Source organism: Polaromonas sp. YR568, from assembly GCF_900116715.1.
Taxonomy (GTDB): Bacteria; Pseudomonadota; Gammaproteobacteria; order Burkholderiales; family Burkholderiaceae_C; genus Polaromonas.
On record NZ_FPBM01000006.1, the window covers coordinates 1 to 55,618 of the forward strand.

Genomic DNA, 55,618 nt, shown 5'->3' on the forward strand with positions numbered 1-55,618 from the left:
AGCGCAGGGGACGCAGACAGTAGGGTCGCCTTTTCTTTGCTTACTTTCTTTTGGCGAAGCAAAAGAAAGTGAGTTGCATGCCGGGCAACCCCCGGCCAGCTGCTCCCAGCAAAAAGCGCAAAGGCCGAACAAGACCGGCCTAAACAAGCCCGATGTTGCGGCCCACAAAAGAAGTGGGCCGCAAGCGGCCCACCTTTGCTTCTGCTTCATCCGGTGAATTCATCAAACCCCGGCGGAGCGAGTGGCAACTGTTATTGCGGTGCGGGGATCACCACAATGTCTGACGAGGTCTGCGGCTGCACGCGCACCGTGGTGGCGCCTGGCGGCACAACAACTGTTTCTACCTGGCGGATCGCGCCGCCACCGGCAACGCTGCCTTCGGTCTTGCCATAACCCACGATGCGGGCCTGGCAGGCAACCTGTTCTTCGCCCTTGAAGACATCGCAACGCTTCAAGGCGTTGGCGGCGAATTCGCCATTGGCGTTGTCTACCTGGCCGGCGCGTTTGGCGGCGTTGGCGTTTTTGACTTCGGTCATGCAGGTATCGCGGTCTTGCTGGGTGCGGCCTGTCAGGCAGGCATTCATTTCGCTTTTGGCATTGCCGGTGGCGTCAATGCCGGTGGTGCCGGCGGCGATCTGGGCCGTGGCGGCTACAGACAGCAAGGCGGCAATACCGAAAAACGCTGCGCTTTTGGCAAGGCGGAAATTGTGGGCTGAAATCATGGTCAAACTCCTTGATCGAACTCGACGTATGTCGATGAATGGAGTCTGGCCCGGGGCTTAAGACCGACATGAAAGGAAATACTCCGGACGGGCCGTGCCCAATGCCCATTAGCCTGTAGGACAGGTCTTTCACGGGTATGGTCCCGCCTCAGGCTACGCTGGGGATAGAAGGCGTACTGGATGAATATCCATTGCGTTCAGATCAGACATTCATGTCGACCAGAGCCGCGGCGTGGAGGGCGCGAGCTGCCACAGCTCTTTGCGCCAGGCCTGCCAGACCTGCCGCAGCAATGCCATGGCCGGCTCGACCACAGGCGACAGCACCCGCACGACGACGACCTGTGCATCCGGGCTGGTCGCGCCGGCCGTGGGGCTCAGGCTGTGGGCGCCCATCACTTCGCGTGCGCAGTCCAGCGCCAGTTGCCTGCGGTTGCGCTCGAGCTTGCTGCCCGTCACAAAAAACAGCGACGCGATGCAGCGGTGGCCCGCCATGCCCAGCGGGCTGTCCATCAGCAGGGTGTCGCCGGCGGCCAGCTGGGCGCGCTCCAGCCATACGCCGGGCATTTCTATGTGCTGGCGGAAACTGCCGCCCTTAAAAGGCTGGCCGGCGGCCGGCAAACCCAGCGCGGTGATGTCCCAGCCAATCAGCTCCGCGCCCGGCGCCAGCGTCATGGTGAGTCGGTTTTCGGCCAGGCAGCCGCTGTAGCAAATCGCTTCAAGCGGCAACCATTCCATGCGCGCGCCGGCTTCTAATGTGAGGCGGGTGTTTTGCAGGGCTGGCTCGCCGGTCGAGCGGTAAAAGCGAGTGGCGCCCGGCGTTGTGATCAGGCCGTGCGAGCCGGCGGCAGCGCTAAAGGCCAGCTCCAGCGTGTCGCCACCGACCAGCCCGCCGGGCGGGTGCACGATGACGTTGTGGCAGATGGCGTCGCCTTCAGGGTAGAGGCTTTGCAGGATGCGCAGCGGCCCGCTATGGCGAAAGTGGGCAAGGGTCTTGCCGGCCTGGAGGGTGTAGTCGAGTGCGAGGGTCGCGGTCCAGGTCATTCGGCGAGTTTAACGTGAGGTGCTAATGGGTGGTGTAGTCGTCGGAACATTGTCGCGCTGCATAGTGCTGTAGGGGCTGCGATTTTGTAAGTGTCCAAGCCCCTCCAATATGATCGCGGATCTTCAACGTTACCTTCTGATCATGGAACCGCTTCGCTCTATTACCGAACGCCTGGCCGCTAAAGCGGTGAGCAGGCTATCGCGCATGCCAACGGAATTTGGGCGGAGTAACTACGGCGTGCTGTACTTCAAGTGGCAATCACCGTGCCCCGAGATTGATGCGTTGTGGGTATCCGTTCAACCGACTGAGGTGACGTTGAGTTGCAGAATTTCGCACACTCATTTTTCGGCGACTCGCTACCACCATGAATCGCTCACTCGTCTGAAACTCAAGCGTCGTATCGTTCACGACGGTTTCAGAGAAGTCTCAAGATTTTTGGACGGAGAAGTCGCCGCGACGATCTCATATGATGCTCAAGGAAAAGTGCATAGCTACGGTTGGTGTGACAAAAGTCAGCTGCATTCATCGATGGAATATCTCCGTAAGGTATTTGGAGCGGATATGTCAGAGCGTGCCTGGAACTGGGACGGGGAGGTAAATGTCTCTAGCTAGGCCTTTCCCGCGAACCAGGCTTGCGCGGCCATTCTGCGCAAACCCCGGGTGGCACAATCTTGAAGATGAAGGAAACGATCACACTATTTCGTCCAACCGGCCCGGAAGAGCTTGAGCTTGTGAAGCGGAGTGGCTACAAGAAGTGGCCGCCGCGATTGCCGGAGCAGCCGATCTTCTACCCTGTGACAAACGAACAGTACGCGGTCGAGATCGCCAGAGACTGGAATGTTCCCGCCAGCGGCTACGGCTGTGTGACCCGGTTCGAGGTGCGGAGCGAGTTCATGGCGCGCTACAAGATCGAGAAAGTGGGCGGGGCGCACCATACGGAGTGGTGGGTTCCTGCGGAGGAGCTTGAAGCGCTCAATGAGAACATTGTGGGTCTCATTGAGGTTGTACGAGAGTTTAAGGCATGAGCGTGGCGGGCAAGCCTGGGTTCCCGGCTCAGTCACCGATGAGCTTCTCGTTGGGTTGATATGGAAACGTATTCGATTTTTCTCATTGGCGGCACGGACGATGAGCGCGCAACATTGGTTGAAGACGAGATTGGTGACAACTGCAACTTGAAGCTTGTTTGGCGAAATCGGGAGTCCACGGCCAGTGCCGAGGACTTCTTTGAAGCGCTTTGTGCGATCCGGCTTCAGCTTGAGGCGGAGGGCCTTTTGCTTTTTTGTTACGGCGCGAGCTTGAATGTCTATCCGTCAGGCATGGCCAGAAGCATGGCAGGCGGGAAGGTGGCTTACAAGATGCAAGCCGGAAAGCACGTCACAACCGCGGATCTGGTGGACATCTTTTCAGAAGGGCCGGATGTCATCCCCGCAACTGTCAAGCAGCAGCGGGAATACTTCGAGGAATGGGTGTCGAGTGACCGTGTAAAACCTTAAGGCGCGCTGAATTTGGTTTTCAACCGTAAGCTGGCGCAGGCTGAACTTGGTCCCGTCACCTGCTCAGTGCACAACCTTCTCTTTGGCGTCCTTCACCCGCGCCGCCAAATGATCCAGCGCCTCCTGCACCTGATCAACCAGGATCAGGCAAAGATCACCAGGCGACAGGCGTGAGAGCGCGGTGTCGATGGCCAGGAATTCGCCGCGTATCTCGTCGATCTGTTTTGTGCGGCGGGCTTTGTCGAGGCCTTCGCGCAGCAGCGCCATCACTTCACCATCAGCACGGCCACGCTGGGCGGCGTCCTGGTAGAGGATGACGTCGTCGAATGCGCCGCCCAGGATGATTGTCTGGTCGCGGATGTCGCTGTCGCGGCGGTCGCCGGCGCCGCTGATGACCACGCTGCGGCGCTGGCCGGGCGTGGCGGGCATGGCGTCCACGGCGGACACCAAGGCGCGCATGGCGTCGGGGTTGTGGCCGTAGTCGGCGATCACGGTGGCGCCCTTGTAGTCCATGACGTTGAAGCGGCCGGGCGCGTTGTGCGCGTCGTTCACAAAGCTGGAGAGGCCGCGCTTGATGGTGTCCCAGTTGAGGCCTGCGCCCCAGGCGGCGGCCACGGCGGCCATGACGTTTTCAACCTGGAAGCTGATGGTGCCGCCGCGCGTGACAGGCACACCTTGCAGCGGAATGCGCTCGACCCACGCACCTTCGGCGGCGACCAGCATGGCGCCGTCGACATACACCGTGCGCTTGCCTTGCGCGCGGTGCGTGGCCATGAGCGGGTGGTGCCGGTCGGCAGCGAAATAGATCACCTTGCCGGGGCAGGTGGCGGCCATGTCGGCCACGATGGGGTCGGCGGCATTGAGCACCGCGTAGCCGGTGGTCGAGACGTTCTGCACGATCACGCGCTTGAGCACGGCGAGGTCTTCCACCGTGGTGATGTAGTTCAGGCCCAGGTGATCGCCGCTGCCGATGTTGGTGACGACGGCGACTTCGCAGCGGTCAAAGCCCAGGCCTTCGCGTAGCACGCCGCCGCGGGCGATCTCGAACACGGCCGCGTCGACGTCGGGGTGCATCAGCACATTGCGCGCGCTCTTGGGGCCGCTGCAGTCGCCGCTGTCGGTTTGCCGGCCGTTGATGTAGACGCCGTCGGTGTTGGTCATGCCGGTGCGCAGGCCGTCGGCGGCCATCAGGTGGGCGATCAGGCGGGTGGTGGTGGTTTTGCCGTTGGTGCCGGTCACGGCGATCACCGGCACGCGGCCGTTGTCGCCGGGGGCGAAGAGCTCGTCGATCGTCGCCACGCCCACGGCACGGCCTTTGCCATACGAAGGTGACAGGTGCATGCGAAGGCCGGGCGCGGCGTTGACTTCAACGACGCCGCCGCTTTGCGACTCGAGCGGGCGCAGCATGCTCTCGCACACCACGTCGACGCCGCAGATATGCAGGCCGACCATTTGCGCGGCCGCCACGGCGCGCGCGGCCACGGCAGGGTGCACGTCGTCGGTCACGTCGGTGGCGGTGCCGCCGGTGCTGAGGTTGGCGTTGTTGCGCAGGATGACGCGGCGGCCCTTGGCGGGAATGGAGTCGGGCGTGAGCTCCTGCACTTCCAGCCGCGCCACGGCGATGTCGTCAAAGCGGATCTTGGTGAGCGAGGTGGCATGGCCTTCGCCGCGTTTGGGGTCCTGGTTGACGATGTCGACCAGCTCACGCACGGTGTGCAGGCCGTCGCCCACCACCTGCGGCGGCTCGCGCCGCGAGGCGGCCACCAGCTTGTTGCCCACCACCAGCAGGCGGAAGTCGCTGCCGGGCAGGAATTTTTCGACCATGACGTCGCCGTATTCGGCGGCGGCTTTGTAGGCGACGTTCAGGTGCTCGCGCGTCATGATGTTGACGGTGACGCCCTTGCCCTGGTTACCGTCCAGTGGTTTCACGACCGCTGGCAAACCCACTTCCAGAGCTGCGGCCCAGCCATCGTCCGGGTCTGTCACCGGGCGGCCCAGCGGCACAGGCACGCCGGCGGCGCGCAGCAGCTTTTTGGTGAGATCTTTGTCTTGTGCGATGGACTCGGCCACGGCACTGGTGGCGTCGAGCTCGGCGGCCTGGATGCGGCGTTGTTTGGAGCCCCAACCGAACTGCACCATGCTGCCCTTGGTCAGGCGGCGGTAGGGAATGCCGCGCGCCACAGCGGCGTCGACAATCGCGCCGGTGCTAGGGCCCAGGCGCTCGTCTTCATCAAGGTCGCGCAGCTGCGCAATCGCGGCGTCCAGATCAAAAGCGGTGTCGCGCAGCGCGGCGTGGATCAGGGCCTGGGCCAGCTCGAAGGCCAGCCGGCCTACGGTTTCTTCGCTGTACTCGACCACTACCTGGTAGGTGCCTGCCTCGACGGTAGAGGCGGTGTGGCTGAAGGTGATGGGGCAACCGGCAGCAGTTTGCAGCGCCAGCGCGGCGGCTTCAAGCACATGGGCGAGTGAGACGGGGCCTGCGTGGCCGGTTTGCCGGAAGGCGCCCATCTCGGGGAACAGCGAGCGCACGCGCGGCTCGAAACCGGGCAGGCCGGCGATGTTGCATTCGACCGGGGTGCAGGCCACGATGGCTTCAAGGGCCGTGTGGCGGCTCCAGAGATTGGGACCGCGCAGAGCACGGATACGGGACACTTCCATTATTCGGCACTCCCGGCGTTCTTAGGGGTGGTTTCAAAGGCTTCCATGCCGGCGCCTATCAAGTTCAAAGGGATGCCCAGCGCCCAGGCGGCGCCCACGGCGGCCAGCAGCGCGCCTTCCGTCAGGCCGCGGCGTTCACGCCAGGCAGTGAGCTTGCCCAGGCCGGGCAAAAAGGCTTCGCTGGCGCCGGTGGCCAGCACCACCTGGTTTTGCCGGATGTAGAGCGCGCGGCCGCCCTTGGCGCAGTGCGCCGCGATGGCGGGGGTTTTGGGGTCTGTGCTGTAGAAGATGACTTCGCCGTCGCAGAGTTCTTCCATCTCCACAATGCGTGCGTCGCCGGCGTTGAGCACAGCCGCGCCGCTGGGCAGCACCACGTCGACCTGTGAGCGCATGACCTTGTACATCTGGTCGTCTTCGGTGATGTCGAATTCGGCCAGCTTGTCTGCGCCGTCCAGGTCGGTGACCACACCCACCTGGCATTTGTCGTAGGGCAGGCCGCTGCGCAGAATCGTGTCGGCGCTGTTTTCAAAAACGGCGGCCTGCACGGCGCGGTTGATGAGCAGGCGCTGGCCGGCTTCCCAGTTCGTGCAGTCGGCCGCGTCCACGCAGCGCTGGTCCAGAAAAAGGCCGGCCTGGCAGGCCAGGCCGGTGTGCCGGCCCGACAGGTGCAGCAGCCAGGCCACCAGCCGCGCCACGCGCTCGTTGCCGGTGGAGCCGGCGATTCCGACGATGGGGATGCGGCCATCCTGGGTGCGGCCGTCGTCGTTTGTTGCGGGAAAGAGGTGGTCGCAGATGGCGCGGCCCACGGGGCGTGGCGCGCCTTCGGCGGGCTTGAGGTGCATCAGCAGGCCCGGGCCGGCGTTGACTTCAACAATCGCGCCGCCTTGCTCGTGCAGCGGGCGCGAGATGTCTTGCGCTACCACGTCGACACCGGCGATATCGAGGCCCACCACGCGCGCGGCCAGCGACACGATGTGGTCGACCTCGGGGTGAACCTGGTCGGTGCAGTCAATGGCTACGTTGCCGTTGCGCTGGATCAGCACTTCGCGCCCGGCGGCCGGTACGGCGTCGGGGGTCAGGCCCTGGCGCTGCAGATCCAGCACCACGGCGCCGTCTTCGGCGGTTTCGATGCGGCCCAGCGGAAAGTCTTCGCCATTGCCGCGGCGTGGGTCGGTGTTGAGTTGGGCATCGACCAGCTGGGTGACGGTGGAGACACCATCGCCGGTGACGCAGGCGGTTTCGCCGCGTGCGGCGGCCACCACACGGCCGCCCACCACCAGCAGGCGGTGCTCGTGGCCGCGCACAAAGCGCTCGACCATGACCTCGCTGCCGTGCCGTGCCGCCATTTCAAACGCGGCATGCACTTCTTCGCGTGTTTTCAGGTCCAGCGAAACGCCGCGGCCGTGGTTGCCGTCAGAAGGCTTGACGACCACCGGCAGGCCGATATCTTCGGCCGCTTCCCAGGCTTCATCTGCCGTATTGGCGATTTCGCCTTCGGGCACTGGCACGCCGCAGGTGGCCAGCAGGCTTTTGGTCAGGTCCTTGTCGTGGGCAATGCCTTCGGCAATCGCGCTGGTGAGGTCGGTTTCGGCCGTCCAGATGCGGCGCTGGCTGGCGCCGTAGCCCAGTTGCACCAGGTTGCCGTCGTTCAGGCGGATGTGGGGAATGCGGCGATCGGTCGCCGCGGCCACGATGGACGCCGTGCTGGGCCCGAGGTAGCAGTCGTCGATCTTGGCGCGGATTTTTTCAACCGAGGCCTGTACGTCGGCCTGACCGTAAGGCGTGCCGTTGATGGCGGCCATCAACAGCTGGTGGCCCTCGGCCAGCGCGGTGCGGGCGACCTGCTCGTCGCGCGCGCGGAACACCATGCGGTAGACGCCGCGCCTGGAGGTGCTGCGCGTCTGGCCGAAGCCGGTGGGCATGTCGGAGAGGTTGAGCAGCTCGATCACCACGTGCTCGAGCACGTGGCCCGACCAGGTGCCTTCCAGCAGGCGCTGGATGAAACCGCCGCGCTCGCCGACGCCGCAGTGGTGTTCGACCAGGGCGGGCAGCAGGGCGACCAGGCGGTCGTTGAAGCCGGGGAGCAGGTTGGAGGGAAAGTCTTCGAGCTTGCCGAGGTCCAGCCAGACCTCAAGCACGGCCCGGTACGTCCAGATGTTGGGTCCGCGCAGGTAGTTGATGCGCAGAAGCTTGATGTCGTCCTGTAGGCTCATTGTTCGCAACATGGTCGGCTGGGCAGGCGGCCGCACCCGTCGGTGCAAGACCTGGCCGCCCGGCCGATGAATTTCAGTGTGGGGCCTGTGAAGGCTCCGGTGGATCCCCGTTGTGTCTCGTTATGTATTTGTTCTTATTGCGAACGGGCCCGTCGCCCAAGGGGCCGATACCGCCGGTTTCGCCAATTTCAGGGGTCGAAAGGTCAAACTCTGTCGTTCCTGGCCGCATTCGGCGAAAATCCCCTGTTCGGGTTCCCCACGCGCGACGACCAAGACCTGCGAAAACCCAGCCGCGCCAGATGCGGGACGCCAAGAATTCACCAACACAATGCAACACAAACACCCGGCAGACGACTCCAGCCTTACCGACCCCGCTTTGGCGGGGCTTCGCTCACAACTTGCAACCGGAGAAAACGTTCTATGTACGCTTACGGTTGACCTGGACAGCCAACTTCGTTTTGCCCAGGGCCTGCTGGCCCTGACCGACCGCCAGCTGTTGGCCCGCGACCCGGCCGGCCAATGGACGCGCTGGCCCACAGTTGACCTGGCCGGCGCCCCGCTGGCGGGCCTGTCGCTGCGCCATTTCGACCATGCCGGCGTCGGTACGCTGGAGCTGCACGAGGCCGGCCGCCGGCTGGCCGGATGGCGGTTTACCCTGGGCGCCAATGTGCAGGCGCTGCGCCTGGTGCGCCTGTTTGCCCAGCACCAAATGCAGGGCCAAGCCCAGGGCGTGGCCGGGGCCGAGGCCCTGTTGCCCGACGACACGGCGCTGTGCCCCGACTGCGACCTGCCGCTGCCGCCCGACAGCGAGGAATGCCCGGCCTGCGCCCGCGAGCTGCACACCCCGCCTTCCACCTGGGTGCTGCTGCGGCTCTGGCGTTTTGCCCACCCCTACCGCCACCAGTTGCTGGCCGGGTTTCTACTGACTTTGGCCTCCACGGCGGCCACGCTGGTGCCGCCCTACCTCACCATTCCGCTGATGGACGACATCCTGATTCCGTTCCAGAACGGCCAGCAGATTGAGCCCTGGAAGGTCGGCGCATTGCTGGGCGGCCTGCTGGGCGCGGCCTTGCTGGGCTGGGCGCTGAACTGGGCGCGCACCTATTTGCTGGCCCTGGTGTCCGAACGCATAGGCGCCGACCTGCGCACCGCCACCTTCGACCACCTGCTGGAGCTGTCGCTGGACTACTTCGGCGGCAAGCGCACCGGCGACCTGATGTCGCGCATCGGCTCTGAAACCGACCGCATCTGCGTGTTTTTGTCGCTGCATGCGCTGGACTTCGCCACCGATGTGCTGATGATCGTGATGACCGCGGTCATCCTGTTTTCCATCAACCCCTGGCTGGCGGTGGTGACCTTGCTGCCCCTGCCTTTTATCGCCTGGATGATCCACGTGGTGCGCGACAAGCTGCGCACCGGTTTTGAAAAGATAGACCGCGTCTGGTCGGACGTGACCAATGTGCTGGCCGACACCATCCCCGGCATCCGCGTGGTGAAAGCCTTTGCCCAGGAAAAGCGCGAAGCCCAGCGTTTTCGCGAAGTCAACCAGTACAACCTGGTCGTCAACGACAAGCTCAACAAGACCTGGTCGCTGTTCACGCCCACCGTCTCGTTGCTGACGGAAGTGGGCCTGCTGGTGGTATGGGCATTCGGCATCTGGCTGGTCTCGCGCCAGCAGATCACCGTGGGCGTGCTGACGGCTTTTATTGCCTACATCGGCCGTTTTTATGGCCGGCTCGATTCCATGAGCCGCATCGTCTCGGTCACGCAAAAGGCCGCCGCCGGCGCCAAGCGCATCTTTGACATCCTGGACCACGTCTCCAACGTGCCCGAAACCGCCAACCCGGTGAAGATTGAAGCGCTCGAAGGCCGCATCGACATGAAGAACCTGGGTTTCCGTTATGGCAACCGCTCGGTGATACGCGGGCTGGACTTGCAGATACAGCCCGGCGAAATGATAGGCCTGGTGGGTCACAGCGGCTCGGGCAAGAGCACGCTGGTGAATCTGATCTGCCGCTTTTACGACGTGAGCGACGGCTCCATCAGCGTGGACGGCACCGACATCCGCCGCTTTGGCGTGGCCGATTACCGCCGCCACATCGGCCTGGTGTTGCAGGAACCTTTCCTCTTCTTCGGCACGATTGCCGAGAACATCGCCTACGGCAAGCCCGGCGCCACGCGCGCCGAGATCGTGGCGGCCGCGCGCGCCGCCCACGCGCATGAATTCATCCTGCGCCTGCCTCAGGGTTATGACTCGCTGGTGGGCGAGCGCGGCCAGGGCCTGTCGGGCGGCGAGCGCCAGCGCATCTCGATCGCACGCGCGCTGCTGATCGACCCGCGCATCCTGATCCTGGACGAAGCCACCTCGTCGGTGGACACCGAGACCGAAAAGGAAATCCAGCGCGCGCTCGACAATCTGGTGAAAGGCCGTACCACGATTGCGATTGCCCACCGCCTTTCCACCCTGCGCAAGGCCGATCGCCTGGTGGTGATGGACCGCGGCCAGGTGGTTGAAGTGGGCCCGCATGACGAGCTGATGGCCCAGCAGGGCGCGTATTGGCGGCTCTATGAAGCCCAGGCGCGCCAGGTCGACAACGAAGAGGGTGGCCAGGAAGCCGAGGAGCGCCGCATCGCGCTGGCCACCTCGCAACTGGCCCACACCGCCCAGCACGCGGGCAACGCGTGAGCGCAGGACTTCAAATGACAGCTATTTCTTCTCTCTCAAGCATTGACCTGGCGCGCGACGCTTCGGGCCGCCTGGTGTTTACCGATGCGGGTGGCCAGGTGCATGCCGGCGTGGTGCCGGTGCGGGCCTTTCCCATCGCCGCGCCCGACGAAGGCGTTTCACTGGTCAATACCGAAGGCCATGAAGTCGCCTGGATAGACCAGCTTCAGGCCGTGCCTGACGCGGCGCGGACCTTGCTGCAGGAAGAGCTTGCGCTGCGGGATTTTGTGCCTGAAGTTACGCGGCTCAAGAGTGTGTCCAGCTTCGGCACGCCCAGTGTGTGGACTGTGGAGACCGATCGTGGGGAGACTTCTTTCATCCTTCGCGGTGAGGAAGATATTCGCCGGCTTGGGCGGGTGGGGTTGCTGATTGCTGGTAGCCAGGGGGTGCAGTACAGCGTGCGGGATATGACTGCTTTGGATCGGGCTTCCCGGCGGTTGTTGGAGCGGTTTCTTTAGGCCGGGTCTTGCTCCGGCCTGTGCGCTTTTTGTTGCGGGTGGCTGGCCGGGGTCGCCCGGCGGCGACTCACTTTCTTTTGCTTCGCCAAAAGAAAGTAAGCAAAGAAAAGGCGACCCTGCTGTCTGCGTCCCTTCGCTTCGCTACGGGCAGCCTGCGGTGCTCGGTCCAGACGGGGTCAAAAACAACTCGCTTTGCTCAAACAAGTTTTTGCCCTGATCCGTCTGGCCCTGTGCTCCTCGGCGCAGACAGAAGGGGCAATCGGGAGCGGGGATCGAAGACAAATACCAAACCCCAATACAACAAGGACTCCTCTTGGCGAGTCCTTGTTTTTTCGGCAAATGCTGGGCTTGCCGGTTTGAGCCAGGTCTTACGAGTTGCCGGTCACTGTGTCGGGTGACGACGAGCGCCTGTCGAGGGCCTGGATGTCGCGCACATTTTTCTGGACGGCTACGGCACCAAAAAGGCTGAGCAGGAATGCCATTGCGTAGAAGCCTTTTTCTGTGTACGGCAGCGCCGCATTCCACAGACCGATCAACAGCAGCAGCAAGACGATGGATACGGAGACCCAGCAGAGGCCGTAGTAGATGGCGGTGACGGGGATGGATTCCATGCGGTCGCGGACGGACTTTTGCAGCGAGATGGCGGAAAAGAGGCCGTACATGAGCAGGATGAAGTAATAGCCTTTCTCGCTGGCCTGCATGTTCGCGTTCCACAGGCCGACGGAGAAGACCAGGCCGCCCAGCAGCAGGGCGATCCACGAGACGGCGATGAATGCCCCGGTGGGGCGTTGGGCGGTGATAGTGGACACGTGGTTTCCCTCCTTGTGTTGTCTTGGTATCCGCACTGTAACAAAAGTGCTTTTCACCGCAATACCGGTCGATTTGCGGCGTTGTTACTGTCAATGGCGGCTGAACAATCGTTCAGAAAAAGTCGCTTGTGACGGGATGGGGGCAGGGCTGTAATCGGTTCTCCGATGAACCCGAACCCACCCGCCATGACTACTGCCGCACTCAAACCGCCGTCCCGCCGCCTTCTGGATTCTTTGCTTGCGATCGCCGTGCTGGCTTTGTGCATGCCGCTCTCGCAGGCGCAAACCAGGGCCGGCCAGCCCGATATCCTGCTGGGTCAATCCATCGATCTTTCGGGGCCTGAAGCCAAGCTCGGCCGGGAGGTGGTGCGCGGCATGAACCTGTATTTCGACAGCGTCAATGCCGCAGGCGGCGTCAATGGCCGCAAGATCAAGCTGCAAACATTGGACGATGCCTACAACGTCGACAAGGCGGGGGCCAACGTTGCGCAGCTGCGCGACACACCCGGCTTGCTGGCCCTGATCACCCCTTTGGGTACAACCACCACCGTGCGCGTGGCCAAGGAGGCCGGTGATGTGCCGGTGCTGTTTCCCCTCACGGGCACGGCCGGCATACGCACCGCGGCCATGGCCAACACCTGGTTTCTGCGCGCAACCTATGCGGAGGAAGTCCAGCGCATCGCCGACCACAGCCAGACCCTGGGCATGAAGCGCCTGGCCATCATCCATTCGGAAGACCCGTTCGGCAAACCCGGCATGGCGGCGTTTGAAAAAGCGCTGGCCACCCACCAGCTCAAGCCGCATGCGGTCGGCAAAGTGGCCGACTTTCGCACCAAGGACGTAGCCGCCGCGGTGAAGGCCGTGGCAGATTCCAAGCCGGATGCCGTGCTCGTCTACTTGCCCGCCACCTTTCCCGACGTGGTGCTGGCGCTGCGTGAAGCCGGCATGCAGGCGCCGGTTTATGGCATCTCGGTGGCGCTGACGCCGGAAAACCTTGAAAGACTGGGCCCCCAGGGCCGGGGGCTGATGTTCACCCAGGTTGTGCCGCCTTACGGCAACCGGAAATTCCGCCTGGCGCGCGAATACATGGCGCAACTGGAGGCCCGAAAGATGGAGCCCAGCTTTGGCAGCATGGAGGGTTACCTCAATGCCAAAGTCGCCACCGAGGCGCTGCGCAGGGCCGGCGCCGACGTTGACCGTGTCAAGCTGCGCCGAGCGCTGGAGAGCCTGGCGCCCTACGACGCGGGCGACCTGCAGGTCCAGTTTGACGCCGCGACGCGTTCGGGCAGCAAATTTGTACAAATTGGCATCATTGACCGGGCAGGCCAGTTGTTGAACTGACAGAGGCCTTCATCCAGCCGCGCACTCTCAAGCAGAGCTGAAGAATCCTTCAATAAAAGTCGCTTGTTGCCGGAGCGGGTGGCGGCTCTAATCCACCTGTTACATGCCTTGTGAAGAGCCCTGTCCATGAATTCCGCCGGTCGCCGGCGAGGCATACAGCCATTCTGATTTTTTTGAAAACAAACCATGAAATACCGCAAATACGAAGCCAAAGACTACGCCCGCCAGAATTTCCGCGGCGTCTGGGCCGCCACGGCCACACCCTTCAAGGAAGACCTGTCGCTGGACGAAGACGGCTTTCGCAAGAACCTGCGGCATTGGGCGCAGACGCTCAAGCTGGGCGGCCTCTTTGTCAACGGCAAGCAGGGCGAGTTTTTCTCGATGTCGGTGCCCGAACGCAAGCGCACCTTCGAGCTGGCGGTGGAAGGCGCTTTCGGCCATTGCGGCGTGGTGACGTCCTGCTCGGACACCAACCTTGACGTGGTGCTGGACCTGGCCCGGCATTCGCAAAACATAGGCGCCGACTACATCGTGGTGCACAGCCCGGTGCTGCACTTTCATCACAATGCCGAAGCCACCGTGTACGAGTACTACCGCCACCTGAGCGAGCAGCTGGACATCGGCATCGCGCTGTGGAACCACCCGGACTGCGGCTACATCATGAGCCCCGAGCTGTGCGCGCGCATCGCCGAGCTGCCCAACATCGTCGCGATGAAGTACAGCGTGGACCGCGCCATGTACAAAAAACTCACCGAGCTGGCCGGCGACAAGATCCTCGTCAGCACCGCGTCTGAAGAAGAGTGGCTGGACAACATCATCGAGCTGGGCTGGCGCCTGTACCTCTGCTCGACACCGCCTTTCCTCTTGCAAACCGCCGTGGACCAGCGCATCAATGAATACACCCGCCTGGCTTTTGAAGGCAAACACGCCGAGGCCCGCGCGGTGCGCGACAGCCTGGAGCCGGCCCGCGCGGCCTTTCGCTCGGCCCGGCCCAGCGGTACGCCGCAGGCCTACACCAAATACTGGATGGAGCTGCTCGGCCAGGTTGGCGGACCGGTGCGGCGCCCGCTGCTGAACCTAACCGAAGCCGAAAAGGCGGCCACGCGCGACGCGCTGGCCCGCAGCGGCCTGCGCCTTTCTTGACCGTACCGCGCGATATGACACAGGCAATTGCATTGATTGGCTACGGCGCGATCGGCCGGGCGGTTCACCGCCTGCTGCAGGCCCATGGCGAAGGGCAGGCCGTGGTGGTCGCCATCCTCGCGCGTGACCGGGAACGCGTGCTGGCGCAATCGCCGGAGGCTGAGCCCTTGCTGGTGAACAGCCACGCGGAACTGGTCGCGCGGCGCCCGGTGCTGGTGGTGGAGTGCGCCGGGCACCAGGCGGTGGACGACCATGCCGTTGCCACGCTCAAGGCCGGCCTTGATTTGCTGCTGGTGTCGGTTGGCGCACTGGCCGATGCGGCGCGCGAGCAATCGCTGGTGGCCGCTGCCCGCAGCGCCGGCAAACGCCTCATCCTGCCCAGCGGCGCGATAGGCGGTATTGACTGGCTGGCCGCTGCCCGCACTGCGGGCTTGAGCCGCGTCACCTACCGCTCGCGCAAGCCGCCACAGGCCTGGGCCGGCAGTGCGGCTGAGAAGCTGCTTGACCTGCCATCGCTCAAAGACGCGACCACGTTTTTCCGCGGCTCGGCGCGCGAAGCGGCCCTGATGTACCCGCGCAATGCCAATGTGGCGGCCACGGTGGCGCTGGCCACGCTGGGCTTTGACCGCACGCAGGTGGAACTCATGGCCGACCCCGGCGCCGAAGGCAATGTGCATGAAATCGAGGCCGAAGGTGAAGGCGGCAGCATGGCTACGCGCCTGGTGGGCCGGCCCGACCCGGACAACCCGCGCACTTCTGTGATGACGGCGCACAGTGTGGTGCGCTGCATCCTCAACCAGACCGCCACTGTGGTGATGTGACGCCAGAATCCAGAGACAACCGGCAAGACAACTGACAAGACAAGGAGCCAACCCATGTTGAAACCGATCAATTTCCCGAAGTGGATAGACGAGCACCGGCATCTGCTGAAACCCCCCGTGGGCAACCAGCAGATCTGGCGCGACACCGACCTCATCGTCACGGTGGTGGGCGGGCCCAACCAGCGCACCGACTTTCATGACGACCCGTTCGAGGAGTATTTCCACCAGTTCAAGGGCAGCGCCCATTTGCTGATTGCCGACCGCGGCAAGTTCGAGCGTGTCGATCTGCATGAGGGTGATGTGTTTTTGCTGCCGGCTCATGTGCGCCACTCACCGCAGCGCCCCGATCCGGAGAGCCTGTGCACCGTCATCGAGCGCACCCGCCCGGCCGGGATGATTGATGCCTTTGAGTGGTATTGCGCCCATTGCGGCGGTTTGGTGCACCGCAGCGAACTGCAGCTGCAAAGCATTGTGGAAGACCTGCCCAAGGTCTACGGCAACTTCTACGAATCGGCACCGAATTTGCGTACCTGCCCCTCGTGTGGAACCGTGCACCCCGGGCGCGACTGGCAGGCCTGGCATGCGATGCGCGCGCAGGAGCAGGGGTAACAGGGGTTTGAAGAGCGGGTTTTGGGGTATTGACGGAATTAAGTTTATATCTAAACTAATTAGGCATGAATTATGCGTGCTGATTTTGCGTCCGGTTTGAATCCTGGTTTTTGGTGACGGGTCCATTTTTTAGCAAGGAAGGTGTTTATGAAACTCAAGTTGAACAACATGGTGGTGGTGCTCGGTCTGGCGGCGTGCAGCCTGGCGGCCCAGGCGCAATCAGTCAAGATCGGCTTTCTGGGAACCTTGTCGGGCCCCGCGGGCGCCCTGGGGCAAGACCAGTACGACGCCTTCATGCTGGGTGTGGAGCACCTGGGCGGCAAGCTCGGTGGCGCCACGGTGCAAGTCATCAAGGAAGACGACCAGCTCAAGCCCGACCTGGGCGTGCAGATGGCGCAAAAGCTGATTGAAAAAGACAAGGTCAACATCATCACCGGCGTGACCTTCTCCAACGTGATGATGGCCGTGCACAAACCCATCACCGACGCCGGCGTGCTGCTGGTCGGCTCCAATGCCGGCCCCACGCCGCTGACGGGCAAGGGCTGCAGCCCGCTGTTCTTCTCGACTTCCTGGAACAACGACTCGCTGCATGAGTCCATGGGCCAGTACGCCAATGACGCCGGCTACAAAAAAGTCTACATGCTCGCGCCCAACTACCAGGCCGGCAAGGACGCCATCTCGGGTTTCAAGCGCTTCTTCAAGGGCCAGGTGCTCGACGAGGTCTACACCCAGGTCAACCAGCCCGACTATTCCGCCGAGATCGCCCAGCTGCAGGCCGCCAAACCTGACGCGGTGTATGTGTTCTACCCAGGCGGCATGGGCGTGAACTTCGTCAAGCAATACCAGCAGGCCGGCCTGCTGGGCAAGGTGCCGCTGCTCTCGACCTCAACGGTGGACGGCACGACGCTGCCGGCGCTCAAAGACATCGCGCTGGGCGTGGTGACGGGCTCGCCTTACAGCCCCGACATCGACAACCCGCAGAACAAGAAGTTTGTCGATGACTTCAAGAAGAAGTACAACCGCTCGCCGTCGCTCTATGCAGCGCAGAGCTACGACGCCGCCATGCTGATCAACGCTGCACTGGTGAAGACCGGTGGCAAGGCCGACAACAAGGACGCACTGCGCGCCGCGCTGAAGTCAGCCGAGTTCAAGTCGGTGGCCGGGCCCTTCAAGTTCAACACCAACCAGTTCCCTATCCGCAACTTCTACCGGGTGGACGTGGCCAAAGACGCTTCGGGCCAGGCGGCGTTTGTGAACAAGGGTGTGGTGCTGAAAGACCATGCCGATGCGTACTACAAAGAGTGCGCGCTGAAGTAAACGGTTGAATGCACACGGGCCTGGCCGGTTTGCCGTCCAGGCCCTTTTTTAAATCCATTCGAACCTCCTCTCTTCCCTTTTCTTCACCTTCATGAGCCTTTCGCTTTTTCTCATCCAGATGCTCAACGGCCTGCAGCTGGGTGTGCTGCTGTTCATGCTGTCGGCGGGGCTCACGCTCGTCTTCGGCATCATGAACTTCGTCAACCTGGCGCACGGCAGCCTCTACATGATGGGCGCTTACTTTGCGGCAGCGGCTTACGCGCGCACCGATTCCTTCATCATCGCGGCGCTGGTCGGCATTGTGGGCAGCGCGGCGCTGGGCTTTGCGATTGAGCGCATCGTGGCCGCGCGGCTCTATGCACGCGACCACCTGGACCATGTGCTGGCCACCTTCGGCCTGATCCTGTTTTTCAACGAGCTGGCGCGCACCGTGTGGGGTGCATCGCCTTATTACATGAACGTGCCCCAGGCGCTGTCGGGCACCATCAACCTGCTGGGCATTTCCTACTCGGCCTACCGCTTCGCCATCATCGTGGTCGGCCTGCTGGTGGCGCTGGGTTGCTACCTGCTGATCAACAAGACCCGCGTGGGCATGCTGATACGCGCGGGCTCCAGCAACCCCACCATCGTGGCCGCGCTGGGTGTCAATATCAAGCTGCTCAACGCTGCCATCTTTGCCCTGGGCGCCGCGCTGGCCGGCGTGGCGGGGCTGATGAGCGGGCCCATCCTGTCGGTGCAACCCGGCATGGGCGAGCCCATCCTGATCACCGCCATGATCGTCATCGTGATCGGCGGCATTGGCTCGGTGCGCGGTGCGTTTTATTCGGCGCTAATCGTCGGCGTCATCGACACGGCGGGCCGCGCCTTTTTGCCCATGATCCTGCGGGAGTTTCTGGACCGCAGCACCGCGCAGGCCGCCGGCCCGGCGCTGGCCTCTATGCTGATCTGCATCTTCATGGCCGCCGTGCTGGCCCTGAAGCCGCAAGGCCTTTTCCCGGTGAAGAACCAATGATGATGCGTAACAAGATTTCACTGGGCTTTGCCGCCGTGGTGGTGGCACTGCTGCTGCTGGTGCCGCTGTATGCCAGTTGGGCGGGTGAGCCGTTTGCGCTGACCTTTATGGCCCGTGTGCTGGTGTTTTCGCTGGCGGCCATCAGTCTCAATTTAATTCTGGGTTATGGCGGCATGGTGAGCTTTGGCCATGCGCTCTACATGGGGCTGGGTGCGTATGCGGTGGGATTGCTTGCGCAGCATGAAGTCACCAACGGCTGGGTGCAATTGGGCGTCACGCTGGCCGTGTGCGGCGCCGTTGGGTTGCTGACCGGCGTGATCTCCCTGCGAACCACCGGCATCGCCTTCATCATGATCACGCTGGCCTTTGCGCAGATGTTTTATTACCTCTTTGTGAGCCTGAAGCAATACGGCGGCGATGACGGTTTGTCGATCTCGGCGCGCAGCGACTTTGGCTTGTTCAGCCTGGGCTCACCGGTCACGCTGTATTACGTGGCGCTGGTGCTGGTGCTGGCGGCGCTGTTCTTTACGCACCGCCTGGTGGAGGCGCGCTTTGGCATGGTGCTGCGCGGCTGCCGCGTCAACGAGCGGCGCATGAAGGCCATGGGCTTTCACACGCTGCGTTACCGGTTGTCGGCTTATGTGCTGTCCAGCATGCTGTGCGGGCTGGCCGGGCTGCTGTATGCCAACCTCACCGGCTTTGCCTCACCCGCCTACCTGGCCTGGACAGTGTCCGGCGAGCTGATCGTCATGGTGGTGCTGGGCGGCATGGGCACGGTGTTTGGCCCGCTGGCCGGGGCACTGGTGCTGCTGATCAGCGAAGAGCTGCTCAAGGCGCTGACCGACCACTGGATGATGATCCTCGGCCCGCTTATCGTGCTGGTGGTGCTGACGGCGCGGCGCGGTGTCTACGGCTATTTGCTGGACTGGGATGCCTGGCGCGAACGCAAGCGCATGGCTGCCTTGCCCAAGGGCGTGGAGGGCCAGCCATGAGCGGCACCCTGCAAATCAACCAGCTCGTGAAGCGCTACGGCGGCTTGCTGGCCACCGACCATGTCTCGCTCTCGCTGGCTGCGGGCGAGCTGCACGCCATCATCGGCCCCAACGGCGCGGGAAAAACCACGCTGATCGGCCAACTGGGCGGCGAGTTTCCGGCCGACACCGGCAGCGTCACCTTTGATGGCGTTGATATCACCACGCTCAAGCCGGCACAGCGCGCGCTGCGCGGCCTGGCTCGGTCTTACCAGATCACCTCGGTCTTCCCCGAGTTCAGCGTGCTGGAAAACGTGGCGCTGGCCATGCAGGCGCACTGCGGCCACAGCTTCGGCTTCTGGAAACCCATGCTGCGCCAGCCCGAACTGGTGGAGCCGGCCCTTCTGGCGATTGAGCAGGCCGGCCTCACGCATCGCGCACGCACACCGGTGTCCGAGCTGGCGCATGGCGAGCGCCGCCAGCTGGAGCTGGCCATGGTGCTGGTCGCGCAACCCCGCTTGCTGCTGCTGGACGAGCCCATGGCCGGCATGAGCCACCAGGAGTCCGGCAAGGTGGTGCAACTGCTGCAAAGCCTCAAGGGGCGCTACACCATGCTGCTGGTGGAGCACGACATGGACGCGGTGTTTGCGCTGGCGGACCGCATCTCGGTGCTGGTCTATGGCCGCATCATCGCCAGCGGCACGCCTGAAGAAATTCGCGCCAACGAAGAAGTCCGCACCGCCTACCTGGGCGACGAGGTGCTGCCGGTATGAAAACCAATCTGCTTGAAATCAGCGACATCGAAGTCTGCTACGGCGACGCGCAAGCCCTGTTCGGCGCGGCGCTCAGCGTGGCCGAAGGCGAGTTCGTTACCCTGCTGGGGCGCAACGGCATGGGCAAAACCACCACGGTACGCACCGCCACCGGCATCATGAGCGCGCGCAGCGGCCGTGTGCAGTTTGCCGGGCAAGATGTCTCGCGCTGGCCCTCTTACAAGATCGCCCGGCTGGGCTTGGGCCTGGTGCCCGAGCAGCGCCAGGTGTTCCCTAACCTAACGGTCATGGAAAACCTGGTGGCCACCGCGCACAACCGCCTGCAGCACAAAGACCCGTGGACGCTGGAGCGCGTGTACAAGCTCTTCCCGCGCCTTAAAGAGCGCGCCGGCAACCTGGGCCTGAACCTCTCGGGCGGTGAGCAGCAGATGCTGGCGATTGGCCGCGCGCTGATGACCAACCCGCGCCTGCTGGTGCTGGACGAAGCCACCGAAGGCCTGGCACCCATCGTGCGCGGCGAGATCTGGGACTGCCTGCAGACGCTCAAGAACACCGGCCTCTCGGTGCTGGTGATCGACAAAAACATTGGCCCGCTGCTGCGCATTGCCGATACCCATTTCATCCTTGAAAAAGGCCGCACCGTCTGGAGCGGCAGTTCGCCCAGCCTGCTGGCCAACCGCGACGTATTGCAGGAGACGCTAGGTGTCTGATTTTTTGACAACACGGGAAGACTGGCGCCGCATGGATGCCGCCGAACTGGCACGCCAGTACAGCGCACGCGGCACCGTGCCCGATGCGGAGGTTTTCATCAAGGACTACCGCGACCTTTCAACGCCCCTGTATGCGCTGCCGCATGTGAAGGGCGCGCGCTATGGCGAGCATGCCGACGAGGTGCTGGATTTGTTCCCCGTGCCGGGCAAGAAGGATGCGCCGCTTTTTGTGTTTGTGCACGGCGGTTACTGGCGCTCGCTGGGCCGGGAAGACTCGGCTTTTATGGCGAAGGCTTTCACGGAGCGTGGCATCGCGGTGGCGGTGATCAACTACACCCTGTCGCCTGAAGCCAGCCTGGGTGAAATCACTGCGCAATGCCGGCGCAGCGTGGCCTGGCTGTACCGCAATGGCGCGGCGCACGGTGTGGATGTGAACCGCATCGTCGTGGCCGGCAGCTCCGCTGGCGGGCACCTGGGCGGCATGTTGATTTCACAAGGCTGGCAGGCTGAGTTGGGTTTGCCGCCTGATGTGGTGAAGGGTGCTGCGCTGGTAAGCGGGCTTTTTGACCTTGCGCCTGTGCAGCAGACCACACCCAACCAGTGGCTGGGGCTTAGTGAGGCTGAGGCTTTGGCGCTCAGCCCTATGGAATCGTTGCCATTGCCCAGTGTGAAGTTGTGTATTGCTGTGGCCGGGATTGATACGGATGAGTTCAAACGGCAGTCGTTGATGTATGCCGAGGCTTGCCGCCGGCTGGGGTGCGAGGTTAGTTATCTGGATGTGGCTGGGCGGAATCACTTTGATGTGATTACGGATTGGATGAATCCGGATTCGGCTTTGACCCGGGCTACCTGGGGTCTGTTCAAGCCGGTTTGACGTTTGGGGTGAGATATCTCTGCTGAGAGCTGCTGGCCGGGGTCGCCCGGCATGCGACTCACTTTTCTTTGCTTCGCCAAAGAAAAGTAAGCAAAAGAAAGGCGACCCTACTGTCTGCGTCCCTCCGCTGCGCTGCGGGCAACCTGCGGTGCTCGGTCCAGACGGGGTCAAAAACAACTCGCCTTCGGCTCAGACAAGTTTTTGCCCTGATCCGTCTGGACCTCCGCTCCTCGGCGCATACAGAAGGGGTGGGGAGAGGAAATACCAAACAGCCGAATACCAATACCGAATACCAGAAGAAACAAGGACTCGCCATGGCGAGTCCTTGTTGGTATTTGTCTTTGTATTTGTCCCCGTTCCCGATTGCCCCGTCCTGGCTGGGCCGAGGAGCGCAGAGACAAGCGGATCAGGGCAAAAACTTGTTTGAGCGAAGCGAGTTGTTTTTGACCCCGCTTGGCTCGAGCACCGCAGGTTGCCCGTAGCGAAGCGTAGGGACCCAGACTGCGGGTCGCCTTTTGGTATTCGCGTAACTTCGCTTCGCGAAGTGAGCGAATCCCCACTACGTGACCTTTGGTGACTTTCTTTTGGCGAAGCAAAAGAAAGTTACTGGCCGCCGGGCCACTCCCGGCCAGCAGCCTAAGCAAAAATCACAAGCCCTGAGCAACACCCAGCTCAAATACTTCAACCCGCAGTTTTCCTCTTAACTTTCTTCACCACCCTGGCCGCAGCCAGCACCGTAACCTCACTCTTGAAGTGAGCCAAAAACGCTTCACAAGGCGCAGACAACTGCCGCTGCCCATCCGTCAACGCGACGATGTTGCGCTCCATCACAGGCGCCGTCAGCGGTACAGCAACCACCCCAGGCGACCGCGCACTCGACAGCGCATAAGAAGGCAGGATGGACAACGCCAACCCGGCCTCCACCAAACCCACAGCCGTCGTCACATGCGCTACCTCAAAGGCGGGCTGCACCGGCTCGCCCATGTCGGCAAAACCTTTTTCCACCAGCTTGCGCAGGCCGCTGCCGTGGCGCAGCACCGCCAGCGGCTCGCCTGCGAGTTCGGCCCAGCGTACTTCGCGCCGCTCGGCCAGCGGGTGGCTGAGCTGGCAGGCCAGCATCAGTCTGTCCTGGTAGAGCGTGGTGGCGACGAGGTCGGGGATGTCGGTGTCGGCCGTGCACACACCGAAATCCGCCTGGCCGCTGCGCACCGCCTGGGCGATCTCGTCCACCGGCAAATCAAACAGGTCGACACGAATGCTGGGAAAGCGCGCACGAAAGCCCGCCAGCAACGGCGGCAGCAAGGTGGCGGCCAGCAGGGGTGAGGTCGCCACGGCAAAGCGGCCGCTGCGCCGGTCTGAAAGCTGGCGCAGCCCGTCAAAGGCCTGGTCGAGGTTGTCAAAGACCTTGCGGATAGACGGCAGCAGCTCCAGCCCGGCGTCGGTCAGCGAGATGCGCCGTGTGGTGCGCTCGAACAGCCGCACGGCCAGCTCGCCTTCCAGTGTGCTGATCAGCATGGACAGCGCCGAGGGCGTGATGTGCAGGCGCTGCGCAGCGCGTGTGACGCTTTCGTCCTCTGCCACCGCCACAAAGGCGCGCAGCTGGCGAATGGTCACCCCTGCGGGGCGGGCGGCGTTTCGGGTGTCTGTCATGGGTTGATTGTGCGGCTTTTCAGCCGTTTTGCGAGCCGCGGTGCGCCCAGGCCGTGGTGTGCTTTTCGACATAGCTGAAGAGCTCATACATTGCCATGGCCATCGCGCCTATCACCACCAGCCCGGCAAAGGCCAGCGCCAGACGTTGCTGCGAGCCCGCGCTTTGCATGAGGTAGCCAATGCCGGAATCACCCGCCGTCATTTCGGCCAGCACCGTGCCCACAAAGGCCAGCGTGATCGCGACCTTGAGCGAGGCAAAGAAGTAAGGCATGGAGCGGGGCAGGCCGACCTTGACCAGCACGTCCCAGCGTTTGGCGCCCAGCACGCGCAGCACGTCTTCAAGCTCGGGCTCCAGCGTGGCCAGGCCGGTGGCCATGTTCACGGTGATGGGGAAAAACGAGATCAGGAAAGCGGTGAGGATGCCGGGGCCGACGCCGATGCCGAACCAGACGATGAGGATGGGAACAATCGCTGCCTTGGGCACGGCGTTGAAAGCCACCAGCAGTGGGTAGACGGCCGCGTAGGCCAACCGTGATGAGCCGACCAAGAAGCCCAGCAGCACACCGACCACGATGGACAGGCCAAAACCAACCATGGTGACCCAGAAGGTTTTCCAGGCGGCTTCTGCAATCGGGCCTGCGAATTCGTGCATGGCCTGGGCAATCGCCAGCGGCGCCGGGAAGATGAACTCGGGCACCGAGAAGCCGGCGCACACCGCCTGCCACAGCGCCACCACGGCGGCCAGCAGCAGCCACGGCGCCCAGCGTTCGAGTTGTTTGCTCTGCAGGTTCATGCGCTCGCTCCGCCGCGCACCGCGCCGATGTGGCCGCGCAGCTCGTGCACGATGTCGCTGAACTCACGGGTGTAGGTCACTTCCAGGTCGCGCGGGCGGGGCAACTCGATCTCGCGCCGCACCACAAAGCGGCCCGGGCTTTTGCTCATCACATACACCGTGTCGGCCAGAAAGACCGATTCGCGCAAATCGTGCGTCACCAGAATCACGTTAAACCGCTGCTCGGTCCAGAGGTCGCGCAGGATGCACCAGAGCTCCTCGCGCGTGAAGGCGTCGAGCGCGCCGAAAGGCTCGTCCAGCAACAGCATCTTGGGCTCGTGGATGAGTGCGCGGCAGATGCTGGCACGCTGCTGCATGCCGCCTGAAAGCTGCCAGGGGAATTTGTCTTCATAACCCGCCAGGCCCACTTTTTGCAGCAGCCGGCGCGCGCGTTCTTCAAACTCCTTGCGCCTGGCCTTGAACTGGCTGCGGTAGGGCTCGACGATCTCCAGCGGCAACAGTACATTGCCCACCGTGGTGCGCCAGGGCAGCAGCGACGGCGCCTGGAAGGCCATGCCCGAGATCTTGAGCGGGCCGGTCACCGGTTTGCCGTCGATCAGGATGCGGCCGGCCGAGGGCATCTTCAGCCCGGTCGCCAGCTTCATGAAGGTGGACTTGCCGCAACCTGAGGGCCCGACGATGGCGATGAACTCGCCTTGCCGTACCTGCAGGTCAATGGCTTCGACCGAGAATTGTTTGCGCGCGAGCAGCTCGTCGTTATAGGCGAGCCAGACGTCCTTGAAATCGACGAAATGATGGTCGTTGGCGGTAGCCAGGGTCATGTTTATTTCTTGGGTGCTGGCAAGACGTTGAGTTCAGCCGCTGTCGGCAGGAAAGAGCCGTTCCACACCACGTCAGGGTTGACGCGGGTCTTGGTGCCGAAGGCGTCCGACACCTGCGAGGCCATCAGCGAAAGGCGCGGCGCCTTGACTTGGCCGAAACCTTCCGCGCGCGCGTCGGGGCTGTTGATGACGGTGTCTATGGCCAGGCGCAGGCGGCGTACTTCCAGCGGCACATTGATGATGCCGTCGCGCGCTTTCACAAACTCGATGGCGGCAGCCGGGTCGGCCACCACGTCCTTCACACCTTTGGAGAAGGCCTGCAAGAACGCCTTGATCGCCGCCGGGTTTTCCTTGATGAGTTTGGGCGAGGCGATGACGACGTTGCCATAGTGCTTCACGCCGAAGTCGGCATAAGGCAGCACCACCACGTCTTCGGCTTTCACGCCGCGCGCCTCCAGGTTGAGCAGCGAGGTGAAGGTGAAGCCGGTGATCGCGTCCACATCGCCGCGGGCCAGCATGGTTTCGCGCAGCGGTGGGTCCATGGCTGTCCATTGAAAGCCGGTGATGTTGTTGGCCTTGGCAAAAATCGGGAAGGCGCGGCGGCCGGCGTCAAACACCGGGGCGCCCATCTTTTTGCCGTTCAGGTCGGCCGGGGTTTTGATGCCCGACTTTTTAAGCGCCATGACGGAGGCGGGTGTGTTGTTGTAGACCATCATCACGGCCACGGGCTTGTTGGGCGCGTCGGGGTTGTTGGCGTGGAACTCCATCACCGAGGCCAGGTCGGCAAAGCCCATGTCGTAGGTGCCCGAGGCCACCCGCGTGACCGCGCCGCCGGAGCCGTTGCCGGCGTCCACCGTCACGTCCAGCTTGTTGGCCTTGAAGTAGCCCTTGGCCACCGGCGTCAAAAAGAGGGCGGAAGGGCCTTCAAAGCGCCAGTCGAGCTGGAACTTGATGGGCGTGTTTTGCGCATGGGCCAAAGTGAAGGCGGCCGTGGCAGCCAGCAGGCCGGTGGCTTTGAGGAGACGTGTGAAGTGGCGTGTCATGGGAGATCCTGAAGGAAAAGAGGTCCGTCGCTTGCCGGCCCACCAGGCACGGGGCGAAGAGCGGTCTTGGGGAGTAGCAAAAACAGTGCCGCGCCTGTTATTCGGGATGGAGGGGTGAGAGTGGGGAGCCAACACCCTTTGCGCACGGCATGGGGTTATTTTCGGCGAAGTCACGCCGTGTTCGGCGCTATGGCCGGTTTTTTGCGTCCGTGATTACCACTAAGCCCAGGGGGCCGGGCGCCCTGCGAAGAGGGTGTTTTAGCCGGCTTTACGCAGGGGCGCCAGCTGTGTCAGCGCCGCCCGCAGACGTTCGGCGCCGGGCGCGGCATCCGGCGCCGACGAGCCCAGTGCGTCTTCCACGCTGCCGATGTGGTCGAGCATGCGTTCACGGGCCAGATCCAGCTCACCGTTTTCGAGCGCGGTCACAATGCCCGCGTGTTCGGCGCAGGACTGTCCCGCGTCGTGTTTGGACTGGTAAAGCGAGGCGGCCAGGGTGGTGCGCGCGGTCAGGTCGCGCAGCACGTCGCACAGCAGCCGCTGGCCCAGGCATTCCGCCAGGCAGACGTGGAAGTCGGCCAGCAAAAAAGCCCGGGTGGCGGCGTCGGCTTCTTCAATGGCCTGCTCTTCCTGGGCAATGTGGTCGCGCAGCTTGCGCAGCACCGATTGCAATGGGCGGCCAGCTTCGCGGATGATGCCGCTTTCGATGATGCGCCGGGCCGAGAAGGCGTCGCGCGCCTCTTCAACCGAGGGCTCCACCACATACCAGCCCTTGCGGGTGCGCACCTCGACAAAACCGCGCGCCTGCAGCTGCATCAGCGCCTCACGCACCAGCGTGCGGCTGACGCCGAAGAGCTCGGCCAGTTCCTGCTCGCCCAGGCGCTCGCCGGGCGCGAGTTTTTGCGCGAGGATGGACTCGACGACCTGCTGGGCGATCTGGACCTGGCTGATGCTCATGTGTGCTGACGAGTGTAGCGACCTGCTGAGGGCCGCTTCAGGAGCTGGGGCGCTTGAAGAAGTCCGCCGGCAGCGTCGCCTTGAACCAGACCATGGCGTTGATGGCCAGCGCCTGGGATTCGCTGGCTTCACGCAGGAACTTGTTGACCCGTGCCAGCAGCCGCTCCTCGCCTTTGCGCACGCCGATGTAGCAGGGGCTTTCGTTGAGCATCAGCACAAAGCGGGTGCGGTCGCGTGCACCCACGTCCTTGATCGACTCGATCACCACGTTGGCGGCGGCGATGTATTCGATCTCGTGCTTGAGGTAGGCGTCGATGATGGCGGCCGAATTCTCGTAACGCACCACGGCGGCGCCGGGCAGGCGGCGCAGCAGCAGCTCTTCCTCCAGGCTGCCTTTGGTAACGCCTATGCGCCGCTCCTTGAAGTAGGAGGGTTCGGGAACGCCGCCGTAGGGCGGACCAAACACACCGTTGTACAAAGGCGCGTAGGCGATGGTGAAATCGATCTGCTTTTCGCGCTCGGCGTTTTTGCCCAGGCTGGCGATGATGAGGTCGACCTTGCCGTCACGCAGGTAGGGCAGGCGGTCCGAGCTTTGCACCGGCACGAGTTCGAGTTTGACCTTCAGGTCGATTGCCAGCATACGGGCGATGGCGATGTCGTAGCCCTCGGGGCTGCCGTTTTTCAGTGAGCCGAAGGGCGGGAACTCTTTGGGCACGGCCACGCGCAGCAGGCGCTGGGCCTGGATGTTGTCCAGCGCGTCGCCGGCTTTGTTGGGGGTGGATTGCGCAAACGGGGTCTTTGCCAGCAGCAGGCCCAAGCCTGCCGCCGCGGCCGCAATGAGGTGGCGGCGGGTGCCGCCTGCAGTGTTTGGCGTCATGGTGTGTTTTTCCGGGTAAGGCATCAGGCTTTGGCCGGCACGGCGGTGACTTCGACGTCCATGTCGTCTTCGGTGGGCGGCACATAGCGCCCGTCAAGCACCGCATGGGCGCGCTCGCGGTCGATGTCGCCTTCCCAGGCCGCCACGGCCACGGTGGCCACGCAGTTGCCGATCAGGTTGCCCAGGGCGCGGGCGATGCCCATGAACCAGTCCACCGACAGCACCAGCACCAGGCCGATCGCCGGGATGGCGGGAATCGCCTGCAAGGTGGCGGCCAGCACCACGATGGCCGAGCCGGGCACGCCGTGCGCACCTTTGGAGGTGACCAGCGAGATCGCCAGGATGGTCAGCAGGTCGGTCATCGAGATCGGCGTGTTGGTGGCCTGCGCGATAAAGACAGCCGCCAGCGTGATGTAGATCGAGAACGCGTCGAGGTTGAAGGAGTAGCCGGTGGGGATGACCAGACCGACGGTCGAATCGCGAATGCCCATGCGTTTGAGCTTGGCCATGATTTGCGGCAGCACGCTGTCGGATGAGGTGGTGGCAAACACCACCATGAGTTCTTCACGCAGGTACTTCAGCAGCTTGAGCAGGCTGAAGCCGGAAAAGCGCATGATGCCGCCCAGCACGACCGCGACGAAGATGATCACCGCGCCGTAGAACAGCACCACCAGCATGCCCAGTTGCTTGAGCGAGCCGATGCCATATTTGCCGACGGTGAAGGCGATGGCGCCCAGCACGCCCAGGGGCGCCAGCTTGATGATGATGCCCATGGTCTTGAAGAGCACATGAGCCAGGTCGTCGATGAGGCCGACGACTTTCTCGCCCTTGCTGCCCAGCATGGCCAGCGCGCAGCCGAACAGCACCGAGAACAGCAGCACCTGCAGCACGTCGCCGTTGACGAAGGCGCTGACGGCGGTGTTGGGGATGAGCTTCATCAAAAACTCCACCGTGCCGCCGCCGGTGAGCTTGCCGGCGTTTTCGGCATAGGCGCTCATGGCCTTGGCGTCCAGCAGCTTGGGGTCGACATTCATGCCGGCGCCGGGCTGGAAGACAAAGGCCAGCACCAGGCCGATGACCAGGGCGATGGTGGTGACCACTTCAAAGTAGATCAGCGCCTTGACGCCGACGCGGCCGACCCGCTTGAGGTCGCCGGCGCCGGCGATGCCGTGGACGACCACACAAAAGACGATCAGGGGAATCAGCATCTTGATCAGCTTGATGAAGCCGTCGCCCAGGGGCTTGAGCTTGACGGCCGTTTCCGGCCAGATAAAGCCGACGATCACGCCGAGGACAAGGGCCAGGAGCACCTGGCCGAACAGGGAGCGGAAAAACTTGGGCATGTCAGTCTCCGAAAGAGTAGTTATAGGCAGCAAGCCGGTGGCAAATCGGTGGCGGCAGTCGCCGGCTTCTTTGCACGCAAATCTTGCATACAAGCAATGTAGACAAGTTGTTTCAGCCCTGTCACAGGGTTATCCCGGGGCCATTCATGCTGATTCGGTTAAAGCTGACGCACCTGAAGTGCCGGGAAGGCAGGGGGACGGCAGGGAAGGGGCAAGGGGAGGCGCCGCAAAGCAAAACTCCCGCCGTGGCGGGAGTTTCAAGGGGGCTGGAGAGCGCGGTTTGTCAGGCCAGCAAGTCCCGCAGGGTGCGGGCGATCACCTTGGTGGCGCGGCGCAGGTCTTCCAGGTCCAGCCGCTCGTCGGCCCGCTTGGCGTGGGATTCCAGCACGGTGCGCGGCCCGGCGCCGTAGATCACGCCGGGGATGCCGGCTTCGGCATACAGCCGCACGTCGGTGTACAGCGGTGTGCCCATGGCTGGGATTTTTTGCCCGAACAGCGCTTCGCCGTGTTTCTGGATGGCGTCGACCAGGGGCTTGTTGCCCGGCAGCGGCCGCATCGAATTGGCCAGCAGCAGGCGTTTGATGTCGACGGTAATGCCCTTGCAGCCGGCGGCCGCGTCGGCGATTACCTTGCGGATGTTGGCTTCAACCTCGGCCGGGTTCTCTTCAGGGATCATGCGGCGGTCCAGCTTGAACATCACCTTGCCGGGCACGACGTTGGTGTTGGTGCCGCCTTCAATGCGGCCTACGTTGAGGTAGGGGTGCTGGATGCCTTCGACCTTGGACGTCACTTGCTGATACAGCGCGTTCTGTGCATAAAGCGCATTGAGGATGTGCACCGCGCCTTGCAGCGCATCGATACCGGTGTCAGGAATGGCGGCGTGCGCCATCTTGCCGTGCACCGTGACTTCCATTTGCAGGCAGCCGTTGTGGGCGGTCACCACTTCGTATGAGAAGCCGGCCGCGATCAGCAGGTCGGGTTTGGTCAGGCCTTGCTTGAGCAGCCAGCCCGGGCCCATTTCGCCGCCGAATTCTTCGTCGTAGGTGAAGTGCAGCTCGACGCTGCCCTTGAGCGGCGCGCCCAGCGATTCGAGGGCGCGCACCGCAAAAGTGAAGCTGGCGAAATCGCATTTGCTGACGGCCGAAGCGCGGCCGTAGATCTTGCCGTCTTCAATTTCGCCGCCGTAGGGGTCTTTGGTCCAGCCTTCGCCGGGCGGCACCACGTCGCCGTGGGCGTTGAGGGCGATGGTCCTGCCTTCGCCTTTTCCTTCGCCGCTATTGCCATAGTGGCGTCGCACGATCAGGTTGGTGATGGACTCCATGCCGTAGCCGCGCACCTCGGCTTCGGGCACCGGGTGCTTTTCGGCGTCAAAGCCAAAGGCCTTGATGAGTTCGGCGGTGCGCTCGGCATGCGGCGCGTTGTTGCCCGGCGGCGTGTCGGTGGGCACGCGGATGAGCTGCTGCAGGAAGGCCGTTTCTTCGTCGAAGTGGGCGTCGATCCAGCTGTCGAGCTGGGCGTAGTCAGTGGTGAGGGTCATTGTTGTTCGGGAGAAAGATGGTTGAGCAGATGCGCCAGGGCCTGGGTCGCCAGGTCGATGTCGTCGCTGGTGGTGCTTTCCAGCGGGTTGTGGCTGATGCCGGAGTTCTGGCCACGCACAAAGAGCATGGCCTGCGGCATCACCTTGTGCAGTTTCATCGCGTCGTGGCCTGCCCCGCTGGGCATGGCGTGAAGCGGCACGCCCAGGCTTTGCACCGCGGCTTCCCAGCGCTGTTGCCAGGCAGGCGCGCTGGGCGCGGCGGCGGCGCGCTCGGTCAGCTCGGTGGTGAAGTGCACGCCGCGGCGTTCGCAAATGCTTTTGAGTTCGGCCAGCACGTCGGCCACGAGTGCGTCCCGCTGTGCATCCACAGGCGCGCGCATGTCGAGCGAAAACAGGCAGCGCCCCGGCACCACGTTGATGGAGCCGCTGGGCACTTGCAGCATGCCGACGGTGCCGACCGAGTCACCGTCTTGCGCGGCGCGCCGCTCGACATACAGCAGCAGCTCGGCTGCGGCTGCGGCTGCGTCGCGGCGGCGGTTCATGGGCGTGGTGCCGGCGTGGCTGGCCATGCCGGTGATCTCGCACAGGTAGCGCACATTGCCGTTGATGGAGGTAACGATGCCCAGCGGCAGGTCCAGCTCATTGAGCACCGGGCCCTGTTCGATATGCAGTTCGATAAAACCGAGGTAGTCCTTGGCATCGCGTTTGCTTTTGGCGATGTCTTCAGGCTTGTGGCCGGCATTGGCCATGGCCTCACGCATGGTGATGCCGTCGGCGTCTTTCTGGTCCAGCCACTCGGGCTTGAAGTCGCCGATCAGCGCGCCAGAGCCCAAAAAGGTGGCTTTGTAGCGCTGGCCTTCTTCTTCGGCAAAACCCACGACTTCAAAGTTAAAAGGCAGGCGCTTGCCCTGGCGGTGCAGCTCGCGCACGCAGGCCATGGGCACAAAGATGCCGAGCCGGCCGTCGTACTTGCCGCCATTGCGCACGGTGTCGTAGTGGCTGCCGGTCAGCAGGGTTCTGGCGTTGGGCGTGGCCGCCTTGTAAATACCGACCACGTTGCCGACCGCGTCTATCTTCACCTCGTCAAAGCCGCAGTCACGCATGGTGCTGCTGATGTAGGCGGCGCAGGCGCGATGCGCATCGGTGAGGTAGGTTACCGTGAGCTGGCCTTTTTCAAGGTAGCCCGGGTCGCTGTATTGCGAAAGGGTTTCGTGCCAGTCCCATACGTCGTTGCCCAGCACAGGCGTGGCGGCGAACTTGTCGTTGAGCCGAAGTTCTGCGATGCGGTGGATGTTGCGCAGGTTTTCCTGCAGCTCGAAGTCGGGGTGGTTTTGCAGGCGCCGGGTGAAGGTCTCGATGATTTGTTGCTTGTTCAAGCCGTCACCGCGCGGGCCGCGCACCGCCAGGATGAAGGGGAAGCCGAACTTCGCGTTGTAGTCGGCGTTGAGTTTTTGCAGGGTGGCGAACTCTTCGGGCGTGCAGTCGGTGAGGCCGGCTTTGCCTTGCTCGTGCGTGGATTCGGCTGTCAGGGTTTTGCTGACCATGGCTTTGCCGGCCAGCTCGGGGTGGGCCTGGATGAGTTTGATCTGCGCGTCCCGGCCGCCCTCGCGCAGCACGCGCGCCAGCGTGTGCTTTAGCTGGGCAAGTGACTGGAAGGGCCGGGCGTCCAGCGCCTTGCCTGCAATCCAGGGGGAATGCTCGTAGAGGCCGTCCAGCAGTTGCAGCGCTTCTGCGTGCGGTGCGGTGTTGAGGTGGTCAAGTGTTGCGGCCATGGTCAGCTTTCTTGCCGGAGCATGTAAGGGTGGGTGGCCTGCCAGTGGCGCGCGATGTCGATGCGGCGGCAGACCCAGACGCGCTCGTGCTTTTGCACGTGGTCCAGGAAGCGCTGCAGCGCCACGATGCGCCCAGGGCGGCCCAGCAGGCGGCAGTGCATGCCGATGCTCAGCATCTTGGGCGAAGCATCGCCTTCGGCGTACAGCGCGTCAAAACTGTCGCGCAGGTAGATAAAGAAGTCTTCAGCCTGCGCAAAGCCTTGCGGCAAGGCAAAGCGCATGTCGTTGGTGTCCAGCGTGTAGGGCACTACCAGGCGCGGCACGACCTGGCCGTCGGTGCGTTTGACTTCAGTCCAGAAGGGCAGGTCGTCGCCGTAGTAGTCGCTGTCGTATTCGAGCCGGCCGTCGTCGGCCACCAGCCGGCGCGTGTTGGGGCTGTCGCGGCCGGTGTACCAGCCCAGCGGGCGTGTGCCGGTGAGCTTTTCAATTGCATCCAGGCCCAGACGCATGTGCTCGCGCTCGGTGGCTTCGTCGATTTGCTGGTAGTTGATCCAGCGCCAGCCGTGGCAGGCGATTTCGTGGCCGAGTTCGGTGAAGGCCTTGGCGACATCGGGGTGGCGCTGCAGCGCCATGCCTACGCCAAAGACGGTCAGCGGCAGTTTGCGCTTTTCAAACTCGCGCAGGATGCGCCACACGCCCACGCGCGAGCCGTATTCGTAAATGCCTTCCATGCTCAGGTGCCGGTCGGCAAAGCTGGGCGGGTTGGCCATTTCAGACAGGAATTGCTCGGAGCCGGCGTCGCCGTGCAGCACCGAGTTTTCGCCGCCTTCTTCGTAGTTGAGGACGAACTGCACCGCAATGCGGGCGCGGCCGGGCCAGTTGGCCTGGGGCGGGTTGCGGCCGTAGCCGACCAAGTCTCTGGGGTAGTTGGTGTTCATGACAAGGCCATCGAAATATCGTTGGTCGGCACCTTGCGGTCGAAGGCAAGGCTTTCCTCGACGTGCAGCAGGTGTTCGTTCATCAGGCGCACGGCCAGGGCTTCGTCCCTGGCGGCCAGCGCCTTGACGATGTCGGCATGCTCGTCGTTGGAGTGTTCGGCGGCGCTGGCCGTCTGGTACATCAGCGTGATGACGGCGCAGCGCGAAATCAGCTCGCCCAGCATCTGCGCCAGCACCTCGTTGCCCATCAATTCGGCCATGCGCACGTGGAAGTCGCCCAGCAGCTCGGTGCGGCCGGACACATCGCCCAGGTCGACGGCGGACTTTTCACGCGCGACGTGCTCTTTCAGCGCCTTGATCTTGGCGGGGGTGACTTCGCGCACAAAGGCGCGCGTCATTTCGGCTTCCAGCATGCGGCGCACGGCAAACACCTGCCGCGCTTCCATCACCGAGGGTGCGGCCACAAAAGCGCCGCGGGCCGGCTCCAGGCGGATCAGCCGGTTTTGCGACAGCTGGAACAGCGCCTGCCGCACCAGCGTGCGTGAAACGCCGAAGTGGTCGGCCAGTTTTTGCTCGGCCAGCTTGGTGCCAGGATGCAGCCTGTGCTCCACAATGGCCTTGGTCAGGGCTTCGACGATGGTGTGGGTGGTGGACGATTCCATCAGCAAATAATAGCCGGAATGAACGAAACTGTATACACTTTTGGTGGACAGATATTTATCCGGATATTTTTTGACTCCTTTTTCAACCCTTTTCAAGGACTGCCATGGGCTTGAGCACACATGTACTGGACACCATGCACGGCACGCCGGCCGGCGGCATGAAGGTGTCGCTCTACACCACGCGGGCGGGCGAGGCTTCGCTGGTGAAATCCTTCACCCTGAATGGCGACGGCCGAAACCCCGACGGGCCGCTGTACGACAACGTCACCCTGAAAGCGGGTACTTACCGCCTGGTGTTTGACGTCGCGGGCTACTTCAAGGCGCGCGGCGTGGCGCTGCCCGAGCCGGCCTTCCTCGACCAGGTCAGCCTGGACTTCGGCGTGGCCGACGTCACCGCGCATTACCATGTGCCCCTGCTGGTGAGCCCCTGGAGCTATTCGACCTACCGCGGTAGTTGAGCCCCGCTGGGGCCCATGTCATCGGGGCGTCATCTGGGCTGGGGAAAATCAGTCCTTTTTACTACTGAGTCCCTTTTCTCATGAACGTCAAGCCGATGGGCGCGCTGAGCCGCCGCCAAGCCCTGCTGATCTCCGCAGGCACCGCCGCCAGCCTGTTCGCCTCTGCCGCGCTCGCGCAAGGCCCCTCAACAACCGCTTCCTACCCCGACCGCCCCGTCAAAATCGTGGTGCCGTTTGCGCCCGGCGCCGGCACCGACGCCATGGGGCGGCTGATCGCACAAAAACTTGGTGAAGTTTTGGGCGGCACGTTTGTGGTCGACAACCGCGCAGGCGCTTCGGGCGCCATCGGTACGCAGTTTGTGGCCCAGGCGCCGGCTGACGGCTACACGCTGCTGCTGGTGGCATCGCCCTTCACCACGGTGGCGGCTTCGCTGCCCAGCGCCAACTACGATCCGCTGCGCCAGTTCGCGCCGGTCGGTATGGTCGCCAGCGGCCCGCTGGTCTGGGCGGCCAATACCAAGCTGCCTGTGGGCAACATGAAAGAGCTGATCGCGCTGGCCAAGCAGAAACCCGGCGCGCTCAATTACGGCTCGGCCGGCTCGGGTGGCGTCAACCACCTGGTGCTGGAATCATTGAAGGCGCGTACCGGCACCTACATCACGCACATCCCTTACCGCGGTGTGGCCCCCGCCACCATGGACATGATTGGCGGCCAGATCCAGCTCGTCACCGGCACCATCCCCGCGCTGCTGCCCTTTATCAAGAACGGCAGCGTCAAAGCCCTGGCGGTGACCAGCGCCAAACGTTCCAGTGCCTTGCCTGACGTGCCCAGCATGAGCGAGTCCGGCCTGGTCGGCTTTGACGTGCTGAATTACTTTGCGATCTCCGCACCCGCCGGCACCCCGCCCGCCATCGTCAACACCCTGAACGCCGCCATCAACAAGATCGTGACCATGCCCGACGTGCTGGCGCGCTTCAAGGTTGACGCTGTGGACCCGGCGCCTGGTACGCCCGCGCAGCTAGGCCAGTTCATTGAAGCTGATTACCGCGCGTGGGTGAACGTCGTCAAGACGCAGAACCTCAAGATCGATTGATGAATAAGGCCCCCACGGTCGCTCACTTCGTGTAGCTCCCGAGGCCTTGCAGGCCGCGGCTCGCGAGACGCTTCGCCTCTGTCGCCCGTCCAAGCCTGCGCAGGCAGGCTTGGAGCCGCGGGCTCCAGCCCCTCGGGGGCCGCCCGCCCTGCGGCCCGGCAAAGCCGGTTCCGCGGCTCATGCTGGCCTGGCCGGCTCGCTTCGCATTGCCTCTAATCTTGTCCCTCGGTGAGGGTATCGAGCTGGAACTTCCCGCTCTTGTGCCAAAGCCAGGTGTCGGTATAGACCACCTTGCCCATGCGCGTGGGCGCCGGGAAGGGTGATGCCTCCCGGATGGTGCGTTCAATCTCCGCGACCACCTCGGGTGCATGGCGCGGCGCACGCATCCAGTCCAGGCGGGTGACGCGGCCGACCCGGTCGATCTCCACATTCATCACACCCACGGCATACAGCAGCGGCGGCATGCGGCCTTTGTAGATGCGGTCGGAATTGAGGCCGTAGATATGCGTGGCGCCGTCTTCCCGGTAGGCGCGCGGTGTGGTGGCGCCTGAGCTTCTGGCCGAACCTTGCGTGCCCACGATCGGCCCGATCACCGGAGAAGGGTCGGGCGCCTTGGGCGTGGGTGCCGGTTCGGGTGCGCTCTTGCAGGCACTCACCACGGCGGCCACGGCAGCCGAAAGCAGGGCCGCCAGCCAGAAGCGGCGCGGTGTGGAGTCGGAGGTGTCTTCTTGTCTCATGAGGTCTGCCTTTGCCGGCTTTTGTAAAGCCCGGCTCATTGGATTCTTGATATACCTGCCATCATGCCTGAGCACTGCCGGGCGCCAGGGTGGTGCTAAGGTTGCTCAAGTGGCGTTCAAGCCATTTTGCCGAATATTTCAACCCGCCAGCCGCCAACTCGTCACCAATGGTTTCCAGTGTCTTTAGCCTGCAACTAGATGATTTCCTCGCCCGCCTAGCTTCGGCGCCGGCCGTGCTGGTCGAGGTGGCAGACGCGCAGGGCTCGGTGCCACGCGAGGCAGGCACCTGGATGGCCGTCTTTGCCGATGCGCTGGTGGGCACCATTGGCGGCGGCCACCTCGAATACGACGCCATCGCCAGGGCACGTGGGTTGCTTGCGGATAAACAGCAGGATGGACACGAAGCCACAACGCTGCGCGTGGCGCTTGGCCCTTCATTGGGCCAGTGTTGCGGTGGTGTCGTCCAGCTGCGCTTTGAATGCGTTGGCGCTGACGATGCGGCGATGCTCATTTCGCGGCTGGGACAGGCCGCGCTGACGCCGGTGGCCCTGTTTGGCGGCGGCCACGTCGGCCACGCTTTGGTGCGGGTGCTGGCGCCCTTGCCGTTTTCTCTCACCTGGATAGACAGCCGCGACGGCGTGTTCCCGGCCACTTTGCCGCCGCGCGTTGAGGCCGAACATTCCGATCCGGTGCAAGCGGCCGTGCCGGGCCTGGCGCCGCAATCCCGTGTGCTCATCATGAGCTTCAGCCACGCCGAAGACCTCGACATCGTGGCCGCCTGCCTGCAACGCCAGCGCGAGAAATCCGATCTGCCCTACATCGGCCTGATCGGCAGCAAAACCAAATGGGCGGCCTTTCGCCACCGGCTGGAGGCCAGGGGTTTTACGCAGGCAGAACTGGCGCACGTCACCAGCCCCATCGGCGTGCCCGGCATTGCCGGCAAGGAACCTGAAGTGATTGCCGTCGCGGTTGCGGCCCAGTTGCTGCAGACCGCCGACTCGACCCGGGAGGACGTCACCTAGGCTTTGCGCTAATCGTTAAAGCCGCTAAACTCGCATCACCAGGTCGCAGCGGAGCCGGGAAGGCAGGTGGCAAGCCCACAGCTTTCTTTAGTTCGTGACCCGTTTTCTGCTTACAGCGCCCGCAGTGGTGAGCAGCCTTGCACAAGTTGAGCGCTATGGAAAACTACCTACTCGACTGGGCCAATCTGCTGCTGCGCTGGGTCCATGTCATCACCGCCATCGCCTGGGTTGGCTCCTCGTTTTATTTTGTCTTTCTCGACAGCAGCCTGACGCCGCCCGAGGATGAAGACCTCAAAAAGCAGGGCGTGAGCGGCGAGCTCTGGGCGGTGCACGGCGGCGGTTTTTACCACCCCGTCAAATTCGCCGTCAAGCCGCCGCAGCTGCCGGCCCACCTTCACTGGTTCTACTGGGAAAGCTATAGCACCTGGCTGTCGGGCTTTGCGCTTTTCACCATCTCTTATCTGTGGAACGCCGGCACCTACCTCGTCGATAAGTCGCTGATGAACTGGTCGCCCGGCGCGGCCGGCGCTGTGGCGCTGTCCTTCTTCGTCGTGTTCTGGATGCTGTACGACGGCATCTGCCAGCTCTTTGGGCGCAAGAAAAACGGCGACGCCATCGTCGGTGCACTCGTAGCGGTGCTGGTGTGCGTAGCCTCCTGGCTGGCCTGCCACTGGTTTGCCGGGCGTGCGGCCTTTTTGCTGGTGGGCGCGATGATGGCCACCGCCATGAGCGCCAATGTGTTCTTCTGGATCATCCCCGGCCAGCGCAAGGTGGTCGCCGCCATCAAGGCCGGCGAGCCGGTCGATGCGGTGCACGGCCAGCGCGGCAAGCAGCGCAGCGTGCACAACACTTACTTCACGCTGCCGGTGCTGTTTGCCATGCTCAGCAACCACTACAGCTTTACCTGGAGTCATCCGCAAAACTGGCTGGTGCTGATTCTGATGATGCTGGCCGGCGCGGCCATACGCCAGTTCTTTGTGCTGCGCCACGGCTACAAGCTGGGCCGCAACCGGCATCCGCTGGCGTATGCGCTGGTAGGGGTCACGGTGATCCTGGGTGTGATCGTGTGGATGAAGCCGCCGCTTCAGGCTATTACGGCCGCCAAAGCCGAAATACCGGTTGCTATTAATTCAGGAGCTGCTAACGCCATTTCTTCGGGCGCTGCAAGCCAAAATGGCTATCAAAGCGTGCAGGCCATCATGGCCCAGCGCTGCTACCTTTGCCACGGCGAGCAGGTGCAGATGAAGAACGTGCGGCTTGACTCACCCGCCGCGCTGAAGAGCCATGCGCAGCAGGTCTACCAGCAGGTGGTGGTCAGCAAACTCATGCCCATGAACAACGCCACCGGTATCACCGACGCGGAGCGTCTGGCCATCAAGGGCTGGTTTGAGACGGGCGCCAAAACCGACTGATGGCCGGTTCACCGGCATCTACCAGTCCACCACCAGGCCCGCCGCGCGGGTCGATGATTTCTCGAAGTGCGCGGCAAGAAAGTCCACAAAGGCCCGCACCCGCGCTGAGCCCTGGTGGCGCTGCGGATATACCGCGTGGATGTCCGCCGGCGGCGTGCGGTAGTTTTCCAGCACGGGCTTGAGCCTGCCGCTGCGCAGGTAGCGGGCAATATCCCATTCGGCGCGCATCACGATGCCGTGGCCGGCCAGCGCCCAGTTCACCGCGATCTCGCCGTCATTGGTGCTGAGGTTGCCGCGCACCTTGACGGTTTCTGTCTTCTTGCCCAACGTTAGCCGCCAGTTGCCGTAGGCTTCGCCGCCCTGGCGTATGCCGATGCAGTCGAGGCGGGTGAGGTCGTGCGGCACCTTGGGTGTGCCGTGTCTGGCCAGGTAAGACGGCGCCGCGCACAGCAGGCGCCGGTTGGGTGCGATATGCCGGGCCATCACGCGCGCGTCGGGCGGCTCGCCAAAGCGCACGCAGACATCGAAGGCATCTTCGCTGAGCGGGGGCGGGTCTACCGACAGTTGCAGTTGCACCTGCACTTCAGGGTGCTGCTTCACAAAACTAGAGATCAGCGGCGCGATGTGGCTGCGCCCGAACCCCAGCGTAGCGTTGACCCTGAGCAGGCCTTTGGGTGACGCCATCGCGCTGGAGACCAGTTGCTCCATGTCGTCGATCTCGGCCAGGATGCGGCGCGCATGCGCGAAATAGGTTTCGCCCTCGGGCGTCAGGCTCACGCGCCGGGTGGTGCGGCTCAAGAGCTGCACGCCCAGCCGGGCTTCCATTTGCGCCAGCCGTTTGCTGACGGCCGGGGTCGTTACGTCCAGCGCGCGCGCCGCTGCCGAGAAGCTGCCGCAGCGCGCCAGCACGGTGAAAAAGAGCATCTCGGAAGGGGCGGATGTAGGCGTGGACATTGTTAATTCAAAGTAAACAATGACATAACTTTACTGGCATCCGTTGAATCGGGCAATCCGTACAGTTCGCTTCCTGTCACCCCGTTTTTCACTTTCAGCATTCAAGGAAATTTCATGAAAACCTACAAAATCGCCTGCATCCCCGGCGACGGCATCGGCAAGGAAGTCGTACCCGCGGGCCAGCAGGTGCTTGAGGCCCTGGCGGCCGCACAGAACAAGTTCAGGTTTGAATTCACCACCTTCGGCTGGGGCGGCGACTGGTTCCGCGCGCACGGCGTGATGATGCCGGACAAGGGGCTGGATGCGCTGCGCGACAAGGACGCCATCCTGTTCGGCTCGGCCGGCGACCCGCACATCCCCGACCACATCACGCTGTGGGGGCTGCGCCTCAAAATTTGCCAGGGTTTTGACCAATACGCCAATGTGCGGCCCACACGCATCCTGCCCGGCATCGACGCGCCGCTCAAGCGCTGCACGCCCGAGCAGCTCAACTGGGTGATCGTGCGCGAGAACTCCGAGGGTGAATATGCCGGTGTGGGCGGCCGCGCCCACCAGGGCCACCCGATAGAGGTGGCTACCGATGTGTCGATGATGACCCGCGCCGGTGTCGAACGCATCATGCGTTTTGCCTTCAGGCTGGCGCAGTCCCGGCCGCGCAAGCTGCTGACGGTGGTCACCAAATCCAACGCCCAGCGCCACGCCATGGTGATGTGGGACGAGATTGCGCTGCAAGTCAGCAAGGAGTTCCCTGACGTGACCTGGGACAAGGAACTGGTCGACGCCTGCACGGCGCGCATGGTCAACCGCCCGGCGTCGCTGGACACCGTGGTCGCCACCAACCTGCACGCCGACATCCTGAGCGACCTGGCCGCCGCGCTGGCCGGCAGCCTGGGCATCGCACCCACCGGCAACATCGACCCCGAGCGCCGCTACCCCAGCATGTTTGAGCCTATCCACGGCTCGGCCTTCGACATCATGGGCAAGGGCCTGGCCAACCCGATAGGCACTTTCTGGAGCTGTGTGATGCTGCTCGAGCATCTCGGCGAGCACGCCGCCGCCGCGCAATTGATGCAGGCGATTGAAGAGGTGACGGCCGATGCCGCCCTGCACACCCGCGACCTGGGCGGCAGCGCCAGCATGGCACAGGTGACCGAGGCGGTTTGCAGCCGTTTTGCCGGCGCCGCCCGGTCAGTCGCAGCAGCGGCCTGATTCCCCAGAACCACAACAAGGAGACAAGACATGCAATCACAAGGACAACGGGGCAAAAATTTTTCAAAGCTGGTTCGTGCGGCGACTCTGGCAGCTGGGGCAGCGATGAGTCTGGCGGGCGGTGCGGTTTACGCTCAGGCCTGGCCGGCCCGGCCCATCAGCCTCATCGTGCCTTTTCCGGCAGGCGGCACGACAGACGTGCTGGCCCGCGCCGTCGGGCAGGAGCTGTCGAAAAGCCTGGGCCAGCCCGTGGTGGTTGAAAGCCGGCCCGGCGCCGGCGCCACACTGGGGGCGGATTTTGTGGCCAAGTCCAAGCCCGACGGCTACACCTTGCTGATGGGCGCCGTGCACCACACCATTGCCACCAGCGTGTACAAAAAGCTGCCCTACGACTTCCAGAAAGACTTCGCCCCGGTAAGCACCGTGGCGCTGGTGCCCAATGTGCTGGTCGTCAACCCGGCCCTGGCCGCGAAGGATGTGAAGCAGTTGCTGGCGCTCGCCAAGGCAGAGCCCGGCAAACTGACCTACGGCTCCAACGGCAACGGCACGGGCCAGCACCTGATAGGGGCGCAGTTTGAAGGCATGGGCGGCGTGCAGATGCTGCACGTGCCTTACAAGGGCAGCGGGCCGCTCACCACCGATCTGTTGGGCGGGCAGATCACCATGTCTTTTGACACCATCACGCCGGTGTTGCCGCACATCAAGGCCGGCAAGCTGCGGGCGCTGGCGGTGACCACCGGCAAACGCTCTGCGGCCTTGCCCGACGTGCCCACACTGGATGAAGCCGGCCTCAAGGGTTTCGACCTGGGCACCTGGTTTGGCATTCTGGCGCCGGCCGGCACGCCCAGAGACATCGTGACGCGCCTGAACACCGAGCTCGTCAAGATCATCCACTCGCCGGACTTCCGCAAGAAGATGGAGGACATAGGCGCAGAGCCCATCGGCAACACACCCGACCAGATGGCGCGGCAGATCAGGGACGACACGGAGCGTTTTGCCAAACTGGTGAAGGACGCCAAAGTCACGATTGACTGAGGCGCCCGGGACTCGGGCGACTACGCCATGGTCGAATTCGAGAACAGGTTGAGAATCACCACGCCCGCGATGATCAGCGCCATGCCGACCATGCCCCAGAGGTCGATCTTCTGGTTGTGCACAAAATAACTGGTGATGCTGATCAGCACGATGCCCAGGCCCGACCAGATCGCGTAGGTCACGCCGGTGGGGATGGACTTCATCGTCACCGTGAGGAAGTAGAGCGCGGTGCCGTAGCCGGCGATGGTGATCAGTGAAGGCACCAGCCGCGTGAAGCTGTCGCTGGACTTCAGGGCCGTGGTGGCGATGACTTCGGCAACGATGGCGATGCCCAGGGCGAGGTAGGAGTTCATGCGGCTTTCTGCGTGGGTGGTGATGGGCCATTCTAGGAAGGTGCTTCAGTGCAAAGGCCCTTAAAACCTGCCATTGCGTCGGGTTACTGCCCGGTTACCACGGCACAATCCGGTCTGGAGACATTTCAATGACCGCAGCCAAAACCCCCGCCATCAACACCACACCTGACCCGGCAAAGCAGCCGCGCGAATTCCTGGAGCACCTCTACCAGGCCGCCGTCAGGCGCGCGTTGCCGCTGGAGAACACCGCGCGCTACCTGCCCCAACCGCCCACGCCGGCCAGCGGCGGCCGCACCATCGTGATTGGCGCGGGCAAGGCCGGCGGCTCCATGGCGCAGGCAGTTGAGGCCTTGTGGCCGGCAGATGCGCCGCTCGAAGGCCTGGTCGTTACGCGCTACCACCACATACCGCCGCGGCCTGAGGGCCTCAAGCAGCGCATCGAAATTGTCGAAGCCTCGCACCCGGTACCCGATGCCGCCGGCCTAGAAGCCGCCCAGCGCATCCTGGCCATGGTGCAGGGCTTGACGGAAAACGACCTGGTGCTGTGCCTGATCTCGGGCGGCGGCTCCGCGCTGCTGACTTTGCCCGCTGAGGGTCTCACGCTGGAAGACAAGCAGCGCATCAACAAGGCGCTGCTCAACAGCGGCGCCAACATTTCCGAGATGAACTGCGTGCGCAAACACCTCTCGCGCATCAAGGGCGGGCGCCTGGCCGCGGCCTGCGCGCCGGCGCGCGTGGTGACGCTCACCATCAGCGACGTGCCGGGCGACGACCCGTCCATCATCGCCAGCGGCCCGACGGTGCCTGACGCGACGAGTTGCGCCGAGGCGGTGGCGATTTTGCAGCGCTATGGCATTGAAGTGCCCGGCGCCATCATGAGCCTGCTGGAACAAGGCGCGCTTGAGACGCCCAAGCCCGGTGACGCTGTCTTCAAGGGGCATGAAGTGCACATGATTGCCACGCCCCAGCAAAGCCTGGAGGCCGCCGCCGCCGTGGCGCGCGAAGCCGGCTTGCAGGCCTACATCCTCAGTGACGAGATGGAGGGCGAGTCGCGTGAAGTCGGCAAGGTGCATGCGGCACTGGCCCGCGCCGTGGCCTTGAAGGGCCAGCCCTTCAGCAAGCCCTGCGTGATTTTGAGCGGCGGTGAAACCACCGTGACCGTGCGCAAGCAACCCGAAGGTTCACCCCGCGAACAACGTGGAAGAGGCGGCCGCGCCGGAGAGTTCTGCATGGGCCTGGCGCTGGCCTTGCAAGGCCAGCCTGGCGTGTATGCGCTGGCGGCCGACACCGACGGCATTGACGGCGTGGAAGACAATGCCGGCGCTTTTGTGGCGCCCGACACACTCAAGCGTGCACTCGCCAAAGGCATGAAACTGGACCAGTACCTGGACCGCAACGACGCTTATGGCTACTTTGAGCCGCTGGGCGGCCTGGTGATCACCGGGCCCACGCATACAAATGTGAACGATTTCAGGGCATTGCTGGTGTTGTAGTCCGCGCCGGTGGCGTTAGAGTATGGGTTGGTCGTACGAGGAACCTGCATGTCCAACACAAAAAATACACTTGACCCCCGCGAAAAAGCCCTGATCGAGGGGGCGATTGAAAAGGTCAACCGGCAGCTCAAGATACTGCGGGCCTTCAAGATATCCGTGACGCAGACCGGTTGGGACTCGAGCGTGGAGTCCCTGCAAAAGAAAATCAATACCACCCTGGCCGACAGTTTCGGCACCGGCACACCCGACTACCGGCAATTCGCCGTCGCCCTGCAGGATTTCATGCTGGACAAAACCTTCGGCGACCGCTTCACGGACGACGAACGCCAGCAAAAAGTCAAACAAGGCATCGATCTGGCCACCATGCGCATGAATGCGGCAAAAAAGCTGCTGTCCGATCGCCTCGATGGCACAGCTCCCGTTGCACCCGTGGAAGCGCCGGTTGTGGAAGCGAAGCCTGCGTCACCGCCCCCACCACCACCACCACCTCCTCCTCCACCACCACCACCACCTCCGCCGCCTCCTCCTCCTCCTCCTCCAGCGGCACCGGCGCCGGCCTCTGCCCCCACGCCTTCACCTTCCACCACAAAGAGGACCCCCATGGCCAATACCGATCTCCCTTCTTCCTCTTCCGGCACTGGGCCGGTCGCCATTCTGGGCCTGGGCGGCGATGCCGTGGGCGATGCGTGTGAGTTTGTCGAGCAGCTCGGCCTGGAGGCCGCAATACTCGACACCGTGTCCATCGATCAGCTCGAAGGGCTGCGCAATGTGGGGTTTTTGCTGCTCTTGCCGGGCGACAAATCCGATGGACCTGCGGCCATGCTGGCCATCGGGTTCATGCTGGCAGCGCTCGGCCGCGGCCGCATCGCCTGCCTGATGTCCGAAGACGACGCGCTGCCGGAAGTCCTGAAGGGCGCCACGGCCATTACGATCGACGAGACGGGCCTGTGGCGCTTGCTGCTGGCGCGCGAGATGAAGCGGGCGGGCCTGGATGTCGATTTGAATCGTGCCGTGTGATGGTGATGCGCTATTGATTTTGTAGCCGCTTGCGCCCGTTCCACCTGGCTTTTCGGACTTTTTGACGTTTGGATGCCTTGGCCTGTCAGCTGATCAGCTCGTCAGCTTTTCCCAGCTCAAGTCAAACTTCAGCAAATACTTGCGCAACCTGTCCGCATCGTTCACTACGCTGCGCTGGGTGCGCGATACGTTGAACAGTTCGCGTCCGGCATCGCTCAGGGAATTGTGTTTGCGGCACACCGCCATGACGGCCAGCAATTGCAGGCGGTCGAAGCAGTCGAGCGTGGCTGCCGCCTCGCCCAGTAGTTCATCAAGCTGGGCTGCGGTGTCCCCGGTATCCCCTGTGCCTTCGGGTGTGGCTTGCCATTGCCAGCGCAGCCGCGCGATTTCGGCATCCACGAGGCCGGCGCCGATACGTCCGTTATCGGCAAGCGTGGCCAGCCGCGTCATCGACGCACTAAGGTCGCGGAAATTGCCGGCCCAGATAGCCTCGCCTGACTGTGCAAAACGCAAGTAAGCCGCCCTGGCTTCGGTGGTCATGCGGATCTTGCGGCCCAGGTCTTCCGACGCAAGCCCGAGCTGGTGCTCAATGTTCGGCTCGATGTCTTCACGCCTCTGGGCAAGCCCGGGCAGGGTGTAAGTCCACAGGTTGATACGCGCAAACAGATCTTCGCGAAAGCGCCCGCGCGCGACCTCCGAACGCAAGTCCTTGTTGGTGCCCGCAATCAGCTGGAAACTGCTGTCGACCTCTTTGTCGGCGCCTACGGGCAGGAAGCGCTTTTCTTCGACGGCCTTGAGCAGCATGGCCTGTTCGTCCAGGCCCAGCTCGCCGATCTCATCAAGAAACAGCACGCCCTTGTCGGCGGTGCGCAGCAAGCCGGGGCGGTCACTGGCTGCACCGGTGAATGAACCCTTCTTGTGGCCGAACAATGTGGAGCCCGCGCCATCGCCGTGCAGGGTTGCGCAGTTCACATCCACAAAGTTGCCGCTGACCTGGTGGCGCGATTTTTTGAGCTCGTAGATGCGCCGCGCCAGCATCGACTTGCCCGCGCCGGTCGGCCCGGTCAGCAGGATAGGTGCCTTGCTTTGCACTGCAATGCGCTCAATCTCCTCGATCAGCGTGTTGAAGCGCGGGTTGCGTGTGGCGATGCCACTTTTGAGGAAGGACACGGCATCTTGATGCGCCACTGTCAGCCGGGCATTGATGGCGTCGTAGCGCGAGAGGTCGAGGTCGATCAGCTCATAGCTGCCGGTCCCCTGGCCCTGCCGTCCTCTGGGCGGCGCCGTCTGCAGCAGCACGCCTGGAATAAAGCGTGCCTCAACCAGCAGGAAGAGGCAGATTTGCGCCACATGGGTGCCGGTGGTGATGTGGGCCCAGTATTCTTCGCGCTCGGTGTCGAAGGCATAGGCGCGCATCCAGTCATACAGTGCGCCATAGACCTCGCCGAAATCCCAGGGGTTGGCCAGGTTCATCTCGACCAGCCGGACCTCGGTGCCAGGCGAGAGCTGAATCACGTCGCCCCGCACCCGTTCGGCCAACGCCTTGTTGCGCACGTCATGCATCAGCTCCAGCCGGTCGACGACCAGGTCTTCATGCTGCGCGATCGACACCGTCGGCCGCCACTTCTCCCAACGCGAAGCATTCAGGCCTGAATCCAACTGGGTGCCCAGGAAACCCATCACTACTTTCTTCTTCATATTTCTAATGTACTAGCTTTAAAGCTAAATATCGAGAGATGTAAGAGTCATCAGTCGCGTGATTAGTTGGGTCCAATGAAGGAAATAATCAATGAAATCAAAGATCTTCAAAGATTTCCGAGTGAGTCACGTGACTTTGGCACGTTGCCTGCAATAAAGAAGGTGCCGGACGAGAAAGTTGTTCGCTCACAAGCAGGGATTTCCGGGAAACCGGGTCCCGCTGGTCAGGAAGCCCGGGGTTGTGTTGGGTCTCTTGTGTGCTGCGGCAATGGATGCGCTGGCGCCAAGGCATGTGGTCAAGGGGCGGCTCAGGTAGAGGAGCCGCCCCGTCAGGTTCGACTCCCGCCGCGTCCGTCAAATTCAAAGAATAAAAAATGAAAAACACGTTGAAACGAGAGTTGCCGCCCGCATTAAAGCGTGCAGTCGATCGCCTCTATGCCGTCTTCAGCAACTACCGGGCTCCGTCGCATTGTCTGAATGTGTGCTTGATGTGCTGCATGGACGAGGCCTTGGAAAAGGAAATGAGACAGTTGCCTTTGCGCCAGATCACTGCCAGACACTTTTATGAGTACAACTGCTCCGCAAAAGATGTCCCGCAGCCTCCCCGCGAAATCAAGTACCTGCTGCCGCGCATGCTGGAGCTCCTGGCCTTTGGCGCCGAGCTGCATCACTCCAGGGCAATCTATTTGAGCCGATTGGGGAACTGCGAAACCGGTGCGTTTTCATCGGAGGAACACGAGGCAATTGCGGCTTTCGCACTAGCCTATTTCTCCGATCGTTTGGGTCAGCACCCGTGGCAGTCAGGGGAGGCAGAGGGCTATGGCAGTGACGAAATCTTCGAATGCCTCCTGATGCTCGAGATCGGTGGCGTCGATTTGCAGCCTTTGCTGGACTATTGGTTGAAAGACGAATCGACGGCCGCGACTTTGCACTATGTGAGCGCCGGGTTCTACGATTTCTGGCAGCAAGAACAGCGTATCGACAATGCATTCGGCAAAGATCGCCTCCAGTTTCAGGAACTGATGAAAACCTGGCTGACCGACGATGGCCATCGCCGTACGTTCGCGCAAAGGATTCTGGACCTGGAGATGAATAACTTCGACCAGACGCCGACCTGCTACTACGGCAACCAGATCACCCCGCAATATATGGCGGAAACCGTATTTGATTTGATAACTTATTAGGGAGAGCTGCAGCAGTGTCAGCATGATGCCGTTGCACCCATCCATTAAAACCAGAGATCATGAAGAATCGAAAGTTGACTCCCAAAGAAAAGCGGCAGGCAAAGGAGCCTGCGATGCTGACCGCCCAGGCCATTGGCCTGGACCCCGCGCTGTACGCAGCGGCTTTGCGCTATCTTTTTGACCGCCCCGTGCCTTTAAAAGACGGGCAGGAGTGGTACTGGGATATCGATGAACCGGAGTTTGTAGCCACGCCACTGGAATGGACACGTATCCAGACTGTGCTGTTCGCCAATGCGGGAGCCGATCTGGCTCCGTATGACAACCAGCAGGTGGGTATGGGCCTCAACCACGTCATGAGCAATAACGCAGGCAACATTCCACACATGGCCGTTGACGCTTCGGTGCCGCTGGCTGATGCGATGCAGATGATGCAGGCATTTCCTTCCTTGTGGCGCGACTGCATAGGGCCGCGGCTTGACCAGGCCGGGGCAGCGGGAGATGCCAGCAGCGTTACCCGCCTGGACTTTGTGTGCCATATGTGGTTTGACGTGTGGCCTACTTTCTGGAACGCGCGGCATATTTCCGAGTGGCGTGATGCGCAATGGCTGGTGTTGTCTGAAATGCTGGACATGCCTTGTCGTGAAGTGCAGAGGTCTGCGTTGCACGGCATTGGCCATTCGGTGCGTTACCTGCAGCGCGACGAAGTGGTCAGGCAACGTATCGCGCGCTTTGTCGATACGGTGAAAGGTGATATCGAGCTGGTGAACTATGCCCTGGCCGCCGCGGACGGCATGGTGCAATAAATTCAAAGAACAAACAACAAGCCGGCGACGAGCCGGTAACAAACGAAGAAACAAGAAAGAAGAAAAAAATGAACTACCAACAACACGAAGTCACCGGCGGTGTACCGGTGAAGATGTGGACCAACGGCGTGCCGGTGGAGGCCCAGGCCCTGAAGCAGCTGGAAAACTCCGCACGCCTGCCCATCGTGTTCAAGCACGTAGCCGTGATGCCTGACGTGCACTACGGCCTGGGCGCGACCATCGGCAGCGTGATCCCGACCTTCAAGGCGATTATTCCGGCCGCCGTCGGTGTGGACATCGGCTGCGGCATGATGGCCTGCAAGACCACGCTATGCGCCGAAGACCTGCCCGACAACCTGGGCCCGCTACGCTCGGAAATCGAAAAGGCCGTGCCGTATGGCTCCGCACCCAAGACCTACCGCAGAAACGGCTCGGTACGCGAGGTGGGCGCCTGGACGAACCCGCCCAGTGCGGCTGATGCGGCCTGGGGGCAGCTTGTGGATGAATTCGAGGCAATCTGCCTGGACTATCCGCGCCTGAAGAACACCAACAACCACCGCCACATGGGAACCCTGGGCGGCGGTAACCACTTTGTCGAGGTGTGCCTCGACGAAAGTGGTGGGGTGTGGATCATGCTGCACAGCGGTTCGCGCGGGGTGGGTAACGCCATCGGTACGCACTTCATTGAACTCGCGAAGAAGGATGCCGAGCTGCACCAGCGCAACCTGCCGGACAAGGACCTGGCCTACCTTGAAGAAGGTTCGCAGTACTTTGGCGACTACGTGCGTGGCGTGGGCTGGGCGCAAAAGTTCGCTCGCCTGAACCGCGAAGTGATGATGCAGGCTGCCATCGGTGCGCTGCGCAAGGTGATCAGCAAGCCCTTCGAGACGCACCTGGAAGCGGTGAATTGCCACCACAACTATGTGCAGAAGGAAACGCACTTTGGGCAAGAAGTGTTTGTGACCCGCAAGGGCGCCGTGAGCGCCAAGGCGGGAGAGCTTGGGATCATTCCCGGCAGCATGGGCGCCAAGAGTTTCATCGTGCGCGGCAAGGGCAATCCTGACAGCTTTATGAGCTGCAGCCACGGTGCCGGCCGCACCATGAGCCGTACGCAGGCCAAGAAGCTGTTCACGGTGGACGACCAGATCAAGGCGACCGAAGGCGTGGAATGCCGCAAAGACGCCGAGGTGATCGACGAGATTCCGATGGCCTACAAGGACATCGATGCCGTGATGCTGGCGCAGAGCGACCTGGTGGAGGTGGTTTACACGCTCAAGCAGGTGGTATGTGTCAAAGGATGAAGATGAACCTTAAAGCCATTGAGTTGAATGGATATCTCAAGGGGTGGGCTGATGTGAACGAGAAGCCCGCGGACACGTCGTGCTTCTTCGAACTCATACCGCTGCCTGAATCGGATTTTCCGTGGCTGCATCATTGCGTGACCGGTCAGTTGGAGATTCCTAAAGGAATTTCACTCAAGGAGTCCGCTGAGCCAGAGCAATTGCTCGCTTCAGTGCTGGCGAAGTGGTGTTTCTTCGAAATACCTTTGGTGGAGCGCGACAAAGCAATGCTGCTGGTGCAGGAAGCGCAAGGGCGTGATTGGCGCGTCAAAAAAATAGTCGATGACTTTCGCCAGGCGTTTGGCTGGTTCCGTTTCATCGAGATCGAACAGACTGAATTTCCTCCGGATATCAAGACCGGACGCGCTCCTTTTGTAGCCCTTCACTGGCAGGAGTATGTGCTTGTGGCCGAAGATTTGACTCAGTGGTTTCTGCATTTCAGCGTGACAGATTGATAACTAAAAGAACAGAAGAACAAAATGATTGAACTCGATGGCTCGCAAGGCGAAGGTGGCGGGCAGATTCTGCGTACGGCACTGGCGCTCAGCCTGGTGACGGGCAAGCCGTTTCGCATGGACAACATCCGCGCCAAGCGGCCCAAGCCCGGCCTGATGCGCCAGCACCTGGCCTGCGTAAACGCGGCTGTGGCTGTGGGCGGTGGTGTGGCGCATACGTCCGCCGTCAATGCGGCCGGCCAGGCTGTGCAGATTGGCGAAACCACGCTGCTGTTTACGCCCGGCGAAGTGCGCTCGGGCGACTACGAATTTGCGGTCGGCTCGGCGGGCAGCTGCATGCTGGTGCTGCAAACCGTGCTGTGGCCGCTGCTGCAGGCCAAGGCCGCGTCCACACTGCTGCTCAGCGGCGGGACGCACAACCCTATGGCGCCTTCCATTTCCTTCCTGACGTTGCTGGCGCCGTATTTTTCCGGCAACGGTGAGTCGCTGTTTGACATTGAGCTTCGCCGTCACGGTTTCTACCCGGCGGGTGGCGGAGAGGCGCGTGTGCGCCTGCATCCGCCTGCACAGGGGCTCTCAGCCATCCACCTGATGGAGCGCGGTGCGCTGCTCGAAGCGTATGCCGAGTGCCTGCACGCCGGCCTGCCCAAAGGCGTGGCTGAGCGTGAACTCGCTGTTTTGGGCAAGGGGCTGGGCTGGCAGGACGACTGCCTGCGCAACCGCGGGCTGCGCAGCAATGAAGGCCCGGGCAATGCGCTGCTGGCCGTGCTGCGCTATGAACACATCACCGAGGTGTTTGCCGCCTATGGTGAAAAGAGCGTGAGCGCCGAGCAGGTGGCGCGCCGCGTGCTGCAGGAGGTGAAGGACTACCAGGCCCACCGGGCGCCGGTAGGCCCACACCTGGCGGACCAGCTGATGATCCCCATGGCCCTGGCTGGCTTGAAGGGAAGAGTGGGGCGTTACTGGGCGACGGAGCTCACCGAGCACACCCGCACAAACGCCCGGACGATTGAGGCTTTTCTGCCGGTGAAGTTTTCACTCGAGCCGCTCGAGGGTGGCGTTGTGGTTTCGCTGCAGGCCTGATCAGCGGCGCCGCCACTGCGGCATGCAGGGTGTCACCGTAGCCCGGGTTTGCCGGCCATATCGCCAGGCAGCATGGCGGCATCTCTTCGCATCAAGGCACGGACCAGCCAGGCAAACCACGCAGCGGCAATCGCCGCTGCGATCCACACCAGCATCTGGCCCAGCCGGGCCTGGTCATCCAGCAGGTAGGCATTGCACACACGCACCGGTGATGTTTCATACAGGTTGCCGGCGACGACCATCATCGGCAACACATTGCCCAGAAAGAAGCCTTGCACCAGCAGACCGGCCGCTTGCCATGAGAGGCGGATGGCGGCGCCGCAGGCCAGCAAGGCCAGGCATTTGAGGATTTCGATGCGCCAGTCCACCAGCGCCAGATCCAGCACGCGGGGAATCATCAGGATCGCGAGCATCACGGCGGTGGCGAACAGGCCGCTGATGCCGTGGGCGTTCCACGGGTTCAGGCGCGCCAGCCATCGGCCCGGCAGCGCCGTGGCGAGCAGGTAGCCGGCCAGCATCAGCAAGGGGTATTGGAGCAGCATGTGGCGCGTCATGCTCGCTTCCAGCCCATGCCGCACACCGGGCCAGGCCAGCAGGCACAGCAAGGCCGCGGCCATCGCGGCCAGCGCGCCGCGCGAAGGATGGGACGGCATCTTCATGGGGACGGTACCCTGACGCCCGCGAGGTGCTGCGCGTAGTCAAGCACGAGCTGCTGCTCTGCATAGTCAAAGATGCGCACCAGCCGGCCTTTCTGGTCAATGACCAGGAAGGCCGCGTTGTGTTCAAAGTCGCCGCGCCCGTCGGGCACCACCACGACCTGGAAATCCGTGAGCAGGCGCCGAGTGCCCTGTGGCTCCTGCATGCGCACAAAGCGCCACAGCGCAGGGTCGGCGCTCAGTTTCGACGCATAGGCCTGCAGCACGCCCGGCGTGTCATGGCTGTCATCGAAGCTGATCGACAAGAGCTTCACTTTGGTGCCGCGTTCCTTCAGCACCTGCTGCATTTGCTGGAAACTGCTGCCCATCGCCAGGCAGACGCTCTGGCAGCGTGTGTAGACAAAATCCACCACGGTGACGGATTGCCCGTCGGCCAGGTAGTGCGACAGCGTTTGCGGGGCGATGCCGGCGCCGTCCATGGCGACGACGGGGCTGGGCACGGGTTGCAGGGCGACTTCAAGCCGGCGTGCGCCCTCGGCCGTCCAGACCTGGAAGCCGTGCGTCAGCCATGCGGCGGTGGCATAGCCCCCCAGGGCCAGCATGAGGCTCAGCAGGGCGGTGCGAAACATCGGCAGGGTCGGTAGGCCTAGGAGGCCTTGGCCGTCAGCGCCTTGAGCTCGGCGCCGCCGTTAAACGGCGTGGTGCGTGTGCCGGCCTTGCGTTCGGCTTCAAACAGCTCGGGTTTGATAGGGTCCGCCTTGTTCGACCACTCAGCGCGGACATAACTCGCCACTGCGGCCAGCTCGGCGTCGCTGAGTTGCGCGAAGGCCGGCATGGCGCCCTTGAAGTTTGTGCCCATAACCGTGATCTCCCCGGTCACGCCGTGCAGCAGGATGTTGGCAACGATGCGCTCGTCACCGGCTACCCATTCAGAGCCGTCCAGCGGCGGAAACACCCCCGGCAGCCCTTTGCCGTTGGCCTGGTGGCAGGCCGCGCAATTGGCGGTGAACAGCTGCTTGCCGTTGGCGGATGCGCCCGGCGCTGGGGCTGCCGGGCCCGACAAGTCCGCAACGGTGCGCCTGTCGCCGAGGTCGGCGCGGCCGAAGGAGCCGGACAGCACGATATAGCCCGCGCCCCATAGCACCAGGGCCGCCGCCCCGGCCAGAAAGATCAGCGGAATGGGCTGACTTTTTTCGGAGGGTTCTGCTTGCTCCCGCTCCTGCGCCCGGCTCTCGGATGTCTTGTTGTCGTTGTCGTTCAACATGGGATCACCTCGTGTGCTCAGGGCTTGGGGGCGGGCGGCAGCACCGGGTAGGTGTGGTTCAGGCCTTGCAGGTACTTGACGAGGTCGAGCGCCTGCGGCGTGGGCACCACCACCTGGCCCACGTTGGGCCCGTAGGCGGGCGGCAGGGCCAGCGGCGTTTCGCCTTCGCTCTCGGCGTCTTTGGCGTCCTTGACGACGAAGAGGTAGGGGTAGGACGGCATGATGGAGCCGGGCACGTAGGCGCGCGGCTGGTACAGGTGGCCCAGGTGCCAGTCCTTGCTGGGCTGGCGCACCCCGATGTTGAAGAGGTCGGGCCCGGTGCGCATGCTGCCCAGCAGGTGCGGTTTGTCGTAGTAGTAATCGCCCGGCACCGAGGCCCGGCCCCAGCCGCGTTCAGCATCGGGGCCGAAGTTGCGGTCACGCGGCTGCTGGCTGTGGCAATAGACGCAGCCGTTGGCGATGTAGACCTCGCGCCCGCGCAACTGCGCGCTGGTGTAGGGCTTGAGCTGAGCGGGCGGCTTGATGTCGCGCACCTGCATATAGGGCATCACCACCAGGGCTGCCGTGGCAACGCCCAGCGCCACCATGGCGCCCGAGGCCAGCTTGACTTCATTTTCCATGTGAGGCCCCCAGTTCAGCGCTTCGTGTGTCGTTGGGCCAGAACAGGGCGGCGCCCGCCCGGCCAGGCCCGAAGCGCAGCGCCATGGCGAGGAAGTGGCCGACGAACACCAGATGGCTGAGCACCATCAGGCTGCCGCCTACGGATCGCCATTTGAGATAGGGCAGCGTCAACTCGACCGAGGCCATGAAGGGCTGCGCGGCGTCCAGCATGGCCAGCCCCTGCAGCCAGCCGCCTATGGTGAGGCCGACGAAATAAATCATCACGCCCACGGCCGCCAGCCAGAAATGCAGGGTGATCAGTTTCGGGTAGGGCCATTCCCAGTTCAGCACCCGGGGCATCATGAAGTAGATGGCGCCAAACAGCACCATGGTGACAAAGGCATAGGCGCCCAGGTGCGCGTGGGCCACCGTGAAATGGGTGAAGTGGGCGACCTGGTTGACGCTGCGCAGCGCCTCGAGCGAGCCCTGTATTGAAGAGGCCAGGTACATCAGCCCGCCGAACATCATGAAGCGCAGCGTCGGTGAATAACGCGCCAGGTGCATGCGCCCCCGCATGGTGGTGGCCATGTTGATGGTGAATGCAATCACGGGGATCACCATCATGATGCTCTGCACGATGGACAGCGTGATCAGCCAGCCCGGCACCGGGCCGCCTATCAGGTGGTGGCCGCCGACCTGCCCGTAGAAAAACGCCAGCGTCCAGAAGCCCAGCAGCGACAGGTTGTAGGAGCGTATGGGCCGGCCTATGACCTTGGGCAGGAAGTAATAAATGGCGCCCACGCTGACCGGCGTGAACCACAGGCCCAGCACATTGTGGCCGTACCACCAGTTGGTGGTGGCCTGCTGCACACCGGTGTGCACGCCGGGCATCTTGGCGACCAGGAAGAGCAGGGCGATCCACAGCAGCGCGGCCGTCATGTACCAGACGCTGACGTAGAGATGCGAGACCTTGCGGTTGACCAGCGTGTACAGCACCGGCAGGATCACCAGCGCAAAACCGGCAAACATGAAGATCGCGATCTGCCACGGAATCTCCAGGTACTCCATGCCGTCGTTCCAGCCGGTGGCGATGGCGCCAATGCCGCCGGCAATGCCCATGTTGATGAGCGCGCCGCCCAGCATGACCCAGATGGCGCCATACAGGCGAGTGCGCAAAAGGCGCGGCAGCAGCCACACCACCATGCCCAGCGCGGCATTGGTGATCCAGCCGTAGAGCACTCCAGTCAGGTGCACGGTGCGGATGCGGCCGAAAGTCAGCCAGGCATAGTCGGTGAGCCAGTCGGGTTCATGCAGCTTGATGGATGAAATCAATCCGGCAACTGAGCCCACGATCAGCCACATACACGCAAAGGTTATGAACATGAAGACTGGAAAGGCCGTGGAGCGGTCTGAGGTGATGCGGTCCAGCAGCTCGGCCGCGTCGGCCGCGTGGGTCTGGATGTCGCCTTCCTTGACCGCCTGTTGCATGGAGGCCTGCGCGGTGCCGTGCAAGGCCGGGTCGTCGACCTGGCCGACCTCGCCACGCGCGAAGATCACCGAGGCGGCCGCCGGGTTCTCCACCAGCAGCCCTTTGCGCAGCGACCAGATAAAAACGAACAGGCCGATGATGGACAGCAGGAAGGCCCCGAGCAGGCTGATGACGGCGCTGT

The 55,618-nt window shown here is 63.1% G+C and carries 53 protein-coding genes and 1 pseudogene (1 of these 54 cut by a window edge); 29 read left to right on the forward strand and 25 right to left on the reverse strand.

From position 1 onward, the window contains the following. Nucleotides 1–217: pseudogene (locus BM408_RS23055) on the forward strand (hypothetical protein); the annotation flags it as partial. A gap of 34 nt (nt 218–251) precedes the next feature. Here the strand turns inward: BM408_RS23055 and BM408_RS13620 are convergent. Both BM408_RS13620 and BM408_RS13625 read right to left on the reverse strand, forming a co-directional pair. Further along, entirely contained in the window at nt 252–722 is a 471-nt protein-coding gene (locus BM408_RS13620) for a hypothetical protein (protein WP_092130419.1), read from the reverse strand. A 210-nt stretch (nt 723–932) separates the two neighbouring features. Beyond that, a complete protein-coding gene (locus tag BM408_RS13625) occupies nt 933–1,763 on the reverse strand; it encodes an urease accessory protein UreD (RefSeq protein ID WP_092130420.1) in 831 nt (276 codons plus the stop codon). A gap of 109 nt (nt 1,764–1,872) precedes the next feature. Between BM408_RS13625 and BM408_RS22745 the strand changes: the two genes are divergently transcribed. The 3 genes from BM408_RS22745 to BM408_RS13635 are packed head-to-tail and all read left to right on the forward strand — an operon-like array spanning nt 1,873 to nt 3,257. Beyond that, nucleotides 1,873–2,376: a hypothetical protein gene (locus BM408_RS22745; RefSeq protein WP_139237346.1), complete on the forward strand. Its 504-nt coding sequence runs from the start codon at nt 1,873–1,875 to the stop codon at nt 2,374–2,376. A gap of 59 nt (nt 2,377–2,435) precedes the next feature. After that, nucleotides 2,436–2,789, forward strand: coding sequence for a hypothetical protein (locus BM408_RS13630; RefSeq protein WP_217649430.1), 354 nt, complete (start codon nt 2,436–2,438; stop codon nt 2,787–2,789). 60 nt (nt 2,790–2,849) lie between these two features. Beyond that, on the forward strand, nt 2,850–3,257 hold the full coding sequence (locus BM408_RS13635; RefSeq protein WP_092130422.1) for a hypothetical protein: 408 nt from the start codon (nt 2,850–2,852) through the stop codon (nt 3,255–3,257). Nucleotides 3,258–3,320: 63 nt separating this feature from the next. On the opposite strand, the gene cphA (BM408_RS13640) is transcribed toward BM408_RS13635, so the two are convergent. Together cphA (BM408_RS13640) and cphA (BM408_RS13645) are read right to left on the reverse strand one after the other, a co-directional pair. Further along, nucleotides 3,321–5,915, reverse strand: a complete 2,595-nt coding sequence (cphA, locus tag BM408_RS13640) for a cyanophycin synthetase (protein WP_092130423.1) — start codon at nt 5,913–5,915, stop codon at nt 3,321–3,323. After that, nucleotides 5,915–8,128, reverse strand: coding sequence for a cyanophycin synthetase (gene cphA, locus BM408_RS13645; protein WP_092130424.1), 2,214 nt, complete (start codon nt 8,126–8,128; stop codon nt 5,915–5,917). The genes cphA (BM408_RS13640) and cphA (BM408_RS13645) overlap by 1 nt, the downstream gene beginning before the upstream one ends. A 328-nt stretch (nt 8,129–8,456) precedes the next feature. Here cphA (BM408_RS13645) and BM408_RS13650 point away from each other — a divergent pair, with 328 nt between their 5' ends. Both BM408_RS13650 and BM408_RS13655 read left to right on the forward strand, forming a co-directional pair. Then, entirely contained in the window at nt 8,457–10,814 is a 2,358-nt protein-coding gene (locus BM408_RS13650; RefSeq protein ID WP_092130425.1) for a cyanophycin metabolism-associated ABC transporter, read from the forward strand. Nucleotides 10,815–10,828: 14 nt separating this feature from the next. Then, nucleotides 10,829–11,311 (forward strand): cyanophycin metabolism-associated DUF1854 family protein, encoded by a 483-nt coding sequence (locus BM408_RS13655; protein ID WP_092130426.1) that lies wholly within the window; start codon nt 10,829–10,831, stop codon nt 11,309–11,311. A gap of 368 nt (nt 11,312–11,679) precedes the next feature. Here BM408_RS13655 and yiaA read toward each other — a convergent pair whose 3' ends face one another. Further along, complete coding sequence (yiaA, locus tag BM408_RS13665; protein ID WP_092130427.1) at nt 11,680–12,120, reverse strand: inner membrane protein YiaA; 441 nt, start codon at nt 12,118–12,120, stop codon at nt 11,680–11,682. A 186-nt stretch (nt 12,121–12,306) separates the two neighbouring features. Between yiaA and BM408_RS13670 the strand changes: the two genes are divergently transcribed. From BM408_RS13670 to BM408_RS13715, 10 genes are all read left to right on the forward strand, one after another. Next, a complete protein-coding gene (locus BM408_RS13670; RefSeq protein ID WP_175541790.1) occupies nt 12,307–13,461 on the forward strand; it encodes an ABC transporter substrate-binding protein in 1,155 nt (384 codons plus the stop codon). Nucleotides 13,462–13,647: 186 nt separating this feature from the next. Then, entirely contained in the window at nt 13,648–14,604 is a 957-nt protein-coding gene (locus BM408_RS13675) for a dihydrodipicolinate synthase family protein (RefSeq protein ID WP_092130429.1), read from the forward strand. Between the two features lie 14 nt (nt 14,605–14,618). Continuing rightward, entirely contained in the window at nt 14,619–15,425 is an 807-nt protein-coding gene (locus BM408_RS13680) for an aspartate dehydrogenase (RefSeq protein WP_092130430.1), read from the forward strand. A 54-nt stretch (nt 15,426–15,479) separates the two neighbouring features. Continuing rightward, nucleotides 15,480–16,034 carry a 3-hydroxyanthranilate 3,4-dioxygenase gene (locus tag BM408_RS13685; RefSeq protein ID WP_092130431.1) on the forward strand — a complete coding sequence of 185 codons (555 nt, stop codon included), beginning with the start codon at nt 15,480–15,482 and terminating at the stop codon, nt 16,032–16,034. A 147-nt stretch (nt 16,035–16,181) separates the two neighbouring features. Next, on the forward strand, nt 16,182–17,351 hold the full coding sequence (locus BM408_RS13690) for an ABC transporter substrate-binding protein (RefSeq protein ID WP_175541791.1): 1,170 nt from the start codon (nt 16,182–16,184) through the stop codon (nt 17,349–17,351). Nucleotides 17,352–17,442: 91 nt separating this feature from the next. Next, nucleotides 17,443–18,363 carry a branched-chain amino acid ABC transporter permease gene (locus BM408_RS13695; protein WP_092130432.1) on the forward strand — a complete coding sequence of 307 codons (921 nt, stop codon included), beginning with the start codon at nt 17,443–17,445 and terminating at the stop codon, nt 18,361–18,363. Continuing rightward, nucleotides 18,360–19,355 (forward strand): branched-chain amino acid ABC transporter permease, encoded by a 996-nt coding sequence (locus BM408_RS13700; protein WP_254774812.1) that lies wholly within the window; start codon nt 18,360–18,362, stop codon nt 19,353–19,355. The genes BM408_RS13695 and BM408_RS13700 overlap by 4 nt, the downstream gene beginning before the upstream one ends. After that, entirely contained in the window at nt 19,352–20,107 is a 756-nt protein-coding gene (locus BM408_RS13705) for an ABC transporter ATP-binding protein (protein WP_092130434.1), read from the forward strand. The genes BM408_RS13700 and BM408_RS13705 overlap by 4 nt, the downstream gene beginning before the upstream one ends. After that, nucleotides 20,104–20,817 carry an ABC transporter ATP-binding protein gene (locus tag BM408_RS13710; protein ID WP_092130435.1) on the forward strand — a complete coding sequence of 238 codons (714 nt, stop codon included), beginning with the start codon at nt 20,104–20,106 and terminating at the stop codon, nt 20,815–20,817. Before BM408_RS13705 ends, BM408_RS13710 begins: the two co-directional genes overlap by 4 nt. Further along, nucleotides 20,810–21,691: an alpha/beta hydrolase gene (locus BM408_RS13715; RefSeq protein ID WP_092130436.1), complete on the forward strand. Its 882-nt coding sequence runs from the start codon at nt 20,810–20,812 to the stop codon at nt 21,689–21,691. Before BM408_RS13710 ends, BM408_RS13715 begins: the two co-directional genes overlap by 8 nt. A 681-nt stretch (nt 21,692–22,372) precedes the next feature. On the opposite strand, the gene BM408_RS13725 is transcribed toward BM408_RS13715, so the two are convergent. The 11 genes from BM408_RS13725 to BM408_RS13775 form a co-directional block, all read right to left on the reverse strand. Continuing rightward, nucleotides 22,373–23,341 carry a LysR family transcriptional regulator gene (locus tag BM408_RS13725; RefSeq protein WP_175541792.1) on the reverse strand — a complete coding sequence of 323 codons (969 nt, stop codon included), beginning with the start codon at nt 23,339–23,341 and terminating at the stop codon, nt 22,373–22,375. 19 nt (nt 23,342–23,360) lie between these two features. Further along, a complete protein-coding gene (locus BM408_RS13730) occupies nt 23,361–24,134 on the reverse strand; it encodes an ABC transporter permease (protein ID WP_092130438.1) in 774 nt (257 codons plus the stop codon). Further along, entirely contained in the window at nt 24,131–24,955 is an 825-nt protein-coding gene (locus tag BM408_RS13735) for an ABC transporter ATP-binding protein (protein WP_092130439.1), read from the reverse strand. The genes BM408_RS13730 and BM408_RS13735 overlap by 4 nt, the downstream gene beginning before the upstream one ends. A gap of 2 nt (nt 24,956–24,957) precedes the next feature. Continuing rightward, nucleotides 24,958–25,998, reverse strand: coding sequence for an ABC transporter substrate-binding protein (locus tag BM408_RS13740; RefSeq protein ID WP_092130440.1), 1,041 nt, complete (start codon nt 25,996–25,998; stop codon nt 24,958–24,960). A gap of 258 nt (nt 25,999–26,256) precedes the next feature. Beyond that, complete coding sequence (locus tag BM408_RS13745) at nt 26,257–26,952, reverse strand: GntR family transcriptional regulator (RefSeq protein ID WP_092130441.1); 696 nt, start codon at nt 26,950–26,952, stop codon at nt 26,257–26,259. Nucleotides 26,953–26,989: 37 nt separating this feature from the next. After that, complete coding sequence (locus BM408_RS13750; RefSeq protein ID WP_175541793.1) at nt 26,990–27,829, reverse strand: transporter substrate-binding domain-containing protein; 840 nt, start codon at nt 27,827–27,829, stop codon at nt 26,990–26,992. Nucleotides 27,830–27,852: 23 nt separating this feature from the next. Then, nucleotides 27,853–29,172 carry a C4-dicarboxylate transporter DctA gene (locus BM408_RS13755; protein WP_092130443.1) on the reverse strand — a complete coding sequence of 440 codons (1,320 nt, stop codon included), beginning with the start codon at nt 29,170–29,172 and terminating at the stop codon, nt 27,853–27,855. 283 nt (nt 29,173–29,455) lie between these two features. After that, on the reverse strand, nt 29,456–30,709 hold the full coding sequence (locus tag BM408_RS13760; protein WP_092130444.1) for a M20 family metallopeptidase: 1,254 nt from the start codon (nt 30,707–30,709) through the stop codon (nt 29,456–29,458). Further along, on the reverse strand, nt 30,706–32,481 hold the full coding sequence (gene uraD, locus BM408_RS13765) for a 2-oxo-4-hydroxy-4-carboxy-5-ureidoimidazoline decarboxylase (protein ID WP_092130445.1): 1,776 nt from the start codon (nt 32,479–32,481) through the stop codon (nt 30,706–30,708). The genes BM408_RS13760 and uraD overlap by 4 nt, the downstream gene beginning before the upstream one ends. A 2-nt stretch (nt 32,482–32,483) precedes the next feature. Beyond that, on the reverse strand, nt 32,484–33,419 hold the full coding sequence (puuE, locus tag BM408_RS13770; protein ID WP_092130446.1) for an allantoinase PuuE: 936 nt from the start codon (nt 33,417–33,419) through the stop codon (nt 32,484–32,486). Next, nucleotides 33,416–34,081, reverse strand: a complete 666-nt coding sequence (locus BM408_RS13775) for a GntR family transcriptional regulator (RefSeq protein WP_092130681.1) — start codon at nt 34,079–34,081, stop codon at nt 33,416–33,418. The genes puuE and BM408_RS13775 overlap by 4 nt, the downstream gene beginning before the upstream one ends. Nucleotides 34,082–34,185: 104 nt before the next feature. Here BM408_RS13775 and uraH point away from each other — a divergent pair, with 104 nt between their 5' ends. Both uraH and BM408_RS13785 read left to right on the forward strand, forming a co-directional pair. Next, nucleotides 34,186–34,539, forward strand: coding sequence for a hydroxyisourate hydrolase (gene uraH / locus BM408_RS13780; protein ID WP_092130447.1), 354 nt, complete (start codon nt 34,186–34,188; stop codon nt 34,537–34,539). An 80-nt stretch (nt 34,540–34,619) separates the two neighbouring features. Beyond that, the gene (locus BM408_RS13785) at nt 34,620–35,633 is read left to right on the forward strand and encodes a tripartite tricarboxylate transporter substrate binding protein (protein ID WP_092130448.1); all 1,014 of its coding nucleotides are present in this window, start codon (nt 34,620–34,622) and stop codon (nt 35,631–35,633) included. A 212-nt stretch (nt 35,634–35,845) separates the two neighbouring features. Here BM408_RS13785 and BM408_RS13790 read toward each other — a convergent pair whose 3' ends face one another. After that, the gene (locus tag BM408_RS13790) at nt 35,846–36,370 is read right to left on the reverse strand and encodes a hypothetical protein (RefSeq protein ID WP_175541794.1); all 525 of its coding nucleotides are present in this window, start codon (nt 36,368–36,370) and stop codon (nt 35,846–35,848) included. 167 nt (nt 36,371–36,537) lie between these two features. Between BM408_RS13790 and xdhC the strand changes: the two genes are divergently transcribed. Continuing rightward, nucleotides 36,538–37,392, forward strand: coding sequence for a xanthine dehydrogenase accessory protein XdhC (gene xdhC / locus BM408_RS13795; protein ID WP_092130683.1), 855 nt, complete (start codon nt 36,538–36,540; stop codon nt 37,390–37,392). Nucleotides 37,393–37,547: 155 nt separating this feature from the next. Then, entirely contained in the window at nt 37,548–38,804 is a 1,257-nt protein-coding gene (locus tag BM408_RS13800; RefSeq protein WP_092130449.1) for a urate hydroxylase PuuD, read from the forward strand. 18 nt (nt 38,805–38,822) lie between these two features. On the opposite strand, the gene BM408_RS13805 is transcribed toward BM408_RS13800, so the two are convergent. Next, nucleotides 38,823–39,758: a LysR family transcriptional regulator gene (locus BM408_RS13805; protein WP_092130450.1), complete on the reverse strand. Its 936-nt coding sequence runs from the start codon at nt 39,756–39,758 to the stop codon at nt 38,823–38,825. A gap of 114 nt (nt 39,759–39,872) precedes the next feature. On the opposite strand from BM408_RS13805, the gene BM408_RS13810 reads away from it, so the two are divergent. After that, on the forward strand, nt 39,873–40,967 hold the full coding sequence (locus tag BM408_RS13810) for a tartrate dehydrogenase (RefSeq protein ID WP_092130451.1): 1,095 nt from the start codon (nt 39,873–39,875) through the stop codon (nt 40,965–40,967). 30 nt (nt 40,968–40,997) lie between these two features. Then, on the forward strand, nt 40,998–42,002 hold the full coding sequence (locus BM408_RS13815) for a Bug family tripartite tricarboxylate transporter substrate binding protein (protein ID WP_092130452.1): 1,005 nt from the start codon (nt 40,998–41,000) through the stop codon (nt 42,000–42,002). Nucleotides 42,003–42,022: 20 nt separating this feature from the next. Here the strand turns inward: BM408_RS13815 and BM408_RS13820 are convergent, their stop codons facing one another. Next, nucleotides 42,023–42,355 carry a DMT family transporter gene (locus tag BM408_RS13820; RefSeq protein ID WP_092130453.1) on the reverse strand — a complete coding sequence of 111 codons (333 nt, stop codon included), beginning with the start codon at nt 42,353–42,355 and terminating at the stop codon, nt 42,023–42,025. A 128-nt stretch (nt 42,356–42,483) separates the two neighbouring features. Here BM408_RS13820 and BM408_RS13825 point away from each other — a divergent pair, with 128 nt between their 5' ends. After that, entirely contained in the window at nt 42,484–43,848 is a 1,365-nt protein-coding gene (locus BM408_RS13825; RefSeq protein ID WP_175541795.1) for a glycerate kinase type-2 family protein, read from the forward strand. Between the two features lie 48 nt (nt 43,849–43,896). Beyond that, nucleotides 43,897–44,865 (forward strand): hypothetical protein, encoded by a 969-nt coding sequence (locus BM408_RS22940; protein WP_092130454.1) that lies wholly within the window; start codon nt 43,897–43,899, stop codon nt 44,863–44,865. Nucleotides 44,866–44,958: 93 nt separating this feature from the next. Here BM408_RS22940 and rtcR read toward each other — a convergent pair whose 3' ends face one another. Further along, nucleotides 44,959–46,563: an RNA repair transcriptional activator RtcR gene (gene rtcR / locus BM408_RS13835; protein ID WP_092130455.1), complete on the reverse strand. Its 1,605-nt coding sequence runs from the start codon at nt 46,561–46,563 to the stop codon at nt 44,959–44,961. A gap of 374 nt (nt 46,564–46,937) precedes the next feature. Here rtcR and BM408_RS22945 point away from each other — a divergent pair, with 374 nt between their 5' ends. The 5 genes from BM408_RS22945 (at nt 46,938) to rtcA (ending at nt 51,428) form a co-directional block, all read left to right on the forward strand. After that, complete coding sequence (locus BM408_RS22945; protein ID WP_092130456.1) at nt 46,938–47,747, forward strand: hypothetical protein; 810 nt, start codon at nt 46,938–46,940, stop codon at nt 47,745–47,747. A 113-nt stretch (nt 47,748–47,860) separates the two neighbouring features. Beyond that, nucleotides 47,861–48,550, forward strand: a complete 690-nt coding sequence (locus BM408_RS13845) for a hypothetical protein (RefSeq protein ID WP_254774813.1) — start codon at nt 47,861–47,863, stop codon at nt 48,548–48,550. Nucleotides 48,551–48,618: 68 nt separating this feature from the next. Beyond that, the gene (locus tag BM408_RS13850; RefSeq protein ID WP_092130458.1) at nt 48,619–49,851 is read left to right on the forward strand and encodes an RtcB family protein; all 1,233 of its coding nucleotides are present in this window, start codon (nt 48,619–48,621) and stop codon (nt 49,849–49,851) included. Between the two features lie 2 nt (nt 49,852–49,853). Further along, nucleotides 49,854–50,345 (forward strand): hypothetical protein, encoded by a 492-nt coding sequence (locus BM408_RS13855; protein ID WP_139237349.1) that lies wholly within the window; start codon nt 49,854–49,856, stop codon nt 50,343–50,345. 24 nt (nt 50,346–50,369) lie between these two features. Next, nucleotides 50,370–51,428: an RNA 3'-terminal phosphate cyclase gene (gene rtcA / locus BM408_RS13860; RefSeq protein ID WP_092130460.1), complete on the forward strand. Its 1,059-nt coding sequence runs from the start codon at nt 50,370–50,372 to the stop codon at nt 51,426–51,428. 32 nt (nt 51,429–51,460) lie between these two features. Here the strand turns inward: rtcA and BM408_RS13865 are convergent, their stop codons facing one another. The 5 genes in view from BM408_RS13865 to BM408_RS13885 are tightly spaced (at most 17 nt apart) and all read right to left on the reverse strand, a layout consistent with a single transcriptional unit that may run on beyond the window. After that, nucleotides 51,461–52,087: a hypothetical protein gene (locus tag BM408_RS13865; RefSeq protein WP_092130461.1), complete on the reverse strand. Its 627-nt coding sequence runs from the start codon at nt 52,085–52,087 to the stop codon at nt 51,461–51,463. Further along, nucleotides 52,084–52,713, reverse strand: a complete 630-nt coding sequence (locus BM408_RS13870) for an SCO family protein (RefSeq protein WP_092130462.1) — start codon at nt 52,711–52,713, stop codon at nt 52,084–52,086. The genes BM408_RS13865 and BM408_RS13870 overlap by 4 nt, the downstream gene beginning before the upstream one ends. A 17-nt stretch (nt 52,714–52,730) precedes the next feature. Beyond that, the gene (locus BM408_RS13875; RefSeq protein ID WP_092130463.1) at nt 52,731–53,348 is read right to left on the reverse strand and encodes a c-type cytochrome; all 618 of its coding nucleotides are present in this window, start codon (nt 53,346–53,348) and stop codon (nt 52,731–52,733) included. A 17-nt stretch (nt 53,349–53,365) separates the two neighbouring features. Continuing rightward, nucleotides 53,366–53,968 carry a cbb3-type cytochrome c oxidase subunit II gene (locus tag BM408_RS13880; RefSeq protein WP_092130464.1) on the reverse strand — a complete coding sequence of 201 codons (603 nt, stop codon included), beginning with the start codon at nt 53,966–53,968 and terminating at the stop codon, nt 53,366–53,368. Beyond that, nucleotides 53,958–55,618, reverse strand: the 3' portion of a protein-coding gene (locus BM408_RS13885; RefSeq protein WP_092130465.1) for a cbb3-type cytochrome c oxidase subunit I. The gene runs 4 nt beyond the window's last position; 1,661 of the gene's 1,665 nt are visible here — the last part of the coding sequence; the start codon falls outside the window, past its right edge; the stop codon is at nt 53,958–53,960. The genes BM408_RS13880 and BM408_RS13885 overlap by 11 nt, the downstream gene beginning before the upstream one ends.

Excerpts from the sequence above, each read along its gene's own strand:
- BM408_RS13695 (WP_092130432.1), top strand. The coding sequence starts at position 17,443 with ATGAGCCTTTCGCTTTTTCTCATCCAGATGCTCAACGGCCTGCAGCTG.
- uraD (WP_092130445.1), bottom strand. The coding sequence starts at position 32,481 with ATGGCCGCAACACTTGACCACCTCAACACCGCACCGCACGCAGAAGCG.
- BM408_RS13670 (WP_175541790.1), top strand. The coding sequence starts at position 12,307 with ATGACTACTGCCGCACTCAAACCGCCGTCCCGCCGCCTTCTGGATTCT.
- BM408_RS13850 (WP_092130458.1), top strand. The coding sequence starts at position 48,619 with ATGAACTACCAACAACACGAAGTCACCGGCGGTGTACCGGTGAAGATG.
- BM408_RS13855 (WP_139237349.1), top strand. The coding sequence starts at position 49,854 with ATGAACCTTAAAGCCATTGAGTTGAATGGATATCTCAAGGGGTGGGCT.
- BM408_RS13740 (WP_092130440.1), bottom strand. The coding sequence starts at position 25,998 with ATGACACGCCACTTCACACGTCTCCTCAAAGCCACCGGCCTGCTGGCT.
- BM408_RS13750 (WP_175541793.1), bottom strand. The coding sequence starts at position 27,829 with ATGACGCCAAACACTGCAGGCGGCACCCGCCGCCACCTCATTGCGGCC.
- BM408_RS22945 (WP_092130456.1), top strand. The coding sequence starts at position 46,938 with ATGAAAAACACGTTGAAACGAGAGTTGCCGCCCGCATTAAAGCGTGCA.
- uraH (WP_092130447.1), top strand. The coding sequence starts at position 34,186 with ATGGGCTTGAGCACACATGTACTGGACACCATGCACGGCACGCCGGCC.
- cphA (WP_092130423.1), bottom strand. The coding sequence starts at position 5,915 with ATGGAAGTGTCCCGTATCCGTGCTCTGCGCGGTCCCAATCTCTGGAGC.
- puuE (WP_092130446.1), bottom strand. The coding sequence starts at position 33,419 with ATGAACACCAACTACCCCAGAGACTTGGTCGGCTACGGCCGCAACCCG.
- BM408_RS13865 (WP_092130461.1), bottom strand. The coding sequence starts at position 52,087 with ATGAAGATGCCGTCCCATCCTTCGCGCGGCGCGCTGGCCGCGATGGCC.
- xdhC (WP_092130683.1), top strand. The coding sequence starts at position 36,538 with ATGGTTTCCAGTGTCTTTAGCCTGCAACTAGATGATTTCCTCGCCCGC.
- rtcR (WP_092130455.1), bottom strand. The coding sequence starts at position 46,563 with ATGAAGAAGAAAGTAGTGATGGGTTTCCTGGGCACCCAGTTGGATTCA.
- BM408_RS13710 (WP_092130435.1), top strand. The coding sequence starts at position 20,104 with ATGAAAACCAATCTGCTTGAAATCAGCGACATCGAAGTCTGCTACGGC.
- BM408_RS13680 (WP_092130430.1), top strand. The coding sequence starts at position 14,619 with ATGACACAGGCAATTGCATTGATTGGCTACGGCGCGATCGGCCGGGCG.
- BM408_RS13705 (WP_092130434.1), top strand. The coding sequence starts at position 19,352 with ATGAGCGGCACCCTGCAAATCAACCAGCTCGTGAAGCGCTACGGCGGC.
- BM408_RS22745 (WP_139237346.1), top strand. The coding sequence starts at position 1,873 with ATGATCGCGGATCTTCAACGTTACCTTCTGATCATGGAACCGCTTCGC.
- BM408_RS13870 (WP_092130462.1), bottom strand. The coding sequence starts at position 52,713 with ATGTTTCGCACCGCCCTGCTGAGCCTCATGCTGGCCCTGGGGGGCTAT.
- BM408_RS13655 (WP_092130426.1), top strand. The coding sequence starts at position 10,829 with ATGACAGCTATTTCTTCTCTCTCAAGCATTGACCTGGCGCGCGACGCT.
- BM408_RS13730 (WP_092130438.1), bottom strand. The coding sequence starts at position 24,134 with ATGAACCTGCAGAGCAAACAACTCGAACGCTGGGCGCCGTGGCTGCTG.
- BM408_RS13700 (WP_254774812.1), top strand. The coding sequence starts at position 18,360 with ATGATGATGCGTAACAAGATTTCACTGGGCTTTGCCGCCGTGGTGGTG.
- BM408_RS13800 (WP_092130449.1), top strand. The coding sequence starts at position 37,548 with ATGGAAAACTACCTACTCGACTGGGCCAATCTGCTGCTGCGCTGGGTC.
- BM408_RS13805 (WP_092130450.1), bottom strand. The coding sequence starts at position 39,758 with ATGTCCACGCCTACATCCGCCCCTTCCGAGATGCTCTTTTTCACCGTG.
- BM408_RS13685 (WP_092130431.1), top strand. The coding sequence starts at position 15,480 with ATGTTGAAACCGATCAATTTCCCGAAGTGGATAGACGAGCACCGGCAT.
- BM408_RS13635 (WP_092130422.1), top strand. The coding sequence starts at position 2,850 with ATGGAAACGTATTCGATTTTTCTCATTGGCGGCACGGACGATGAGCGC.
- BM408_RS13880 (WP_092130464.1), bottom strand. The coding sequence starts at position 53,968 with ATGGAAAATGAAGTCAAGCTGGCCTCGGGCGCCATGGTGGCGCTGGGC.
- cphA (WP_092130424.1), bottom strand. The coding sequence starts at position 8,128 with ATGAGCCTACAGGACGACATCAAGCTTCTGCGCATCAACTACCTGCGC.
- BM408_RS13735 (WP_092130439.1), bottom strand. The coding sequence starts at position 24,955 with ATGACCCTGGCTACCGCCAACGACCATCATTTCGTCGATTTCAAGGAC.
- BM408_RS13825 (WP_175541795.1), top strand. The coding sequence starts at position 42,484 with ATGACCGCAGCCAAAACCCCCGCCATCAACACCACACCTGACCCGGCA.
- BM408_RS13690 (WP_175541791.1), top strand. The coding sequence starts at position 16,182 with ATGAAACTCAAGTTGAACAACATGGTGGTGGTGCTCGGTCTGGCGGCG.
- BM408_RS13810 (WP_092130451.1), top strand. The coding sequence starts at position 39,873 with ATGAAAACCTACAAAATCGCCTGCATCCCCGGCGACGGCATCGGCAAG.
- BM408_RS13815 (WP_092130452.1), top strand. The coding sequence starts at position 40,998 with ATGCAATCACAAGGACAACGGGGCAAAAATTTTTCAAAGCTGGTTCGT.
- BM408_RS13620 (WP_092130419.1), bottom strand. The coding sequence starts at position 722 with ATGATTTCAGCCCACAATTTCCGCCTTGCCAAAAGCGCAGCGTTTTTC.
- BM408_RS13725 (WP_175541792.1), bottom strand. The coding sequence starts at position 23,341 with ATGACAGACACCCGAAACGCCGCCCGCCCCGCAGGGGTGACCATTCGC.
- BM408_RS13790 (WP_175541794.1), bottom strand. The coding sequence starts at position 36,370 with ATGAGACAAGAAGACACCTCCGACTCCACACCGCGCCGCTTCTGGCTG.
- BM408_RS13845 (WP_254774813.1), top strand. The coding sequence starts at position 47,861 with ATGCTGACCGCCCAGGCCATTGGCCTGGACCCCGCGCTGTACGCAGCG.
- rtcA (WP_092130460.1), top strand. The coding sequence starts at position 50,370 with ATGATTGAACTCGATGGCTCGCAAGGCGAAGGTGGCGGGCAGATTCTG.
- BM408_RS13675 (WP_092130429.1), top strand. The coding sequence starts at position 13,648 with ATGAAATACCGCAAATACGAAGCCAAAGACTACGCCCGCCAGAATTTC.
- BM408_RS13625 (WP_092130420.1), bottom strand. The coding sequence starts at position 1,763 with ATGACCTGGACCGCGACCCTCGCACTCGACTACACCCTCCAGGCCGGC.
- BM408_RS13650 (WP_092130425.1), top strand. The coding sequence starts at position 8,457 with ATGCAACACAAACACCCGGCAGACGACTCCAGCCTTACCGACCCCGCT.
- BM408_RS13775 (WP_092130681.1), bottom strand. The coding sequence starts at position 34,081 with ATGGAATCGTCCACCACCCACACCATCGTCGAAGCCCTGACCAAGGCC.
- BM408_RS13755 (WP_092130443.1), bottom strand. The coding sequence starts at position 29,172 with ATGCCCAAGTTTTTCCGCTCCCTGTTCGGCCAGGTGCTCCTGGCCCTT.
- BM408_RS22940 (WP_092130454.1), top strand. The coding sequence starts at position 43,897 with ATGTCCAACACAAAAAATACACTTGACCCCCGCGAAAAAGCCCTGATC.
- BM408_RS13785 (WP_092130448.1), top strand. The coding sequence starts at position 34,620 with ATGAACGTCAAGCCGATGGGCGCGCTGAGCCGCCGCCAAGCCCTGCTG.
- BM408_RS13820 (WP_092130453.1), bottom strand. The coding sequence starts at position 42,355 with ATGAACTCCTACCTCGCCCTGGGCATCGCCATCGTTGCCGAAGTCATC.
- BM408_RS13760 (WP_092130444.1), bottom strand. The coding sequence starts at position 30,709 with ATGACCCTCACCACTGACTACGCCCAGCTCGACAGCTGGATCGACGCC.
- BM408_RS13745 (WP_092130441.1), bottom strand. The coding sequence starts at position 26,952 with ATGAGCATCAGCCAGGTCCAGATCGCCCAGCAGGTCGTCGAGTCCATC.
- BM408_RS13875 (WP_092130463.1), bottom strand. The coding sequence starts at position 53,348 with ATGTTGAACGACAACGACAACAAGACATCCGAGAGCCGGGCGCAGGAG.